Raw genomic sequence first — 56,762 nt, 5'->3', positions numbered from 1 at the left:
GCAGATGCGTGAAGATTTCCGCGCTCGTCACGCGACCCGGATCGTCGGTGACGCCGTGCACGAGCACGGGCACGCCTTCGCGCGCGAGCAGCAGCGCGAGCAGCGGCACGAGGTTCGGCTGCTTGCGCGCGCCGTTGTACGACGGAATCGATACTGGCCGGAACCGGCCGGGCGGCAGCCGCACCGGCTCGAACGACGTATGCGCGGCGGCCAGCATCGCGGCGAGTTCGTCGGCGGTTTCGCCTTTCACGCGATACGCAAGTAGCACCGCGCCGAGCTCGAGATCGGCGACGCGGCCGTCGAGCATCGCGGTGTAGAGCGCGCGGCTATCGTCGGCGGTCAGCGCGCGGGCGCCGTTCGGGCCGCGGCCGATTTCCTTGATGAATCGGGCGCAGGGGAAGGGGGAAGTGGTATCGGTAGAGTCGGTCATCGGGCGCAAGAGGCGGTGGCGTGCCGCGCTGGGGCGGATCGCTACGCCATTCTGGGAACTGGTCGGTGTGAGTATCGCATCTATGGCGAGCGGGGCGAACAGCAACGAAGCGGGAACTCAGCGACGCGCGACAGTCCGCCTGACACGCACTCGCACGGTGCCGCGCGTTACACTCGATCTTTATCGGCGCGTTGCGGCGTCCATCGGAAACGGAGAACGGGATGAGTTACGTATTTGCACCCTCACCACAGGTCGCGGTGCCGGTCGCGGGGTCGAGCGAGCAGTTCGCGGTGCGGCGCATCTACTGCGTGGGGCGCAACTACGAGGCGCATGCGCGCGAAATGGGCCACGATCCGGACCGCGAGCCGCCGTTCTTCTTCACGAAGCCGGCCGATGCGATCGTCTACGTCGCGCCGGGCACGACCGGCGAATTCCCTTATCCGTCGCAGACGAAGAACGTCCATTTCGAAATGGAAATGGTCGCGGCGATCGGTGAGGGCGGCAAGGACATCCCGGTCGACCGCGCGCTCGGCCACGTGTACGGCTACGCACTCGGTCTCGACATGACGCGCCGCGACCTGCAAGGCGAAGCGAAGAAGATGGGACGTCCGTGGGATACCGGCAAGGGCTTCGATCACTCGGCGCCGCTCGGCCCGATCCATCCGGCCGCGACGGTCGGTCATATCGGCAGGGGCGCGATCTGGCTGTCGGTGAACGGCGAGGACAAGCAGCGCGCGGATGTGTCGCAGCTGATCTGGTCGGTGGCCGAGACGATCGCGTATCTGTCGACGCTGTTCGAACTGCGGGCCGGCGACCTGATTTTCACCGGCACGCCGGAAGGCGTCGGCGCGGTCGTGAAGGGCGACTTGATGAAGGGCGGCGTGGACGGACTCGGCGAGTTCAGCGTGCGCGTCGTCTGAGACGGCTCGCGGGTAGGTGGAGGAGGCAGACAACATGAAGCTCTACAGCTATTTCCGTAGCTCGGCGTCGTATCGCGTGCGCATTGCGCTGAACGTGAAGAACCTGCCGTTCGAGTACGTGCCGGTGCACCTCGTGCGCGAAGGCGGCGAGCAGCTGAAGCCCGAGTATCGCAAGATCAACGCGGACGGTATCGTGCCGACGCTCGCGGACGGCAGCCATTTGCTGCCGCAGTCGCTCGCGATCATCGAGTATCTGGAGGAGACGCATCCCGAGCCGCCGCTGCTGCCCAAGGCGCCGCTCGATCGCGCTTATGTCCGCTCGGTGGCGCTGCAGGTCGCGTGCGAGATTCATCCGCTGAACAATCTGCGCGTGCTGCGGTATCTGAAGCACACGCTGCGAGTCGACGACGACGCGAAGGACGCGTGGTACCGGCACTGGATCGACGCGGGCTTCGCGACGCTGGAGACGCACCTCGCGGGCGACGCGCGCACCGGCAAACTGTGTTTCGGCGACGCACCGACTCTCGCCGACGCGTGCCTGATTCCGCAGGTGTTCAACGCGCAGCGCTTCAAGGTCGACACCGCAAAGTTTCCGACGATCCAGCGCATCTACGATCACGCGATGCAACTCGACGCGTTCGCGCGCGCCGCGCCGGGCGTGCAGCCAGATGCGGAGTGATCGCGTGATCGCGTGACACATCGACTGCGGCTCGAAATGAAAAAAGGGCACTCAACGTAGTGCCCTTTTTCGTTTGTCCGTCGCGATCAGCCGCCCAGCAGCGCGTCCGAAAACTCCTCCGCGCTGAACGGCTGCAGATCTTCGACCTTTTCGCCGACGCCGATGAAATACACCGGAATCGGCCGCTGCCGCGCGATCGCCGCGAGAATGCCGCCCTTCGCGGTGCCGTCGAGCTTGGTGACGATCAGACCGGTGAGGCCCAGCGCGTCGTCGAACGACTTGACCTGGGTGAGCGCGTTCTGACCGGTGTTCGCGTCGATCACGAGCAGCACTTCGTGCGGTGCGCCGTCCTGCGCCTTGCCGATCACGCGCTTCACCTTGCGCAGTTCTTCCATCAGATGCAGCTGCGTGGGCAGGCGGCCGGCCGTGTCGGCCATCATCACGTCGATCTTGCGCGCGCGCGCGGCGCCCACCGCGTCGAAGATCACTGCGGCAGGATCGCCGCTTTCCTGCGCGACCACGGTTACATTGTTGCGCTGGCCCCAGATGGCGAGCTGCTCGCGCGCGGCGGCGCGGAACGTGTCGCCGGCGGCGAGCAGCACCGACTGGTCGAAGCTCTGCAGATGCTTGGCGAGCTTGCCGATGCTCGTGGTTTTGCCCGCGCCATTGACGCCGGCGATCATCATCACCAGCGGCTGCGCGCGGCCGAGCATCAGCGATTTCTCAAGCGGCTTCAGCAACTCGACGAGCAGCGTGCGCAGCGCGATTTTCACCTGCTGCGGGTCCGTCAGGCGTTCGCTGCGCACTTTCTCCCGCAGCGATTCGAGCAGGAATTCGGTCGCCTCAACGCCGGCGTCCGACATCAGCAGCGCGGTTTCGAGTTCCTCGTACAGGTCCTCGTCGATCTTGGCGCCGACGAAAATGCCGGTCAGGTTCGAACTGGTTTTCGCGAGTCCGGTCTTCAGGCGCGTGAGCCACGAGCGCTTCGCACCGGCGTCCTGCATGGGCGGCGGAACGATTTCGACGGTGTCGAGCGCGGCGTCTTGCGGCTCGGGCTGCGGCTCGATGATGGTCGTGGCCACCACAGGCGGAGCGGCGGCCGCGCCACGCTCGACGGGTTGGACGGGTTGGACGGGCGCAACCGGCTCGACGGGCGCAGCCTCGGCCTCGGGCGTCGCGCCGTCTTGCGCCGCCAGCGATTCGTCTGCGGCGGTATCGGACTCTTTTGAGCCCTTGAATCGTTTGAAAAAGCTGAACATGATCTGACGTATTGGAGGACGCGCCGATGGGCGCAGCCGGCACGGGACCGGCGAAGCGGTGGGCAGCGCCGGAATGCGAAAAGCCGGGGCGCTGGCAGCCGCACATTTTATCAGGCGTGCCGCGGCGCGTCGTATCGGCCGCTCGGCCAGGCTGGACGCGCGCCGCCCCTGTGGTAACGTGGGTGCTCCGGTCCGCGCGCATTGGCGCCGCGGGCGTATTCATCACTCAGCTGAAACTGCACGATACCGCATGCCTCGTTTAGCACCTTCACGCGCTGCTGGCGCTTCGTCCAAAAGCGGCAAGCCGCATGCCATTCGCATCATCGGCGGCGACTGGAAACGCACGCCGCTGCCCGTGCTCGATCTGGACGGTTTGCGCCCGACCCCCGACCGCGTCCGCGAAACGCTGTTCAACTGGCTCGGCCAGCGTCTGGACGGCCAACACTGCCTCGATCTGTTCGCCGGTAGCGGCGCGCTCGGCTTCGAAGCCGCGTCTCGCGGCGCGGCTCGCGTGCTGATGGTGGAGCGCCATGCGCGCGCCGCCGCCCAGTTGCGCGCGAACCAGCAGCGGCTCGATGCACGCATGATCGAAATCGCCGAGGCGGACGGCTTGCGTCTTGCGGCGAGTCTTGCGCCCGCCTCGTTCGACGTCGTGTTCATCGATCCGCCGTTCGATGCCCACCTGCTCGGCAAGGCGCTCGCGGTGGCCGTGCCGCTGGTGCGCGCCGACGGCTATCTTTATGTCGAGGCCGGTGAAGCGCTCGAACCGGCCGCTCACGAGCCGCTCACGGGCTGGGAGGTCGTGCGGGAGGACAAAGCGGGCGCTGTGCACTTTCATTTGCTGCAGCGCGAAAATAAGGAATAATGCGCGTTCCAAAAAAGGGCCGGGCGGTTTATCGTCATCCGGGCCGGTGCCAGATGCGTCGCGTGGACGCTTGGACGTGCCCTTTTGTCTGAAAAGAGGAGAAGTCTCATGGTAGTCGCCGTGTACCCGGGCACGTTCGACCCGCTGACGCGCGGTCACGAAGACCTCGTTCGGCGCGCGTCGAGCATTTTCGACACGCTGGTGGTGGGTGTGGCGGACAGCCGTGCCAAGAAGCCGTTTTTCACTCTCCAGGAGCGCCTCGCGATTGCGCATGAAGTGCTCGGCCACTACCCGAACGTCCAGGTAATGAGCTTCAAGGGATTGCTCAAGGACTTCGTGCGGACCAACAACGCGCGGGTGATCGTCAGGGGTCTTCGCGCGGTGTCGGACTTCGAATACGAGTTCCAGATGGCCGGCATGAACCGCTATCTGCTGCCCGACGTCGAGACGATGTTCATGACGCCGTCCGATCAGTACCAGTTCATCTCGGGCACGATCGTGCGCGAGATCGCGCAATTGGGCGGCGACGTCAGCAAGTTCGTGTTCCCATCGGTCGAAAAATGGCTGAAGGAGAAAGTCGCGTCGCTCGATCCGCAGGATGGCGCTCAAGCGACGTGAGCACGAGTCGCGCGAACGGCCCGTTTTGACGGATCAAAACCGGCCAGGCCCCGGAAAATTCATGGCTGCCGTGGGCACTCGAAGCAGGGCTCGCCGTCGATAACTCGATCCGGTACCCGGGCTAGTTCGGTCGGCTGTACATCGGCGCCATGTACTCGTTCGGTAACAGCGAGAAGATAACCGGCGCCGATGGCTTCTCTGGCGGATCGCTGCTTCGGTGCTGCTATCCACCGCGTGCTATTACGATCACATGCGCAACGGGGCTACGACAAGCGGGATATTGGGCGAGGGCAATCGATATGCCTTTGTCCAATTCGCCGGGTATGAACTGACGAAGTGCACAGAACTTTACGGTACGGTGGATTTCAACAGGATGACAGGTGCCGCGTACGTGGAATTGCCCGGGCCGAGTAACCAGACGGGCGTTGCAATCGGAATGAGGAGCTTTTCTAGTCGGACAGTGCCGGCATAACCGACGCAGAGCAATGTCAGCTACCCTTCGCGGCTTTGGTGAACGCCTCGGCAAGTTTGTCAAAGTGTTTGAGGGCCGCGGGCGTTAGCTCGACCTGTTTGCGGCGAGCGTCTTCAGTGTCGTTGAGAAGGAGCCAGCCCTTTTCGCGCATTGACGTGATACGGGCATGCAAGGTCGCCGGCGATCCGAGCGCGCTTTGCGCCATCATGTCTCGGACCGACAGCCGCTCGTTTTTTTGCCTCACGCGAGCAACGAATTCCAGGATTCTTTCTTCGAGGGGATCGAGCGCGGGAAGTGAGGGAAGACCTCGCAGTGCTTCGGTCAGTTGAAGAAATCGAAGATAGATATCAGCAGGGCGGGTCATGACCATCGCTCCAACGAAAACGCCGCTAACCCGAGCGCGGAAAGCGAACCGTGATGCTGCCCAGCGACAACCGGGCTCACCTATTTTATCTCCATGTCTAGCTTACGTTTACGTTTCCTCTCGGTCGTGGGCACGGCCATCGTGTTCGTGTTGTCGCTGTGGATCAACCAGGAAGTCTTCACGCATACCGAGTTCGTCCGGGGCGTGAACTGGATCTACCTGCCGTCAGGCGTCAGACTGCTGAGCACCCTGCTTTTGGGCGGTGATGGCGCAATCGGCTTGCTATTGGCGAGCTGGCTCGTCGACTTTTTCTACTTCTTCCCGCACGACCCTGTTCGATCAATCGCCGGCGGAATCATCGCCACCGTGGCGCCGTACGCGGTGTATCGCCTCGCAAGGGAGTGGTATGGATTGAATGCTTTGCTGACCAACCTCACCGCGAAGCGACTACTCGTACTGGCGCTCGCGTATTCGATCGCGAATCCGCTGTTACATCACATCTGGTTCGCGTTGCAGGGAAACACACACGAGCTTGTCCAAAGCTTCTTCCTGATGTGTGCCGGCGATCTGTCCGGCGCGCTCATCATGCTGTACGTCGTGAAGGGCGTCCTCGCGCTGCTGCCGACGCAAGGAACTTCGCGCGCCTGAGTCTGGCGTCGGCTTTTGCCGCCAGATTGGCGCTGACGGACCGTGGGTCGATGATCGGCTTGCCGAGCGTGACGGCTTGATAGGTCACACGTACCTGCACGGCATCACCGCCCTGATTGACGACGGTGCAAAGGGGGCGTGGTGATGAATGGATATGAAAATCGCCTTCGGCGCGTCCTCGCTATCGAACAAGTATCGACGTACTTCTTCCGCTACGCGTGTGCTGCGAAGTTCCAGGATGCTGGCGCGGGATTGCACCAGCGTGCGGCAGGCGGAAAAGCTATAATATGTTGTTTTTTCGACGAAAGTTGGTGGCAGCATGGCTCTGATGATTACCGACGAGTGCATCAATTGCGACGTCTGCGAGCCCGAGTGCCCGAACGACGCGATTTCGATGGGCCCGGACATCTATGTGATCGACCCGAAGAAGTGCACCGAGTGCGTCGGTCATTTTGACGAGCCGCAGTGCATTCAGGTGTGCCCGGTCGAGTGCATCCCGCGTGACCCGAACCACCCGGAAACGCGCGAAGGCTTGATGGCGAAATATCACGCGTTGCAGGCTGCCAAGGGCGCCTGAAGTTCGCGGGTAACGCATAAAAGAAAACGGCGAAGGCTTGCGGGCCTTCGCCGTTTTTTTCGGCGGCGTTTCCGTTATCCGACGTAAGCGCTGAAAATGCCGCGCAGTGCGTCGAGCAGGATGTCGCATTCGGTGTCGGTGCCGACCGAGATCCGCAGATGTTGGTCAATGCGCGGTGCGTTGAAATGCCGCACGAAAATTTCCTTTTCCCGCAGCCGCGACGCGAGCGTCGCCGCGTCGTAGCCTTCATGCCGCGCGAACAGCAGATTCGCGGCCGACGGTACCACCTCAAAGCCGAGCGCGGTCAATTCCGCGGCGAGCCGTTCGCGGCTCGCGATCACTTTCGCGCAGCATTCGCGAAACCACGCGTCGTCTTCGTAGGCTGCGGTAGCCGCGGCTTGCGCGAGCCGGTCGAGTGGGTACGAATTGAAGCTGTCCTTCACGCGATTGAGCGCATCGATCAGCGCCGCGTCGCCAAACGCAAAGCCGACGCGCATGCCAGCGAGTGAACGCGACTTCGACACCGTCTGCACGACGAGCAGATTCGGATAGCGGTCGATCAGCGCAATCGCCGACTCGGCGCCGAAGTCGACATAGGCTTCGTCGATGACCACGACCGAATCAGGATGGCTCGCGACGAGGCGTTCGATTTCCGCGAGCGGCAGCGGACGGCCGGTCGGCGCGTTCGGATTCGGAAACAGGATGCCGCCATTCGGCACCGCGTAGTCGTTAATGTTGATCGCGAAGCGGTCGTCGAGCGGAACGGTGCGGTAGTCGACTTCGAACAGCTTCGCGTAGGTCGGATAGAAGCTGTAGGTGATGTCGGGAAACAGCAGCGGCTCGTCATGCTTGAGCAAAGCCTGGAACGTCAGCGCGAGCACTTCGTCCGAGCCGTTGCCCGCGAATACCTGATCGGCGCGGATGCCGTGATACGCGGCCACCGTTTCGCGCAGCTTGCGCGCGCTCGGATCGGGATAGCGGCGAAGTGCGTCGGCCGTGTCACCGAGCTCGCGGTGGATCGCGTCGAGCACGCGTGGCGACGGCGGATACGGATTCTCGTTGGTGTTCAGCTTCACCGGATGCGCGAGCGCGGGCTGCTCGCCCGGCACATACGGCGTCAGACGGTGAACGATGTCGCTCCAGTAGCGGCTCAAGCGATTCTCCTCGCGAGGTCGATTGCGGATCTCGATGAATGCGGCGCGCGTCAGCTGTTGTTGCGATGCAGTTGCATCATCGCGCGTTCCAGCTCGCCCTTGATGACCTGCGGCATCACCGCGAGCGCACGCTCGATCGACGCATCGATCACCTCCTGCTCTTCGCGCCGCGGCGGCTTTAGTACGTAGTTCGCAACGTCCGGCTTCGCGCCGGCGCGCGCGCTCTCGGGAATCAGATCGCGCGGATGGCCGATGCCGATCCGCAGCCGCCAGTATTGCTGGGACGACAGATGCGCGCTGATGTCCTTGAGCCCGTTATGCCCGCCGCTGCCACCGCCGAGCTTCAGCTTGACGCTGCCGGGTGGCATGTCGAGCTCGTCGTGCGCGACGAGGATCTCGTCGGGAAGGATCTTGAAGAATTGCGCGAGCGCGACGACCGATTGGCCAGAGCGGTTCATATAGGTCTGCGGCTCGAGCAGATGCACTTCCTCGCCATGCAGCCGCGCCTTCGCGTAGAAGCCGTGAAAGCGTCGCTCGTCGCGCAGCGTCGTGCCTGACTCCCGCGCGAGTTGATCGACCAGCCAGAAGCCGGCGTTGTGACGCGTCGCGGTGTATTCGGCGCCCGGATTGCCGAGCCCGACGATCAGCTTGATCATGATTGCGTGAGTCCACCAGGTCTGGAAGTGAAACAGCAGCCGGACTAAAAAGCCGAAAAAAAACCCGCCAGGGCGAACCTCGGCGGGTCACATCGACCGTTTCATCGGAAACGGATCGAGAGGATTGCTTGCTTCGAACCGGAAGGCTCTCAAGCAGCCGGCGTTTCGCCGCCTTCAGCAGCAGCCGCGTCTTCAGCGATTGCGCCAGCCGGAATCGTTGCAGCAGCGACCACCGGGTTTTCCGCGTCGACGTGGGCGACGAGCGCCACACCTGCCGGCAACGGGATGTCCTTCGCGTGAACCGATTGACCTGCTTCGATCTTCGCGAGGTCGACTTCGATGAATTCCGGCAGCGCCGACGGCAAGCACTCGATTTCGATTTCGTTGATGATGTGCGAAATCACCGCGCTCGACAGCTTCACTGCAGGGTTGATTTCCTGGTTCAAGAAGTGCAGCGGCACCTTGGTGTGCAGCTTCTTCGTCGCGTCGACCCGCTGAAAGTCCACGTGCAGCACGAGCTGACGGAACGGGTGGTATTGCACGTCGCGCAGCAGAACCTGTTGCGACTTGCCGGCCACTTCCAGATCGAGGATCGACGAGTGGAAAACTTCTTTCTTCAGCGCGTGCCACAGGGCGTTGTGATCGAGTTCGATCAGTTGCGTGTCAGCACCGGCGCCATAAACGATACCCGGGGTCTTGCCCGAGTTACGCAGGCGGCGGCTCGCACCCGTACCTTGCAGGGAACGCTCGAAAGCGACTACTTTCATGTTGAATCTCCAATGCACTGCCCGCGACCAGGCAGCAAAAACAAGGCCTCGAAGCCGTAATGGCTGAGGCCCGGGATAGCGGCACGAACCTTCGTTCGTTCATGCCGATTGTGCAAAAACGCCGCGTGTCGCACGAAGCGGTACGCGGCATCTTCACAAATGCTTAACTTTCAGCGAACAGCGACATCACCGAATCGCCGCGGCGGATGCGCGAGAACGTTTCGGCTAGCAGGCCGGCGCTCGTCAGCGAACGGATCTTCGCGCACGAACGGGCTTCTTCGCCGAGCGGGATCGTGTCCGTGACCACGAGTTCGTCGAGTGCGGAAGCGGCGATGCGCTCGCCCGCGCCGCCCGACAGAACCGGGTGGGTAGCGTACGCGAACACCTGCTTCGCGCCACGCTCCTTCAGAACCTGCGCGGCCTTGCACAGCGTGCCTGCCGTGTCGACCATGTCGTCCATGATCACGCAGGTGCGGCCTTCGACTTCACCGATGATGTTCATCACTTCGGCGACGTTCGCCTTCGGGCGACGCTTGTCGATGATCGCGAGATCGCAATTGAGCTGCTTCGCCAATGCACGGGCGCGCACCACGCCGCCGACGTCCGGCGAAACGACCAGCAGGTTCTCGTAGTTCTGCTTGCGCAGATCGCCAAGCAACACGGGCGTTGCGTAGATGTTGTCGACCGGGATGTCGAAGAAGCCTTGAATCTGGTCGGCGTGCAGATCCATCGTGATGATCCGCTCGACGCCGGCGATTTCCAGCATGTTAGCCACGACCTTCGCCGAAATGGCGACGCGCGCCGAGCGCGGGCGACGATCCTGACGGGCATAACCGAAGTAGGGGATGGCTGCGGTGATCCGGCCTGCGGATGCGCGTTTGAGCGCATCGACCATGATCATCAGTTCCATCAGATTGTCGTTCGTCGGTGCACACGTGGATTGCAGGACGAAGACATCCTTGCCGCGCACGTTTTCCTGAATCTCAACCTGGATTTCACCGTCCGAGAAACGGCTAACCATTGCTTTGCCGAGGGGAATACCGAGGTTTTTGACGACTTCCTGAGCAAGCGCGGGATTTGCGTTGCCAGTAAAAACCATCAGGCCGTCATGGCTGCTCATCGTGCACCTACTTCAGGCTGGGGGCGGGAGAAATGCGAACTACAGCGAACTACGAGAATTTTTGGCAGGGGAGAAAGGATTCGAACCTTTGCATGCCGGAATCAAAATCCGGTGCCTTAACCAGCTTGGCGACTCCCCTACACTGACTTTGAGCTCCGCCGAACGTGGAGTTTCGTTCGACGATGCAAAACTTATGACGCGAAAGCAAAGAGTGGATGCAAATCCAGGCCCGCTGCTACTGCACTGTTCCAATCGCCGGGCAGTTTGGCTTGCGCCGCTTCTGCTTCAGCTTTACTACGGAACGCTGCAAAAACACTTGCACCTGATCCGGACATCCGCGCTGGAGCGATGTTTTCAAACCACCGCAACACTTGCGCCACCTCCGCGTACTTTCCTACGACAACCTGCTGCATGTCATTCCGGCCGAAGCTTTCTGGCCATTCAGTGTTGCAGCTATGTTCTGCAGGAAAGTCCGTAATTATGAGAGGCTTTGTATCGCTTGTCAACGCTTTCTGGGAAAAAATCGCTGCAGTTGGAACCTGCACCCTCGGCGTCACAACCAGGAAGTAACGCGGCGGCAATTGTACAACGTCTAAAGATTCTCCGACACCCTCTGCGAACGCATTTCTTCCAAATACAAAGAAAGGTACGTCCGCGCCGAGCTTCAACGCGAGATCCTGCAATTCCTGGCGCGGCAGATTGAGCTTCCACAAGCGATTGAGCGCGAGCAGCGTCGTCGCCGCGTCGGAGCTGCCGCCGCCGAGACCCGCGCCCATCGGCAGGCGCTTGTCGATTTCGATATCGACGCCTTCGCCGGAGTTCGTATGCGCCTTCAGCAACGTCGCGGCACGCACGGTCAGGTCGTGCTCGGGCGGGACGTTTGCGATTTCGGTGCGGCGCGTGATGAGACCGTCGTCGCGTCGCGTGAAGTGCAGCGTGTCGCCCCAGTCAAGCAACTGGAAGACCGTTTGCAGCGTGTGATAACCATCCGGCCGACGACCAGTGATGTGCAGGAAGAGATTGAGTTTCGCTGGCGCGAAACAGTCGCGCAGCGAATTGCTTGTTTCGATCATGAGTGAAGGCTACATGCGCCACAGTGGCGCCAAACGGGTAGCAAGGTTACGTGAGCGAATGCCGGGGTAAAAGCCCCACAGCAAAGACGATTCACTGATCCAGTACGAGCTTGATGTCGAGCGGCGGCTCCGAGCGACTCAGATTGAGCCGCTTCACGCCGGTGGCTGGCGCATCGGCATAGGCGAGATAGTCGATCGTCCAGCCGTCCTGGGTGATCTGCTTCAGGCGCGACGGCTGCTCCGGGTCCTTCTCGGTCGTCGCGCGCGACGTCGGCGCCGGCGACGGCTGCAGCCAGTAGCGCAGCCCTTCGACCGGCAGCGTGAAGCCGAGCGCGTTCTGCATTAGTGTCGACACGTTGTCGGCGGTGAGCGGCGGGCGGTTCGGCAACTCGAGCGTGGCCGTAGCCGGCGACGACGTCACGATGGCCAGCGTCTGGCCGAGCGGATTGCGCAATTGCAGTGTGACAGTGTCGCCCGTCTCCTGCCACGAGAAATTGCCGTAGGCGTTACGCTGCTGACCGTTCTGATCGTTGTACTGGATCGCGAAGCGGCCCTGATACGAGCGGCTCGTCTGCGCGGTGACTTCGGTCGCCGCGTTCGACGTGGACGGCCCCTGCGGCTTCACCGACGCGCAGCCGGCCAGCGCGACAACCGCTGCCGCCGCGAGCCCGAGCGCGATGCCGCGTGGCGCCCTGGAAAAAGAAATCAAACGGGAAAGACGCATCAAAGATCGTTTACCTGAAGACGTTGCAACGTTTTGACGAGAGTCTCGTTGTCGGGTTCTAGTTTGCGTGCCTCGCGAAACGCGGCGCGCGCCTGTTCGTGATCGCCGGCCTTCCACAGCACTTCGCCCAGGTGCGCGCCGATTTCGGCGTTCGGCTGGAGGCTGTATGCCTTGCGCAGCAGCTTGATCGCGTCGGTCGTGTTACCCATCCGGTACTTGACCCAGCCGACGCTGTCCATGATGAACGCATCGTTCGGTGCAAGCGCCGAGGCCTTCTCGACCAGTTTATCCGCCTCCGGCAGGCGCTGGTTGCGATCGGCGAGCGAATAGCCGAGCGCGTTATACGCCTGCGGATTGTCCGGCTGCGTCTGGATCAACTTGCGCAACTGCGCTTCCATGACGTCGTAATGGCCGGTTTTCTCGGCGGCCATCGCGTAGTCGTAGGTGAGATCGGGGTCGTCGGGGAAGTTCGCCGTGGCTTGCTGCAGGCGCTGTTCGGCCTCCGGGTAGCGCTTCGCGTCGAACAGGATCGCCGCATCGGTGCGCGCGATCAGCGCCACGTCACGTGGATCAGAGGTCTGCAAATTGGCCAGCAACTGGCGCGCCTCATCGGTCTTGCCCTGTTTCGCAAGCAATTGCGCGCGCGTGATCTGCGCGGCCAGGTATTGCTGACTCGCCGGCGAGATCTTGTTCAGCCAGCCGTCGGCGGCCGCTTCGTTCTTCTGTTCGAGCGCCAGCTGCGCGAGATAGATGTAGGCCTGGCCTGCATCGGCGCCCGGCGTTTTCTCGGCCTGCTGCGCGAACTGCATCAGATAGGTCTGCGCTTCGGCCAGATTCTTCTGCTGGATCTTGATCAGCGCAAGCGCCATCAACGGCGTCAGGTCGTTGGAGTTCGCCTTGCGCATGATCTCGAACTGCTTCTGCGCGTCGTCGAGACGGTCGCTCGCGAGATACATCTGCGCGAGCGCGAGCCGCGCGTCATGCGATTTCGGGTTCTGCTGCACGTACTTTTCGAGCGACGCGATGCCTTCCTTACGCTCTTCCGGGCCCATCTGCGACAGCATCAGCGCGGCCGGCAGATAGTCGGGCTTGATCGCGAGCGCCTGCTCGAGCGACTTGCGCGCTCCCGGCGCGTCGTCGGCCAGCAGCTGCTGGCGCGCGACGGCCAGTTGCGCTTCCGGCCGGTTCATGTCGTTCTTCACCAGCTCCTGCAACACGTGCAGGCCACCGATTCGGTTCGGGCCGCGCGACAGCAGCAGTTGCAGCGCGAGCATAGCGCTGCCGCGATTTTCTTCAGGTACCTTCGCGAGTTCTTGCGACAGGATCGGCGACGCATCATCGGGCTTGCCCGACAGCACGAGCAGGGATGCGTCGAGCTGGGCGGCGCGTTCCGAGCTCGGCGCGTACTGTTGCCACAGTTGCGCGGCGGCCAGTGCGTCCGACGGGCTCTGCGCGGCCAGCGCGATTTCGGTGGCGCGTTGCGCCATGCGCGGGTCGTGCGTATCGCGCGCGAGCGCGAGGTAGGTCTGATAGGCGGGTGCCGGTTGGTCGCGCTGCAGCGCGATTTCGGCGGCCAGCACCTGGAAGACGATCTGGCTCGACAGCGGCACGTCGGGCAGCGACTTTTCCTCTTCAGGCGTTGCCGGGCCCAGCGGGTCCGGCATCGTGACCGACGTGTCGTCGGAATCCGGCGACGGGTCCTGCGCATGCGCGGGCACAGCGGCCAGCGCCCACAATGCAAGCGCGGCTGCACCGAGCATCCGCCGAGCGGAGCCGAGCGGCACGTGGGACACGCGCGCGCGGCGCTTTGAAAGCAGCTTCACGAAGGACACGTTCATGGAAATCCGTTCAATGTTTCAGTCGATTGTAACGCGCTCGCTACAATACGCGCACAACCACTCACGCAAGTAGCAGACCACTCAGCCATGCCAGAGTTGCCAGAAGTCGAGGTTACCCGACGAGGGATCGAACCGTATGTGTCCGGGCGCAAGGTTGAGCGCGTCGACGTGCGCACGACCGCGCTGCGCTGGCCGATTCCGACCGATCTTGCGAAGACCTTGTGCGGCCATGTGGTACGCAAAGTCGAGCGGCGCGGCAAGTATCTGCTGTTCGAAATCGACGCAGGGTGGTTCATCGTGCACCTCGGCATGACGGGCACGTTGCGCGTTCTGCGTCACGTGCCGCATCCGCCGGCCGCGGCGAAGCACGACCATGTCGATTGGATCTTCGATGACTTCATCCTGCGCTATCGTGATCCACGCCGCTTCGGCGCGGTGCTGTGGCATCCGCGCGAAGAAGGCGACATCCTCGACCATCCGCTGCTCGCGAGCCTTGGCGTCGAGCCTTTCTCGCCGGCGTTTTCGGGCGCGCTGATGCATCGGCTGACGCGCGGGCGCAAGGTGTCGGTGAAGCAGGCGCTGCTGGCGGGAGACATCGTGGTCGGCGTGGGCAACATCTACGCGTCGGAAAGTCTCTTTCGTGCGGGCATCCGGCCGACCACCGCGGCGGGCCGTGTGTCGCTCGTGCGTTATGAACTGCTGGCCGATGCCGTGCGCGTAACGCTCGCCGCCGCGATCGACAAGGGCGGCAGCACGCTGCGCGATTTCGTCGGCAGCGACGGCGAGAGCGGCTATTTCCAGCTCGACTACTTCGTCTATGATCGCGCTGGCCTGCCATGCCGCGTATGTGAAACGCCAGTCAAACAGATCGTGCAGGGGCAACGCTCCACATACTTCTGTCCCACCTGCCAGCGCTAGATTCTCGATGCCTTCCCGCCCGACTCCAACGACCAGCGCGTCCGATTCCACACCCGCGATTGCGCCGATGCCGGATTTTGCCGCGCGTCTGATCGCATGGCAGCACCAACATGGGCGCCATGATCTGCCGTGGCAGAACACGCGCGATCCGTACCGCATCTGGCTGTCCGAAATCATGCTGCAGCAGACCCAGGTGTCGACGGTGATTCCGTACTACGCGAAATTTCTCGCGCGTTTCCCGGATGTCGCTGCGCTCGCCGCCGCGCCGTCCGATGAAGTGATGGCACTGTGGGCCGGCCTCGGCTACTACACGCGCGCGCGCAATCTGCATCGCTGCGCGCAGGTGGTCGTCGAGCAGCATGGCGGCGTGTTTCCAGCGTCGGTCGATCAGCTCGCCGAGTTGCCCGGCATCGGACGCTCGACGGCCGCGGCGATCGCGTCGTTCGCGTTCGGCGCGCGCGCGACGATTCTCGATGGCAACGTGAAGCGCGTGCTTGCACGCGTATTCGGCGTCGAAGGTTTTCCGGGCGAGAAGAAAGTTGAGAACGCAATGTGGACGCTCGCGGAATCGCTGCTGCCGTCGAATGCGTCGAACGCGGAGGTCAGCGCGTACACGCAGGGCTTGATGGATCTTGGCGCGACGTTGTGCGGGCGCGGCAAACCGGACTGCACGCGCTGTCCGTTCGCGCCGGACTGCGTCGCCAACGTCACCGGCCGTCAGCGCGAATTGCCGATCGCGCGCCCGAAGAAAGCGGTGCCGACACGCCGCACGTGGATGCTGGTGCTGCGCGACGGCAATGCGGTGATGCTCGAGCGGCGTCCGCCGTCGGGCATCTGGGGCGGTCTGTGGAGTCTGCCCGAAGCCGCCGACGAAGCATCGCTGGCCGAACGGGCGCGCTCGTTCGGCAGCGACGGAGAGGTGTCACCGCTCGCGTCGTTCTCGCACGTATTCACTCACTTCAAGCTCGATATCGAACCGCGGCTCGCGGAGCTCGATCGCGGTGTCGGCGCCTTGGCCGCGCTCAACGATGCGCACACCGCCTGGGTAGCGCTCCGCGATCTGGATGCGTTCGGCGTGCCGGCGCCGGTGCGCAAGCTGCTCACCAGTCTGCGTGGCTCGTTGATCTAGCGGAAGGGATCGGCGGCATTGCGTGCGCAACCTGCGTTGCGCGCGGCCGCCTTCACGCCTTCAGGATTTCACAGCAACTGATGCTGCTGCATGTAGTGATGCACGATGTCGATGCGCGCGCCCGCATCGGTCAATTCCATCAGCTTTTGCCGCGCGCGCAGCGCGATCGGCAGCACCTCGGCGAGACGGTTCGACACCCACGACGGATCGGCTAGCCGGAACGGCTCCGCGAACGGTAGGCTGTCCGGATCGCGTTCGCGGATCGTCGCAATGATCCGCTCGAGCACTTCGGCGCACGCGCCGAATTTGGCCAATAGCTCGTTGCCTTCGAGCGGCAGGTCGTCGGCGAGCGGCTCGGCCATGCCGACCAGCAGACCGTCCGCTTCGACGCGATGCGACAGCAGACGAAAGCGCTTCGTACCGCGCGCGCGAATCAGCAGCATGCCGAATGCTTCGACGTCGCACTCGTCGATTTCGGCGAGACAGCCGATCGTTTCGGGCACCGAAGGTTCTTCCTCGCGCGCGACTTCAGCGCCGCTTTTCAGCATGCACACGCCGAACGGTGCTTTTTCGCGCAGACAGTCGCGCGCCATGTCGAGGTAGCGCGCTTCGAAGATTTTGAGCGGCAGCAAGCCATCGGGAAATAGCACCGTATGCAGCGGAAACAGCGGCAAATCGGCGTACACAGTAGGCGTAGAGGACATGGCGCAACGCTTCGGGTTAAGGCCGCGCGATGCGGCCGGTTAAGCCACCAGCTTCGATGATTCGCCGACGTCGACCGGCGCATCGCGGTGCCGCACAATCACATTCGCCGATGTTGCGAGACGCGCGGCAAGCGTCTCCGCGATGAATACCGAGCGGTGCTGGCCGCCCGTGCAACCGATTGCGACGGTCAGGTAGCTGCGATTGTCGTCGCGGAAATGCGGCAGCCACTTGGACAGATATTTCTCTATGTCGTCGATCATCTCGTGGACGACGGGCTGCGCATCGAGAAAATCCATCACCGGTTTGTCGAGGCCGGTGAGCGGCCTCAATTCATGATCGTAGTATGGGTTCGGCAGCGTGCGTACGTCGAATACGAAATCCGCGTCGAGCGGTACGCCGCGTTTGAAGCCGAACGACTCGAACATCAGCACGAGCCCCGCGTCCTCCTGCTCGATGAAGCGCTTGACCCATGCGCGCAGCACATTCGCGCGCAGATTGCTCGTGTCGATCTGATGGCCGAATTCGGCAAGTCCCGCGACCAGTTCGCGCTCGCGTTCGATCGCTTCGGCGAGCGACGTGAGCAGGCCCACGTCCGCGTCGTGCGCGGGTGAGCCGGACAGCGGGTGGCGGCGACGTGTTTCGGAAAAGCGTTGAATCAGCGACTGCGTGCTCGCGCTCAGGAACAGTACACGCACGTCGTGTGAGCGCTTGAGGTCGTGGATCATCGCGGGCATTTCGTCCAGCGACGAACTGGAGCGCGCGTCGATCGCGACCGCGAGACGATCCTGGCCATCCGCGGCGAGGTACGTGGCGAGTTGCTGCAGAAAACGCGGCGGCAGATTGTCGACGCAGTAATAGCCCGCGTCTTCGAGCGCGTTCAGGGCAACCGATTTGCCGGAGCCGGAGATACCGGTGATCAGGATTATGCGCATGGAGTCGTCGAAAGCGTAGATTTCATCATAGCATCTGGCCTCCATGCGCGTGCCCGCGACCTGCCTTCCGCGGGCGCTTCATGGCGCTGCGCCGGCTTCAGATCAGCTTGCCGGGAAACTGGCTATCGGGATCCTGCATTGCGAGACGTTGCCGATCCATGAAGTCGCGCAGCGTGTCGATGCCGCGCAGCTGCAGGATCGTGTTGCGCACGGCCGCTTCGACCAGGACCGCGAGGTTGCGGCCCGCGGCCACCTGGATCGTCACCTTGCTGATCGGCAGGCCGAGCACGTCGACAGTCTGGCTTTCCAGCGGCAGCCGCTGGAATTCGCCGTCGGGGCGGCGCACCAGTTGCACGATCAGCTTCAGCTTCATTTTGCGGCGCACCGCCGTTTCGCCGAAGATCGTCTTGATATCGAGCAGACCGAGGCCGCGAACTTCGAGCAGGTTCTGCAGCAGCGGCGGACAGCGTCCTTCGACGAAGTCCGGCCCGAGGCGCACGAAGTCGACCGCGTCGTCGGCGACCAGACCGTGGCCGCGGCTGATCAGTTCGAGGCCGAGCTCGCTCTTGCCGAGACCCGAGTCGCCGGTCAGCAGCACGCCCATGCCGAGGATGTCGAGAAACACGCCGTGCAGCGTCGCGCGCGGCGCGAGAATGCGCGACATGTAAAGACGCAGACTATCGATTACCGCGGCCGCCGAGGTCGGCGTCGTGAACAGCGGAGTCGACGAGCGCGTGCAGCGCAGCACTAGCTCCGGCGGCGCCGCGACTCCCCCCGCGACGACGAGAAAGGGTGGCTCCAGTGCGATCAGCTCAGCCATGTGGCGCGAGCGGTCTTCGTCGGTCTGACGTTTGTAGTAGTCGATTTCAGCGTCGCCGAGTACCTGGATCCGGTTCGGGTGGATCAGGTTCAAGTGGCCAACAAGGTCGGCGCTCGACGTGGCATTGGCGACCGATTCCGAAGAAAAGCCGCGCTCCCAGCCTTCATGCCCCGTGAGCCAGCTGAGCTTCAGCATGGCGGCGTTGTCGTCGAAAATGCTCTGGGCGTTGATGCTGGACGTATCCATGAGTCAGTGACTCCAGTGTGAGCCGCTTGCCGGGCCTTACCTGTGTGTGCGCGTACGAACTACCGCCGCCGTTGCATCAAGGTTGCCACTGGGTGAGCAGGCGATGCAACGATTCGCGGTCTTCTTCCGTGTGCAGCCGCTCGCGGGCGTCGCGATCGGACAGCAACTGCGCGATCTCGGAAAGAATTTCGAGGTGCTGTTGAGTGGCCTGTTCGGGGACGAGCAGGAAGATCAGCAGCGAGACCGGCTGGCCGTCCGGCGCTTCGAAGGGGATGGGTTCCGCGAGTCTGACGAATGCGGCGAGCGGCTGCTTGAGGCCCTTGATCCGCCCGTGCGGAATCGCGACGCCTTCGCCGAGCCCGGTCGAGCCGAGTCGTTCTCGCGCAAAAAGATTGTCTGTGACAGTGCTGCGGGCGATGCCGTTCTGGTTCTCGAAGATCAGGCCCGCTTGCTCGAACACGCGTTTCTTGCTGGTGACCGATAGTCCGATGACGACGTTCTCGAGGGGAAGAAATTTGGCTAAACGATTCATGTTGACAGGCGAAAACGTGGCCTGAGTTCTCCCCACCGGGGCGGTTGAGTGGCGTTCCATTCGTTCGATGCTGGCGAAGATGGGCGGTGAGAGTCGATCGAGAAAGCCTGACGCTTCGGCCGGCCCCACTTCGTCAGAACTGGCTTGACCCCGATGGTAACCGGAACATTATAGAACAGGGCGACGGTCGATGGTGCGGCGCGCCATCTATGCATATCAGGTTTTTCACCGCTTGCGGCGCGGCTCATGTCGCGCTGCGCAACCGACTGCGGGAACGGTTGAAATCGGCCTCGACGACGCGCACCGGCGGGCGGTGAGCGGAGAGCGGGCGCCGAAACGAAAAACCGCCCGGTCGCGGGCGGCTTGACGAGTTCAGGCGAAATGAGGGAATTCCCTCTAATTTCTCCTATTGCGGCGGCACGTCTAGTTGCGGCGCCGGCTGATACTTGATCGCTTCGTGCTGATGGCCTTGCAGACGATCCTTGTGGCGTATCACCTGCCTGTCGAGCTTGTCGATCATCAGATCGATCGCAGCGTACAAATCACTGTCACAACTCTCGACGAAGATATCCTTACCCTTCAGATGGAGGTTGATTTCCACCTTTTGACGCTTGTCCTTTTCCTTATGGTTGTCGACCGAGAGGACCACACTGCCGTCGATGACCTGATCGAAATGTCTTAGCACCCTATCCAGTTTGGTGATCACGTATTCGCGCAACGCAGGCGTTACTTCGAGGTGGTGTCCACTGATCTTGAGATTCATAGTGCTTCTCCAAGCTAATGGCCGCTTGGTCCGCACGATGACGAAGGTCCGGTCGATCTGACGGCTTGCCTGTGTCGCCCCCCGGTGACCGACATCTGGCAGGTCGCAGCGGCCGGCCTGTCCGCCAGGTGCGGAGCGGCCGGTAAATGCCCGCTGCCAAACGCGGCGGGCTACAGAGACTTGCGCAGGTTGACTGCCGGGATTCTGAGCGCCTCACGGTATTTCGCAACGGTGCGCCGTGCGACCACGAAGCCCTGTTCCGCCAGCAGTTCGGCTATGCGACTGTCTGAAAGTGGCGATTTGGGGTTTTCCGCTCCTATCAGTTGTTTGATCAGCGCGCGAATGGCCGTGGACGAGGCTGCGCCGCCGGTGTCCGTCGAAACGTGTGAGCCGAAAAAGAACTTGAATTCCAGCGTCCCGAATGGGGTCAGCATGTATTTACCGGTTGTCACACGCGAGACAGTCGACTCGTGTAGGCCCAGCGTATCAGCTATTTCCCGCAAAACCAAGGGGCGCATGGCAATTTCGCCGTGCACAAAAAAGCTCTTTTGACGCTCGACAATTGCTTGTGCAACTCGCAGGATCGTCTCGAAACGCTGCTGGATGTTTTTGATCAGCCAGCGTGCTTCCTGCAGTTGCTGGCGCAACGACCCACTGCCGGGATCGCCGCGGTTATTACGCAAAATATTCGCGTATAGATGGTTAATGCGCAGCTTCGGCACCACCTCGGGATTTAACTCCGCCTGCCACCCCTGTGCCGTTTTGCGCACCATGATGTCGGGCACCACGTAGTCCGCTTCTGCCTTGCCGTAGGCGGCGCCCGGAAATGGTTCGAGCGAGCGGATCAGCGCATGCGCGTCGCGCAGATCGTCGTCGCTGGCCTTCAGGTGCTTGCGCAGCCGCGTGAAATCGCGCGCCGCGAGCAGTTCCAGGTAATGGCCGACAATGTCTAGCGCGAGCGTGCGTGTGGGCGATGGATCGAGCCGCAACAATTGCAGCTTCAGACATTCGGACGCCGACCGCGCGCCGACGCCGGCCGGGTCGAAGCTATGCAGCAGCGCAAGCGCGGCGTTCAATTCGTCGAGATCGACTTCGAGCTCTTCGGGCAGGTCGGCCAGCACTTCTTCGAGCGTGGCGGCGAGGTAGCCGTCGTCGTCGAGCGATTCGATCAGGAACGTGCCGAGCGCGCGGTCGCGCTGGCTCGCCTGGGTAACGCGCAGTTGCGCCATCAGGTGGTCGCGCAGCGACGTGCTCGATTCGTGGATTTGCAGCGGGGGCAGGTCGTCGTCGTCCGACGCGTTGCCGGAGCGGCCGTAGTCGTCGAGGTTCCACTGCGACATATCGCCGCCACCGTCGCCCGAGATGCCGTTGTATTCGTCGACACCCTGCGGCTCGCCACTTTCGGCGCGCTCGCCGTTGCCTTCGGACGATGTCGAACCGTTGCTGGCCATCGGATCGGCCGGCGCCGCGGAACCCGGTGTCTGGGCGATCACCGAACCGTCGGCTGCCACTCGCAACGGGCTCGAGATCCACTCGTCTTCGTTTTCGAGGAGCGGATTCTGCGAGATCGCCATCGCGACTTCCTGCTGCAGTTCGAGCGTCGACAACTGAAGCAGCCGGATGGACTGCTGCAGTTGCGGCGTGAGCGCAAGATGCTGCGATAGGCGGAGTTGGAGGCTGGCTTTCATGGCAGGTTGAGATTCATTGTAGAGAGTTTGCCACGACCGCGATACCTTGCGGCACTCGCAATTTGCGGATACGCACCGATCGGCGCGCCGCGCGGCGCCAGCCTGCGCCGCCTGGGAAGGATGTGCGGGTGCCGCAAAAACGGTGTCCCCGTTCGCGCGAACTCGCGTGGCCGGGAACGCCGTGTGTGCTTACATGCGGAAGTGCTCGCCCAGATAGACGCGCCGCACGCTTTCGTTTTCGATGATGTCGCTCGGCGCGCCGGCAGCCAGCACGCTGCCGTCGCTGATGATGTACGCGTGATCGCAGATACCGAGCGTTTCGCGCACGTTGTGGTCGGTAATCAGGACGCCGATATTGCGCTGCTTCAAGAATTTGACGATTTTCTGGATTTCCAGCACCGCGATCGGGTCGACGCCGGCGAACGGTTCGTCGAGCAGAATGAAGCTCGGGTTGGTCGCCAGCGCGCGCGCAATTTCAACCCGACGACGCTCGCCGCCCGACAGCGACAGCGCCGGATTTTCGCGCAGATGCGAGATTTGCAGCTCGTCGAGCAGCGCTTCGGTGCGCGACGTGATCACGTCTTTGCCGAGGCGCTTGCCGTTTTCGTCGTGCTGCAATTCCAGCACCGCGCGAATATTCTGCTCGACGCTCAATTTGCGGAACACCGACGCTTCCTGCGGCAGATACGACAGGCCGAGCGATGCGCGCTTGTGAATGGGCAGCAGGCTGATCGACTTGCCGTCCAGGTCGATTTCGCCGGCGTCGAGCGGCACAAGGCCGACGATCATATAGAACGACGTGGTCTTGCCGGCGCCGTTCGGGCCGAGCAAACCAACCACTTCGCCGCTTTTTACGTCGAGCGATACGTCCTTGACGACGGTGCGCGAGCCATAGCGCTTCTTCAGATTACGCACGGCCAGCGAACTACTGGTCCCGGCCGGCTTGCGATGGGGGAGGGGCGCGATTGTGCTGCTGATGGTGCTCACTGGTTCGGCGCTCCCTGGATCGAGTTGGACGGCGCGAGCGCGGCCGACGCGCCGGTCAGCGGCGCAGCGCCGGCGTTGCGCGGCGACAGCATCGCGCGCACGCGACCGGTCGGGTTGCCCGGACCTGCGACGTCCTTGCCCGCCTTCGCGGTGTAGAAGTCGTTCTGGCCGTCGTACGTGATCACGCTGCCGTGCACCTGATCGAGCAGCGTCGTCATGCCCTGCAGGCGGCGCACCGTCGCGTTGGTGGTCAGCGTGGTCAGATCCTGCTTGCCGTCGTAGTCGATGCGGATGGCCGTACCCTCGATGTATTCGTCCAGCCCCTCACGCTTCTGGCGGAAATACGACAGATTGCCGCCGCTGGAGGTGCCGGTCGCATACTGGTAGCCCTGCGGGTCTTGCGACACTTCGACGCGATCGGCCTTGATCAGGATCGTCCCTTTGGTCGCGACCACGTGGCCAGTGAAAATGCTGACCTGCCGCAGGTCGTCGTAGGTCATGTTGTCCGCTTCGATGTTCAGCGGCTTGTCCTTGTCGGCGCGGTCCGCGTGCGCGAGCGGCGCGAAGCCGACGAGCGGCAGCGCGATGACTAGCGCGGCGAGTCCGGCGCGGCACGCCGACAGCACGCGCGGACGGCCGGTATCAAAACGGGGGAGCGATTCGTTCATGCAGTCACGCCTGGAATGGATTACCCGGTATGCGTTGGCTTAGTGGCCGGAATCGGACGCGGCAATTGCGCCTCTTACATTGCCGAACAGCTGCATAAACCGGTTGACATTGTTGTATTTCATGCCGCTGGCAGTCATTACGGACATGCCGCGCTGAAGTTTAACTGGCTTTTCAGTCTCGATCACATCGTCGTTGACGAGGACCCTGAAATGCTCGGAATCGGCCTGCATCGGCGGATCGCCGCTGCCGGGCGCGCGCAGGATGCGCGCGTTCTGGTACAGATTGACGATCGACGCATCCGCGTTGACCGTGCCCGTATCGCCGGTCGCGGTGACGATCGGCTTGCCGGGCTGGAACGCCCGCATTGCCGGCTTGACGAGGTCGCTCATTTCGTCGTCCTCGTAATGGACCAGCGACTGTGCGGTCAACCTGTACTGCGTCGCGCCCGACTGATCGAGTTCAGACACCGAGAAATTGTCGGCGAAGTAGTCCGGCGTGTGTTCCTTCGACCGAACCTCGTCGTCGGTCTTACGCGGCAACGTGGCTTGCAGCAGCCACCACGTGATGCCGGCGAGCGCCGCCATCGCGATGAGCGGGATCAGCGAAGTCAGGCGAAACTGGTTCATCCCACTAGGCCTCGTTGCTCGCCGCTGCACGCCGCCGCCAGCAGTGCTTCATATTTGTGCTGCGCACGCAGTAGCGTGTCGCACACTTCGCGCGCTGCGCCGTGGCCGCCTAGCGCCTCGCTGACCCAGTGCGCGCGCGCGATCACTTCGGGATGCGAATTGGCCGGCGCGGCCGCGAAGCCGACGCGCAGCATCACCGCGAGATCGACCCAGTCGTCGCCCATGTAGCCGCACTCCTCGGCGGTGAGGCCGGTTTGCTGCAGCAGATCGCCAAACGCCTGGGGCTTGTCCTGCACGCCCTGATAGACATGCGCGATGTTCATTTCTTTCGCCCGCGCCGCCACGATGCCGGACTTGCGCCCGGTGATGAGCGCCGTTTCGATGCCGGCCTGGCGCAGCAGCTTCATGCCGTGGCCGTCCATTGAATTGAAGCCTTTCATCGTGTCGCCTTCCGCCGTGAACAGCAGGCCGCCGTCGGTCAGTACGCCGTCGACGTCGAAAATCATCAGCTTCACGCGGCTTGCGCGTTCGGTGGCGGTAGGAGGGGCAACGGCCATCAGATCACCTTCTTCGAGAACAGGTCGTGCATGTTGAGCGCGCCGATCAGCTTGCCCGTTTCGTCGACGACCAGCATCTGATTGATGCGGTAGCGCTCCATCAGTTCCACGGCTTCGACCGCGAGATGGTCTGGGCCGATCGTGCGCGGGCCGGCGGTCATCACCGAGTCGATCGGCAACTGGCGGAAATCGCCGTCGCGTTCAAGCACGCGGCGCAGGTCGCCGTCGGTGAAGATGCCGGTCACACGGCCCTCGTGGTCGACGATCGCGGTCATGCCCATGCGCTTCGCGGTCAGCTGGAAGAGCGCATCGCTGACGGTCGCCTCGGGTGTGACCTGCGGCAACTGGTCGCCGGTGCGCATCACGTCGCGCACGTAGGTGAGCAGGCGTCGGCCGAGCGCGCCACCGGGATGCGAGCGCGCGAAGTCGTCGCGGCCAAAGCCGCGTGCGTCGAGTACCGCGACCGCGAGCGCGTCGCCGAGCGCGAGCGCGGCGGTGGTGCTGGCGGTGGGCGCGAGATTCATCGGACAGGCTTCCTTTGCGACGCCGGAATTCAGATGCACGTCCGCGAGTTGCGCGAGGCTGGAGCCCGGACGGCCGGTCATCGCGATCAGCTTCGCGCCGATCCGCTTGATCAACGGCAAGATCGCGATCAACTCCTCGGTTTCGCCCGAATTGGACAGCGCGAGGAATACGTCCTCGGCGGTGACCATGCCGAGATCGCCGTGGCTCGCTTCCGCCGGATGCACGAAGAATGCGGGGGTGCCGGTGCTTGCCAGCGTAGCCGCGAGCTTGCGGGCCACATGGCCCGATTTACCGATGCCGGAGACGACCACGCGGCCACGGCAACCCAGGATGAAATCGACCGCGCCGACGAAACTGCCGTCGAGCTGGTCGCGAAGCGCGCGCACGGCGTCCGCTTCGATGTCGAGTACGTCGCGAGCAAGCGTGAGTGCCCTGTCGCCATTGATTTTCGCTATCATTCGCGGAGTATAGCAAAGGCGCCTGTTCGCCGCGCCGGGCCTGCTGTGCCGAGCCGCTGTCTGCATCGGCCTGTCGATAATCCCTTTTTCAGCTGCTTTGCCGTCTTTTGGCAGCTTTTTTACCGGCCCAATCAATCATCTCGCACGGCGTTCTCGTGCGCGGTTCCGCTGACGAACGAGGACGCTTCACCCATGCGTTTTTGCCGATGATCTCCCCGCTCGAAATGACGCTGTTTCTGCTGCTGGCATCGGTGGCGGGCGTGGTGATCTTTCGCTTCCTGAACTTGCCGCCGATGCTCGGCTACCTGACGGTCGGCATCGTCGTCGGGCCGCATGCGTTCGGGTTGATTCCCGATTCGGCGGGTGCGCAGAATCTCGCGGAATTCGGCGTCGTGTTCCTGATGTTTTCGATCGGGCTCGAGTTTTCGCTAGCCAAGCTGCGCACGATGCGCCGACTGGTGTTCGGACTCGGCTTGCTGCAGGTGATCGGCACGGTCGCGGTGGCCGTGTCGGTCGGCTTCCTGATCGAGCGTTGGGTGCATATCACGTGGCAGGCGAGCGTCGCGCTAGGCGGCGCGCTGGCGATGTCGTCGACGGCGATCGTCAGCAAGATGCTCGCGGAGCGGCTCGAGATCGAAACCGAGCACGGCCGCAATATCTTCGGCGTGCTGCTGTTTCAGGATCTCGCGGTGGTGCCGCTTTTGATCATCATTTCGGCGCTCGGCGGCCGCTCGGAGAATCTGGTCAGCGCGCTCGGCGTCGCGGCGATCAAGATCGTCGTGGCCCTCGCGCTGCTGCTGATCGTCGGGCAGCGCTTCATGACGCGCTGGTTCAACGTGGTCGCGCGGCGGCGCTCGCAGGAGCTGTTCGTCCTCAATCTGCTGCTGGTGACGCTCGGCGCCGCGTTCATCACCGACAAATTCGGGCTGTCGCTCGCGCTCGGCGCGTTCATCGCCGGCATGCTGATCGCCGAGACGCCGTACCGGCATCAGGTCGAAGAGGACATCAAGCCGTTTCGCGACGTGCTGCTCGGGCTCTTCTTCGTGACGACCGGCATGCTGCTCAATCCGCGCGTGATCTGGGAGCATCCACTCGTCGTGCTGGCCTTTTTCCTCGGCCCGGTGCTGCTGAAAGCGGTCATGATCACCGGCCTTGCGCGGCTCTTCGGCGCGACGCCGGGCGTCGCGATGCGTACCGGTATCGGTCTCGCGCAGGCGGGCGAGTTCGGCTTCGTGCTGCTGAACCTGATTCTCGACCGGCATCTGGTCGACGCGACGCTATTGCAGGCGATTCTCGCCGCCATGCTGCTGTCGATGCTCGCCGCGCCGTTCATGATCCAGAACGCGGACCGCGTCGTGCTGCGGCTGTCGTCGACCGAATGGATGATGCAGTCGCTGCAGATGACGCGCATCGCGACGCAGAGCCTGAAGCAGAGCGGCCACGTGATCATCTGCGGCTATGGCCGCGCCGGGCAGAACCTCGCGCGCATGCTCGAGCATGAAGGGCTCTCGTATGTCGCGCTCGACCTCGATCCCGACCGTGTCGCGGCGGCCGCGGCGGCCGGCGAATCGGTCGTGTTCGGCGACGCGGGGCGGCGCGAGTCGCTGCTGGCCGCCGGCCTGCATCGCGCGGCCGCGATCGCGATCACCTACGCGAACACGCCGTCGGCATTGCGCGTGCTGCACAACATTCACGAGATGGAGCCGACGCTGCCGGTCATCGTGCGCACCGTCGACGACGCCGATCTCGAGAAACTGCTCGCCGCCGGCGCGACCGAGGTGATTCCGGAGATCGTCGAGGGCAGCCTGATGCTCGCGTCGCACACGCTGGTCGTGATGGGCGTGCCGATGCGGCGCGTGGTGCGGCGCGTCGAGGAGATGCGCGACGAACGCTACTCGCTGCTGCGCGGCTATTTCCACGGCGCCGACGACATCGACGACGACGACGGCCACGAGCAGGTGCGGCTACAATCGGTGCCGGTCGACGAGAGCGCCGACGCGGTGGGCCGCACGCTCGCCGAATTGGGCCTGTTCGAGCTCGGTGTCGACGTGACCGCGATCCGCCGGCACGGCATCCGCGGCGTCGAACCGGACCCGTCGACGAAACTGCGCGCGAGCGACATCGTGGTGCTGCGCGGTCTGCCCGAGCAGCTGGCGCAAGCCGAGGAGCGGCTGTCGAAGCATCGCCGCGCGGCCGCGGCCTGAACCCGTGAAGCAAGCCCGTTCTGTCGGGCCACCCTGATTCAAAGCTTTTCACCGGACCCGTCGAGGTCCATCCGGAGACATCATGTCCAACGCGCTCGCGAGCGCGCCGCTCGATGCGGCCGACTACGTCAGAAGTCACATTCGCACGGTGCCCGACTGGCCGCAGCCGGGTGTGCAGTTCCGTGACATCACGCCGCTGCTGCGCGAGCCGAAGTCGCTGCGGGTGCTGATCGACCTGTTCGTGCAGCGCTATATCGACGCGAAGCTCGACTACATCGCTGGACTCGATGCGCGCGGCTTCATCATCGGGCCGATCGTCGCGCACGAGCTGAGTATCGGCTTCATCCCGATCCGCAAGGCGGGCAAGCTGCCGTACAAGCGGATCTCGCAATCGTATGAGCTCGAGTACGGCACCGCGACCGTCGAGATTCACGAGGACGCGTGCGAGCCGGGCGACCGCGTCGTGATCATCGACGATCTGATCGCGACCGGCGGCACGATGATGGCTGGCAAGCTGCTGCTCGAGCGGCTCGGCGCGGTCGTAGTGGAAGGCGCGGCGATCGTCGATCTGCCGGAGCTGGGCGGCTCGAAGCTGCTGGGCGAGGGCGGCCTTGCGCTCTATACCGTGACGAGTTTTGACGGTCACTGAGCTGGGAGACGGTCCGCGCGCGCCGTGACGCGCGGTCAGGTTTGCCGCCGTATGAGCAGCCAAAGCCGCGCAAGCCGCACGATCCCCCAAACCGCGCAATGCCAGGCGGGCCCAACAGCTGTGCCCAACAACAGGGCTCACCATCCGCGAACCAGATCAGAAGGCCACCACGATGCCCAACTTCCTGCTGTTTCTCGCCACCTCGATCGCGATCACCGTGGCGCCCGGCCCGGACAATCTGCAGGTGCTCGCGCGCGGCATCTCGCAGGGCCGCGCGGCCGGCTTCGTCGCCGCGCTCGGCTTTGCCGCCGGCATCACCTTTCACACGACGCTCGCCGCGCTCGGCGTCGCCGCATTGCTGCGCTCGTCCCCGCTCGCGTTCGAGGTGATCAAACTCGCCGGCGCCGCGTATCTGGTGTGGATCGGCATCAAGGCGCTGCGCAGCCAGGGGCTCGCGACCGCGCACGAGCGCGCGCGGCAGCCGCTGTCGACGGTGTTTCGCCAGAGCGTGCTCGGCAATCTGATGAACCCGAAGGTCACACTGTTCTTCATCGTGTTTCTGCCGCAGTTCGTGCAGCCTCACGGCGCGCAAAGCGTAACCGTGCAGATGCTGGAGCTCGGCGCGCTGTTCATGCTGCAGACCGTCGTCGTGTTTTCGCTGTTCGGCGTGTGCGCCGGGATCATCGGCGGCTGGCTCAGACGGCGGCCGCGCGTGGGCTTGTGGCTCGATCGCCTGGCCGGCGCGACGTTCATCGCGATCGGAATTCGCGTCGCGTTGCGCGACTGACGCGCGTCACGCAACACGCCCGCTTCCGGTTTGCCCCGGTTCGCCGCGACGGCGGACAGTTTGGAGTATTCGATGACTTTGCCTTGCATCACCGCCGCGCGCCGCTTCGACGCGGCCGCGCATCGGCCGTTCTGGATCGGCGCCGACCAGGTCGGCTGGATTCGCGAGCGCGACGTGCCACTGCTCGCGCGCTGGCGCGACGTGTTCGAGATTGCGAACGACAGCGTGACGCTCGCCGCCACGTTCGATACCGTCGATCTGCGCAGCGCGGCGCTCGCTTCCGTGATCGGCGCGCTCGCCGCCGATGGCCGCATCCCCGGCTGGCGCAACGAAACCTACGCGATCCGCAATGCGTTCGACGCGCCGCCGCTTGCGTATATCGAGCGCGCGGCGTCGCGCTTCTTCGGCACGATGACCTACGCGGTGCATCTGAACGGCGTCGTAGAATATGCGGATGGCGGAGCGCCCTTTGGCGGGGCGCCCCTTGGCGGGGCGCCCCTTGGCGGAGCGCCCTTTGGCGGAGCGCCGCAATTGTGGATCGCGCGCCGCAGCGACACGAAGGCGACCGACCCCGGCATGCTCGACAATGTCGTTGCGGGCGGGATCGGCTGGGGCTTCGGCATCGCCGAGACGATCGTCAAGGAATGCTGGGAAGAAGCGGGCATTCCGGCGCAGATCGCGGCGAGTGCGGTCGCGGGCCGCACCGCGCACGTGCTGCAATCGCTGCCGGAAGGCACGCAGGCCGAGCAGATTTTCATCTACGACCTCGCGCTGCCCGCCGACTTCGCGCCGCGCAACCAGGACGGCGAAGTGGGCGAACACCGGCTCGCGCGCATCGACGAAGTCGCGCGCTGGATCGAGGAAGGCGCGCTGACCGTCGACGCCAGCCTCGCGACGCTCGATTGCCTGCTGCGCCGCCGCTGGATCGACGAGGACGCGTGCGAGGGCATCGACACGCTGTTCGCGCCGCCCGCGCTGGGCTAGCCTGGGCCTTTGCAGCCAGTACGCACTGAAACAAACCATGCATTGAAGAAGGGAGTCACCGAGGTCATGTCGACCGATCACAGCTTTATCCTCAAACTGTCGTGCGCCGACCGGCCCGGCATCGTTCACGCCGTGTCGGGCTTTCTGTTCGAGCGTGGCAGCAATATTCTCGACTCCGCGCAGTTCGGCGACAGCCGCACCGGCGAATTCTTCATGCGCGTGCATTTCCAGCAGGTGGGCGGAGATCCGGGGCTCGACGCGCTGCGCGCGTCGTTCGTGACACTTGCCGAACAGTTCGGCATGAGCTGGGAGTTGCACGACGCGAGCGTGAAGCCGCGCGTCGTGATCATGGTGTCGAAGATCGGCCACTGCCTGAACGATCTGCTGTTCCGCTACCGCACCGGTCAGCTCAACATCGACATCCCGGCGATCATCTCGAACCACAAGGAGTTCTACCAGCTCGCCGCGAGTTACGACATCCCGTTCCATCACTTCCCGCTGCTCGGCGGCACGCCCGAAGCGAAAATCGCGCAGGAGGCGCGCGTGCTCGACGTGATCAACGAGCATCAGGTCGACCTCGTGGTGCTCGCGCGCTACATGCAGATCCTGTCGCCGAAACTGTGCGAGGCGCTCGCCGGCCGCGCGATCAACATCCATCACTCGTTCCTGCCGAGCTTCAAGGGCGCGAAGCCGTACTACCAGGCGTTCGACCGCGGCGTGAAGCTGATCGGCGCGACCGCTCACTACGTGACGACCGATCTCGACGAAGGCCCGATCATCGAGCAGGAGGTCGAGCGCGTGGACCACAGCATGACGCCGGAACAACTGACGGCGATCGGCCGCGACGTCGAGTGTGTGACGCTTGCGCGCGCGGTGAAGTGGCACGTCGAGCATCGCGTCGTGTTGAACGGCAGCAAGACGGTGGTGTTCCGCTAAACGTTGCGCCGATGAAGACCGCGCCGGTCGAGGCCGGCGCAATCCTTTCCTTGCTATCAAACAGCCACACGATGCCGACGATCCCCATCAGCCACGTGCCGATGTCGATGCCGCCGGTAAACGGCAGCTGCAGCGTGTAGTGCAGCTTGTAGGTGAACGGAATCAGGTTGAGCCGCGTGAGCGACACGGCGCCCCATTCCCGACGTCCCTGGATCTCGCCGGTGACGGGATCGACGGCGATCTGGTTGAACTCGAGCGGATAGGGCCGTTTCGTCGCCGGATCGGTGCGCGGCAGCACCATCATCTGCAGCGTGTGGCCCGGTTCGACCGCGAGCGGCAGATAGGTCACCTGAAGCCGCGGATCGGCGGCTTCGACGCGATTCGCCAGTTCGAGGCCGGACAGCGTCGGCCCGGCCGTGCGGGCCCGGTAAAACGACGGGTTCAGCGCGGCATCGAGCTCGTGGTCCCGCGCGATGATCGCGCCAGTGAGGCCGGCGACGAACAGAAACGGCGCGATTGCGACGCCGAACCAGCGGTGCAGGCGGACAAGCTGGCGCCTCATGCGCGAGCCGGCAACGAGTAACAGGGATTCAGGCGCAAACCCGAGCGGGAAAACAGGGGTAACGTCACAATGCGGATCAGCTGTAAATAGGAATTGTTCGCATCTTAGGGGGCGCCATGTGCTGCAAGTTTTCTGTCGGCGAGAGACGGCGACTCAGCGCCGCGGGAAGCAAAAAAAGCGGCACCGAAGTGCCGCTTTTGCTTGCGTGGCCTGAATGGCCCGCTCGGTGAGCGCTAGTGGGCGCTGACTTGTGCTACTCGAGCCCGTGCCGCTCACACCATCCGCAAATAAATCAGCTCCCGCTTGATATACGCATAAAAAATCGGCGCAGCGACGACCCCGGCGATACCGAACGCCGCTTCCATCACCAGCATCGCGATCAGCAGTTCCCACGCGCGGGCCTCGATCTGGCCACCGACGATCCGCGCGTTCAGAAAGTACTCGAGCTTGTGAATCAGGATCAGAAACACCAGAGACATGATCGCCGCCGGAAAACTCACCGACAGCGCGACCGCGACGATGATCGTGTTCGAGATCAGATTGCCGATCACCGGCAGCAGACCCACGATGAACGTGACGAGCACGAGCGTCTTCGACAGCGGTAGCCGGTCGTGGAAGATCGGCAGGATCACCAGCAGGAAGACCGCCGTGAATACCGAGTTGAGCGCGGAAATCTTCACCTGCGCGAACACGATGCGGCGAAACGCGTCGGCAAAACGCGTCACGCGCGTGACGAACGCGGTGGACAGCGGCAGCCGTTGGATATGCTTCTGCGCGCCGACCGCGATGATTGCGCCGATGATCATGCCGAGCAGCACGTGCGTGAATGCGCGCGCCGCGGTCGTGCCGCTTTGCTGCAGCATGTTGGCGTGCGTGTGCATCAGTTCCGCGGCCTTCGCCTTCATCTGCTCGGTGTCGACTGGCAGATAGTTCGCGACGAATTGCGGAATCCTGCCGCGCGCCTGGTCGATCAGCTGCATCGCCTGATCGAGTAGCGCCTGCACGCTCGGTACGTCGTTCTCGAAATGCGAGGTGATGCCGAGGGTGAGCGCCGTCAGCGCGCCGACGATCACCGTCGACAGGATCACCACCGCAAGCCAGCGCGCCCGCTTGCTCGACATGTGACGCTCGATGCGCGGCGCGATCGTATGCACGAGCTGAAACACCAGCAGCCCGGCGAGCAGCGCGCCGAGCAGCTTCAGTTCGATCACCGCCCACATGCCGAACAGCATCACCACGTAGCTGCCGATTTCGACCGCCGACAGCTTTGGCAGACTCATGTCGCTGGTCAGCCTGACCGGGCGCGGGCGCAGGTCCTGCACCCGATCTTCTTCGCGCGCCTGATTACGCTTGGTCATGGCTTATCCCGTCTCCAACCTCGGTAGTGCAGCGTTACTTTATGCTGGCGGCGCGCTTGAGCAGCGGCGCCAGATATTGGCCGGTAAAGCTGGCCTTCGACTTCGCGACCTGCTCGGGCGTGCCCTGGGCGACGATCTGCCCGCCGCCGGCGCCGCCTTCGGGACCGAGATCGATGACCCAGTCCGCAGTTTTGATTACATCGAGATTATGTTCGATGATCACGACAGTATTACCCTGGTCACGTAACCGGTGAATGACTTCCAGCAGCAGCGCGATATCGTGAAAATGCAGGCCGGTGGTCGGTTCGTCAAGAATGTACAGCGTGCGACCGGTATCACGCTTGCTCAGTTCCAGCGACAGTTTCACCCGCTGCGCCTCGCCACCCGACAGCGTGGTCGCCGACTGACCCAGGCGGATATAGCCAAGACCCACGTCCAGCAAGGTTTTCAGCTTGCGCGCGACGACCGGCACGACCTTGAAGAACTCGTACGCGTGCTCGACCGTCATGTCGAGCACTTCGCTGATGTTGCTGCCTTTGTACTGAATGTCGAGCGTTTCGCGGTTGTAGCGCTTGCCGTGGCACACGTCGCACGGCACGTACACGTCGGGCAGGAAGTGCATTTCGACCTTCAGCACACCGTCGCCCTGGCACGATTCGCAGCGCCCGCCCTTCACGTTGAACGAGAAGCGGCCCGGATCGTAGCCGCGCTCCTTGGCGGCCGGCACACCGGCGAACAACTCGCGGATCGGTGTGAAAAGGCCCGTGTAGGTCGCCGGATTCGAGCGCGGCGTGCGGCCGATCGGCGACTGGTCGACGTTGATCACCTTGTCGAAGTGCTCGAGGCCCTCGATCGACTCGTACGGCGCCGGCTCCGTGGCCGAGCCGTACAGGTGATGCGAGACCGCGTGATAGAGCGTGTCGTTGATCAGCGTCGATTTGCCCGAGCCGGACACGCCCGTCACGCAGGTCAGCAGACCCACCGGCAGATCGAGTGTCACATTGTGCAGATTGTTGCCGTGCGCTTCGACGATGCGCAGGCGCCGCTCGTCGGGTTCCTTGCGCTCGTCGGGGTATTCGATCGTGCGCGCGCCGGACATGTACTGGCCGGTGAGCGACGCCGGGTTCTTCTGCACCTCTTTCGGCGTGCCCTCGGCGATCACCATGCCGCCGTGCTCGCCCGCGCCCGGACCCATGTCGACCACGTAGTCGGCCATGCGGATCATGTCTTCGTCGTGCTCGACGACGATCACCGAGTTGCCGAGGTCGCGCAGATGCTTGAGGGTCGAGATCAGCCGGTCGTTGTCGCGCTGATGCAGGCCGATCGACGGTTCGTCGAGCACGTACATCACGCCGGTCAGGCCCGAGCCGATCTGGGAAGCGAGGCGAATGCGCTGCGCTTCGCCTCCCGACAACGTTTCCGCGCTGCGTTCGAGCGACAGGTAGTCGAGCCCGACGTTATTGAGGAACATCAGACGCGCGACGATTTCCTTGACGACCTTGTCGGCGATCTCCCGCTTCGAGCCTTCGAGGCGCAGGGTCTGGAAGTAGCCGAGCGCATCGCGCAATGGCCAGCCGCTGATCTCGAAGATGCCGCGCGCGTCGCCGTCCGCGCCGATGCGCACGAAACGCGCCTCGCGACGCAGCCGCGTGCCCGCGCACGCCGGGCATGGCTGGTTGTTCTGGTATTTGGCGAGTTCTTCGCGCACCGCGGACGAATCGGTTTCGCGGTAGCGCCGCTCCAGATTCGGGATGATCCCTTCGAACACGTGCTCGCGCACCGACGTGCGGCCGCGCTCGTTGATGTACGAGAACGGAATTTCCTGCTTGCCCGAACCGTACAGCAGGATCTTGCGGACTTTCTCCGGCAGGTCCTCGAACGCGGTGTCGATGTCGAAGTCGTAGAACGCCGCGAGGCTCTGCAGCATCTGGAAGTAGAACTGGTTGCGCCGGTCCCAGCCCTTCACCGCGCCCGCCGCGAGCGACAGCGACGGATGCGCGACCACCCGCTTCGGATCGAAGAACGTAATCTGGCCGAGGCCGTCGCATTCGGGGCACGCGCCCATCGGGTTGTTGAACGAGAACAGGCGCGGCTCGAGTTCCTGCAGCGAATACGAGCAGATCGGGCAGGCGAACTTCGAGCTGAACAGGTGCTCCTTGTCCGTGTCCATTTCGAGCGCGATCGCGCGGCCGTCGGCGAGGCGCAGCGCCGTTTCGAACGATTCGGCGAGGCGCTGCTTCATGTCCGGGCGCACGCGCAGGCGGTCGATCACGACATCGATCGTGTGCTTGTCGTTTTTCTTCAGCTTCGGCAGTGAATCGACTTCATAGATTTTCGCGCTGCCTTCGTTGGCGGTGCCGCCGCCCGAGCGCACACGAAAGCGTACAAAGCCTTGCGCCTGCATGTCCTCGAACAGATCCGTGTGCTCGCCCTTGCGATCGCTGACGACCGGCGCGAGGATCATCATGCGCGTTTCCTCGGGCAGCGCGAGTGCCGCGTCGACCATCTGCGACACGCTTTGCGCTTCGAGCGGAATCTCATGATCGGGGCAGTAGGGCGTGCCGACGCGCGCGAACAGCAGACGCAGATAATCGTGGATCTCGGTGACGGTGCCGACCGTGGAGCGCGGATTGTGCGAAGTCGCCTTCTGTTCGATCGAGATGGCCGGTGACAACCCTTCGATCAGGTCGACATCCGGCTTTTCCATCAGCTGCAGGAACTGCCGCGCGTAGGCGGACAGACTTTCGACGTAGCGCCGCTGCCCTTCCGCATACAGCGTATCGAACGCCAGCGACGATTTGCCGGAGCCGGAAAGCCCCGTGATAACGACGAGCTTGTGACGCGGTAGGTCGAGATTGACGTTCTTCAGGTTGTGGGTGCGGGCCCCACGAATACGAATTTGTTCCACGGATCTATTCCATGAACTGCGGAAAGGGAAAGAGGCTAAACCTGCTACTATAACGACTTTTCCAGACCGCCGTTACGGCATGCTGACAGCGGGAAAGAGGCCTAACTGGGGCCGTTTTCCGTGAGTACAAGATGCCGCAAGGGGCGAGCGGGGGCGATAGGGCACGGGGTTTGCGCGTCTCGTCAGCGCAAGTCGGTCGGCATCCGGGGTTAGCCGCCAGCCCGTTCGTCGCGCTCCACTGTGCCGGCGGCCAGGGCTGTCCACACGGGCTCGCCGCCCGGTTCATTCAAACCACGCTTCGATGTCCAATCCGTCCGCCATCTCCACACGCATGAGCGCGCCCGAATTGCGCGCGACCGTGTCGCTTGCCGCCATCTTCGCGCTGCGCATGCTGGGTCTGTTCATGATCATGCCGGTGTTCTCGATCTACGCGAAGACCATTCCCGGCGGCGAAAACGTGCTGCTCGTCGGCATCGCGCTCGGCGCGTACGGCGTCACGCAGTCGATGCTCTATATCTTCTATGGCTGGATCTCCGACAAGATCGGCCGCAAGCCGGTGATCGCGACGGGCTTGTTGATCTTCGCGATTGGCAGCTTCGTCGCGGCGGCCGCGCACGACATGACGTGGATCATCGTCGGCCGGGTGATACAGGGGATGGGCGCGGTATCGTCGGCGGTGATCGCGTTCATCGCCGATCTGACCTCGGAGGAACATCGCACGAAGGCGATGGCGATGGTCGGCGGCAGCATCGGCGTGTCTTTCGCGGTGGCGATCGTCGGCGCGCCGATCGTGTTCCACTGGCTCGGCATGAGCGGGCTGTTCACGCTGGTCGGCGTCTTCGCGATTGTCGCGATCGGCGTCGTGCTGTGGATCGTGCCCGATGCGCCGAAGCCGGTGCACGTGCGCGCGCCGTTTGCCGAAGTGCTGCACAACGTCGAACTGCTGCGTTTGAATTTCGGTGTGCTCGTGCTGCACGCGACGCAAACCGCGCTGTTCCTGGTCGTGCCGCGCATTCTCGAAGCGGGCGGGCTGCCGGTCGCGTCGCACTGGAAGGTGTATCTGCCGGTGATGGGGCTGTCGTTCGTGATGATGGTGCCGGCGATCATCGCCGCGGAAAAGCGCGGCAAGATGAAGATCGTGCTGCTGTCGGCGATCGCTCTTATCCTGATCGGCCAGTTGTTATTGGGCGTTGCTGCGCATACGATTCTGAGTGTGGCGGCGATCCTGTTCGTGTACTTTCTCGGCTTCAATATTCTCGAGGCCTCGCAGCCTTCGCTGGTGTCGAAGCTGGCACCCGGCACCCGCAAAGGGGCCGCGGCCGGCGTGTACAACACCACGCAGTCGATCGGTCTTGCGCTGGGCGGCATGGTCGGCGGCTGGCTGCTGAAAGTGAACGGCCAGAGCGCGGTTTTCTTCGCTTGCTCCGGGCTGGTATTTTGCTGGCTTATAATCGCCGCAAAGATGAAACAGCCGCCGCGCAAGGCATAACACAGCGTACTCGGGGCATCTCCCGAATCATCCAGAACTCACCCGGCGGCGGGCAGAGGCGCTCTTCTGGTCTCGGGCCTGCCGGCCGTGAGACGCGAACCGCGTAGTGCCGCGCCGCCTGCAACAGGAATCAACAGGAGAAATTCATGGCATCCGTGAACAAGGTCATTCTAGTCGGCAACCTCGGCGCCGATCCGGAAGTCCGCTATCTTCCGAGCGGCGACGCAGTGGCGAACATCCGCCTTGCGACGACGGACCGCTACAAGGACAAGGCGTCGGGCGAGATGAAGGAAGCCACCGAGTGGCACCGCGTCGCGTTCTTCGGCCGCCTCGCGGAAATCGTGGCGGAATATCTGAAGAAGGGCTCGTCGGTGTACCTCGAAGGGCGCATCCGCACGCGCAAGTGGCAGGCCCAGGACGGCACCGATCGTTACTCGACCGAGATCGTCGCGGAGCAGATGCAAATGCTCGGCGGCCGTGGCGGCGCGTCGATGGGTGGCGGCGATGAAGGCGGTTATAGCCGCGGCGAGCCGTCGGAGCGTAGCGGTGGCGGTGGTGGCCGCGCGATGTCGTCGGGCGGCGGCTCGCGTGGCGGCAGTGGCAGTGGCGGTGGCGGTGGCGGCGCGAGCCGTCCGAGCGCGCCGGCCGGCGGCGGTTTCGATGAGATGGATGACGATATTCCGTTCTAAAACCCCCTCGTTGTTTTTTGCTGATTGAGGCCCGCTTTCGTGAGGAAAGCGGGCCTCTCTGTTTCCAGACATTTTTTACGTCATCCGCGCCGAGCATTCCCTCGGAAACTCACCGCCTTAAATGCTCCAACGTATCCCGCAACGGCAGGCTCGAAACCACGATCGGCCCGGTAAACGGCGTGTCCAGATCGACGATCACATAAATCGCTGAAGCAATCGACACCGCCCCCAGCGTTATCGTCACCAGCGCCAACGCATTACGCGGCGCGATCAACCCAAAACTCAGAAAAATCACGCATAGCCAGAACGTCAGCGTCTTGAAGAACGGCTGCGAAATCGAGCTGTGCGCTTCCTCGATGATTTTCCAGCGTGCATCGACGACGCGCCGGTACTGCGTCAACGCGTCATCGAGCGCGCGTTCCTGCAACGAATCGTGCGCTCGCAGTTGTCGCAACTCGCGTCCCACCGTGCTCAGCATGTCGCCGAGCCGCACGTTTTCCAGTTGCTCCGGATTGTCCGGTGCGCCGAGGTCGCGCGGATAGTCGCCGCTCGGCGCGGGTTCCCGCGGCCACGTCGACGCGATCGCCGCCGCCGTGTACTGGCGCAACAGGCGCCGCGATTCGTCGGCCGCGCTGCCGAGTTCGCGCAGCGTCGAGTCGAATTCGATCAGTTCGGCCGCATAGCTGCGCAGATCGTTCGACGCGGTGTCGAAGCCCGCTTTCGCCGATGCGGTCATCAAACCCAGCACCAGCGCGGCGAACGTCACCAGCATGCCGATCACGAGCTGCACGAGCTGCACGGTCTCGTGCGCCTTGTGCTCCTCCGGCAGCAGCGGCCGCACTCCAACGCCGAGGCCGGTAGCGATCAGCAGCAGCACGAACACGAGTACGGCCGAACCGATTTCCGACATGCGTGCGCTCCGGGCGGGAGGGGGCTTCGACAGAAGGTGGCTTCAGCAAACGGGCTTCGAGACATCTATTGATGTAGCGCAAGCCGCGCGAGCGATCAACCATAAAGTTTTTGGACCATCTGCCGTTGACCTTCAATGCACTGTTTGCTTAATCTCAAGCCAAGTTGCGGACCGGGCCGAACGGCGTGGGCGCAGCCTGCGCGGCCGTGCGGGTATCGTGAACGATACGGAACCATCGGCCGGCCAGCCCAAGGAGACCAGTCCGATGTTGAAAAAGCTGTCGATTCGCACCAGCCTCACCGTGATGATCGTGTTCTTCGGCATCGTGCTGCTGCTCGGCGCGGCCGCGGGATTGTTGTCGCTGCGTTCGTCGAATGCGTCGCTGCAGCAGATGTACACGATCGACACCCCCGCCGTCGCCGACCTCGAAGGCAGCGCTGGCCAGCTGTTGCGTCTGCGTCTGGCGCTCGCGACGTACGCGTCGCTCGTCGCGCTGAACGATCAGGACGGCGCGAACGCCGTGCTTCAGCGCCTCGATCAGTACCGCAAATCCTCCGATGACCGACTTGCCCACTATCTGAGCCACGCGGGTACGGATGCCGACGAGCAGCGTCTGATCGCCGACATGCAGCACAAGCGCGACACCTTCCTGCACGATGGCGTAGAACCGACGCTCGCCGCGCTCAAGTCGAGCGACACCAACGCCTTCGAGCAATTGCAGGCGCACAAGCTGCCGTCGCTGTACAGCGCGTACGAAAAGGCCATGCTCGCGCTCGAGCAGTTGCAGCTCGATCACGGCGCGCAGCGCTATCAGGATGCGCAGGACCTGTTCTACGCGATCAGTATGGCGGTGGCGATCGGCATTGCGCTGTCGCTGGTCGGCGGCTTTCTCGCCCGCTTCGTCCTCGTGCGTGCAATCGTCGCGCCGGTCGATGCGACGATCGCGCAGTTCCAGCGGATCGCCAACGGCGACCTGAGCGGCCGCATCGAAGTGCTCGGCGACAACGAAATGGGCCGTCTCGCGGCCGCGCTGCGCAGGATGCAGGAATCGCTGATCACGACCGTCAACGCGGTTCGCCAAGGCACCGAATCGATCGACACCGGCGTCAGCGAGATCGCGGCCGGCAATGCCGATCTGTCGCAGCGCACCGAGGAGCAGGCCGCGGCGCTGGAGGAAACGGCCGCGAGCATCGAAGAGTTGACGTCGACGGTCAAGCAGACGGCCGACAACGCGAAAGAGGCGAGCTCGCTCGCGCAGGGCGCCTCGACGCTGGCCGCGCAGGGCGGCGAACTGACCGAGCAGGTGGTCGGCACGATGCACGGCATCGTCGACGATTCGCGGCGGATTGCCGACATCGTCGGCGTGATCGAGGGGATCGCTTTCCAGACCAACATCCTCGCGCTGAATGCCGCAGTCGAGGCGGCGCGCGCGGGCGAGCAGGGACGCGGCTTCGCGGTGGTCGCGAGCGAAGTGCGCTCGCTCGCGCAGCGCAGCGCGGCGGCGGCCAAGGAGATCAAGGGCTTGATCGATGCGTCGACCACGCGCGTGGAGCAGGGCTCGCAGCTCGTCGAACGCTCGGGCACGACGATGAACGACATCGTCGTGGCGATCGCGCGCGTCAGTTCGATCATGAACGAGATCGCGGCGGCGGCGCTCGAACAGAGCACCGGCATCGACCAGGTCAATCTCGCGGTCAGTCAGATGGACGAGGTCACGCAGCAGAATGCGGCGCTCGTCGAGCAGGCGGCCGCGGCGGCGAGTTCGCTGGAAGATCAGTCGCGGCGCTTGTCGGCGGCGGTGGCGGTATTCCGGACTGGCAGCGAGTCGCGCGGCGGTGCTTCGGCGACCGCGGTGAAGCTGGCCGGCGTTGCCGACGCGCGGAGAGTGGAGAGCGAGCTTGTCGCGGCGTGACGCGAGCCGTCGCGCCGCGTCACCTCGCGACCTGACACTGTCCCACTACTGGATGGCCGCGTAATACCTCGCCACGGCATCGATTTCCTCGGGCGTCATCTGCCGCGCGACATTGCGCATCTGCTCGTTGATGTCGTTGCGCCGCGCGCCCGAGGCGAACGCGTGCAACTGCGCGGCCAGATAGAGCGCCGACTGTCCGCCGAGCCAAGGCGCTGCGCCCGTGCGATCGAGTTGACCATGACATGCCGCGCACGGCGCGATATTGCGTTGCGGATCGCCCTGCATCACGAGCCTGATTGCGGTCGCATCCGGTGCTTCGCCGGCCCGGGTTTTCTCGGCCGCTGGGGCGAGCGGGAGCGATGCGTAGTAGACCGCCAGATCGTGCAGATCCTGGTCGCTGCGTGCTGCGATGATCGGCTTCATGACCGCGCTTTGCCGCTGGCCGCTCTGGAAGTCACGCAGTTCCTTGTAGGTCACGTCGGCGTACTGCCCGGCCAGCGCGGGCGCGGTGACCTGCTCGGTGCCGAGTACACCGTGGCACATCGAGCAGTGCTGTGTCGCGATCGTCGCGCCGCGGCCGATCGCATCCGCCATCGGCTGAATCGTGCCCGAAGGCGGCAACACGACGACGTCGCTCGGCACCCAACTGGTCGCGTTGCCGCCGTACCAGCTCGACGGCACGCCGGCGGCGCCGCAAATCCTCGCCCACAGGCCGAGGTCGCGGAACGCGCTGCTCGCCGACGGCAGCCACACGAAGCCGATCAGGATCGCAACGATCGCGATTGAGAGCGTGCCGCCGACGCCCCACACGAACCACGGGTTGCGCAGCGTGAACATGCGTTCTTCGTTCATCGCTGTGCTCCGATGACGACTGCCGGCACCGACGTCTGCGGCAGTCTGAGCAACTGGACGATCGGCACGCTGTAGTTGACGACCGTGAGCCCGATCATCAGCGCGACCCATAGGCCAAAGCTGTTGAGCGCGACGGGCACGCGCTCGACCGGGTGCGCGGCGCTCGCGAAGCGGAACGTCTGCGGCTCCGCCACCGGTCCGAATTGCGACTTCGCGAGGATATAGACGAACAGCAGGCCGGACACCGTGAGGATCAGCCCGCCGATCGCCGACGTGCCGACCCAGAACGCCTGGTCCTGGATGCCCGTCATGCCGTAGTCGTAGTAGGCCATGCGGCGAGGCGCGCCGAGCAGGCCGACGTAATGCCACGGTATCGTGACCACCATCATGCCGATGAACCACAGCCACAATTGCGTGCGCAACAGTTTCGCCGACACGAGCGCGCGGCCGGTCAGCTGCGGCCACAGTTCGTACGCGATCGCAAAGTACATGATGACGATCGCGCCGCCGAAAATCAGGTGGAAGTGGCCGGTCACCCACTGCGTGTTGTGCACGGTCGAGTTCAGCTGATAGCTCATGTTGATGAGTCCGCCCGCGCCGCCGAAGCCGAGCATGACGAACGAGAACGCGATCACCAGCATCATCGGATTGCGCCACGGCAACGCGGTGAGCCAGCCGAGCGCGCCCTTGCCGCCGCGCAGCCGGCCGGCGATTTCCACCGACGCGCAGATCGTGAACACGGTCAGCAGCGTCGGCACCGACACCATGCCGGTGAACACCGCATGCAGGAACTTAAAGCCGGCGCCGACCTGCGGATCGACGAACAGGTGATGGATGCCGATCGGCATCGCGAACACGAGGAACAGGATGAACGACACGCGCGCCATCGAATCGCTGTAGATCCGTCCGCCGATCGCGCGCGGCACCAGCGTGTAGTACGCGATGTAAGCGGGGAACAGCCAGAAGTAGACGATCGCGTGCAGCGTCCACGAGAACAGCACGCGCGCGAGGCCGGCGTCGATCGTGTGGGCGAAGCCGAGTGCGACCGGCAGGATCTGGAACAGGATCTCGAGCGCCGCGCCGACCGCGGTCCACGCCCACAGATATGCGCCGGCGACGTTCGCGAACATCGCGAGCGGCACGGGCCTGCCCGGATTCGCGCGCTTCCAGACGCGCAGGTTCACGTGCATCAGCGCGACCCAGATCCACGAGCCGACCACCACGAGCACGACGCCGAGGTAGTAGAACGGACTGCCGATCATCGGCGGATAGAACGTGTAGAGCACCGATGCCTTGCCGAGCGCGACCGGCACCATCGCCATCACCGCGCCGACCAGCAGCATCAAGAACCCGGCCCATGCCCATTTGAGACCGACGAGGCGCTGCGCGAGTGCGAGCTCGACGATCGCGTAGCCGAAGCCCATCGCGACCAGCGTCGGCATCACGTAGGCCATCACGGTGCCGTGTGCGGTCACCGATCGATAGTACAACTCGGGATCGCTGACCCACGGCAACAGCGGACTGCGCACCAGCATCTGCCACGCGCCGAGGCACAGCGCGATCGCGAACGTGATGAAGGCAAGCCAGAAATGCGCGAGTACGAGTCGCTTAGCGTGGAACACAGCTCAGTCTCCGTGATTGTCGGGCCTGTTCGAAGAAGGCGGCTTTGTCGATCACCTTCACGTGCGCCCACATCGTCTGATGGCCGAAGCCGCAGAATTCGTGGCATGGCATCGCGTGATCGGCGGGATGGTCGAACTGCGTGTTCAGCGTCGCGACGTAGCCGGGCACGACCATCGTATTGATGTTGGTGTCGGTGACGAGCAGGCCGTGCACGACGTCGGCGCTGGTCGTGCGGATCGTGATCGGCGTATCGGCGGGCACGAGCAGACATTGCGGCGTGAACGAGTACTGCTGCGCGATGAAGCGCACGATCACCGAGCCGTCCGGCTGCACCGCGCTGCCGAGATTGTCCTCGGCGAATTCGCCGGAAAGCTGCAGGCGCGACGGATCGATCGTCTCGACGCGCGACGGCGGCATCATCGCCCAATGCACGCCCGAGAACACGATCACGGCGAGCATCAGCAGGATCAGCGCGACCGTGTAGATGGCCCAGCGCCGCTCGGCGCGCAAGGCGACCGCGTGGCCGCTACCGGGTTGATGAGAAGAGTCGGTCGACATGGTCAGTGGATGATGCCGCGCGGCAGAAACGCGAAAAAGTAGAAGGAGAACCAGATCAACATCACGATGACCGTGGCGACGCCGGCCAGCGCGATCGCGCCGCGCGGACCGGCCGCGACGACCTGTTCGACTTCGTGGTCGGTCGGCGGGGCGGCGCTGTGCGGGTCGTTCGCTTTCATGTCGATGGATCTCCTATGCGGCGCTTCAGCACGGCGTTTGGGAACGGCGCCTCAGTGCAGTGGCGCCTTGCGCAACGCGTTGACATCGCGGGCCGTGACCGGCAGGCCGTGATTGCCCCACGCCGTGCGGATGAACGTGACGACGGCGGCCGCCTCGGTGTCGTTCAGCTCCTGACCGAACGGCGGCATGCCGAACGGCTGCGGATTGTGTTTGGTGCCGGGTGGAAAGCCGCCGTTCAGCACGATCCGGATCGGATTGACGTTCGAGTCCATTTCGATCGACTGGTTGCCCGCGAGCGGCGGGTAATGCGGCAGCTGTCCCTCGCCATTGTCACCGTGGCAGATCGCGCATTTGTCCGCGTAGATCTGCTTGCCGAGCGCGAACACCTTCGGGTCGGGCGTCGCGCTCGGGCCGGTCTTGCGGCCGCCCTGGGCCGGCAGCGATTTCAGATAGACGGCCATCGCGCGGATGTCTTCGTCGCTCAGATACTGCAGGCTGTGATAGGTGACCTCGGCCATCGGACCGTAGACGGCGCCGCGATCGGAGATGCCGGTTTGCAGCAGATCGACGGTGTCCTTGATGCTCCAGTCGCCGAGGCCGCCGTCCTTGTCCGAGGTCAGCGACGGCGCGTACCAGTTCTGCACCGGAATCAGCCCGCCCGCGAACTGCTCGCGCGGCGACGAGCCGCCCAGCATGTTGATGCGCGTGTGGCACATCGTGCAGTGCCCGAGCCCTTCGACCAGATACGCGCCGCGATTCCATTCGACCGATCTGGTCGGGTCGGGCTGGAACTCGCCCTCGCGGAAATACAGCGTGCGCCAGCCGTATAGCAGATCGCGCTGATTGAACGGGAAGCGCAGCGTGTGCGGGCGGTTCGGCTGACGCACCGGCTCGACGGTCTTCAGGAACGCGAAGATCGCGTTCGAGTCCTCGCGCGTGACCTTCGTGTACTGGGCGATCGGCATCGCCGGATAGATCAGCGCACCGTCCGGCTTGCGGCCCGTGCGCATCATGTTGAAGAACGCCTGCTCGCTCCAGGTGCCGATGCCGTACTGCGCGTCCGGCGTGATGTTCGGCGAGTACAGCGTGCCGAACGGCGTTTCCATCGCGAGGCCACCGGCGAACAGCCGCCCGCGCGGCGCGGTGTGACACGCGATGCAGTCGCCCGCGCGCGCGAGGTACTCGCCGCGTCTGACGATCTCCGGGCGGGTGTCGGGGCCGGCTCCAGCTGTCGCTGCGGTGGCGGCCGGCTCCGCGCCTTGGGACGCGACGGTCGCGGCACGCGCGGTCGTCGCGAACGGTGCAAGGACCAGCAACGCGAGCGCGAGGCTGCCGATCGCAAGGACGCTAGCCATGCTTGCCGGGCGCAGCCAACCGGGCGGGCGAAGTGTCGGCTTCATTGCGGTTGGCTCCCGCAAGCGAGGGGCAGCCGCTCGGCGGATGCCGGTGCGGGCCGGGGATCGGCGGGACGCGGCTGGCGCGCGAGCCAGTTCGATACCGCGGCGATGTCGTTGTCGTTCAGCTTGAGCGCGATCGTGCGCATGCAGTCCGGCGCGAGCGCGTGGCGGGTGCCCGAGCGCCACGTGCCCATCTGTCCGGCGATATAGCTCGCATGCAGCCCGAGCAGGCCCGGAATACCCGGCTGCGTGCCGGTCATGCGCGCGCCGTGACAGGCGATGCACGCCGGTATGCCGCGCGCAGGGTCGCCATGCATCACGAGCTTTTCGCCGGCGGCAAGCAGCTTCGGCGGCAGCGCGGCGTGGTCGGATTGGGGATAGGGCGGCTGCAGGGCCGCGAAATACTCGCTGATCTGACGCAGGTAGTCGTCGGGCAGGAACGCGAGCAGATAGCCCATCGGCGGATAGGTGCGGCCGCCGTCGCGAAAGGCGATCAGTTGATTGAACAGATATTCGGCCGGTTTGCCGGCGATGCGCGGGAAGTAGTCGTTATTGCGGCCCTGGCCCTGCACGCCGTGACACGACGTGCACGCGCGTATGCGCTGGTCCATCGACTGGGGCATCGCGCCGGCCGCGTCGGTGGCCGCGAACGCCGCGCCGCTCGATAGCGCGTGAAGCGCGCACAGCACGAACAGAACCGCGGAGCCGATCGTTTTGCGATACACACCGGGCCTCGTTGGGGACTATTGACCGCTATTCGGAACGGGCTTGCTCGGGACCGCGAAGTACTGAAGCGCAATGATGATGCAATTGTCCGGCCAAAACCTTGATCTGTGACAATGATCCGCGCTGGATGCGCCTGGGACGGCGGCTTTCGGGCTGCAAGGAGCGACGCGTGAGGCGCGGGAAAAACGCGCGGTAGCGTGTAGCAGCCTGCAGCAATTCATCGGACGCGTCAATAGAGAATACAAAGGCAACGAGCGATCCGACAATCGCGGGCGGGCATGGGTGCGGGCGCTGGTGCGCGTCACGCGAAGAGCCGCACGAGCGCATCACGTGCATTGCTGACCAGTTCGCTTTCGCCCGGACGCCCCGGCAGCAGATGAAACTCGATGGCGGGCAGCGGCGGCAAGCCGATGTTCGCGGCACACGCGACCACGCCGCCGCCGAGCGACGACTCGTTCAGACAGGAAATGCCGAGCCCGGCCTTCAATGCGAGCTGCAGTCCCGCGACGCCCGACGCCGAATGCGACACCACGTAGGGCACCTTGTGTTCGTCGAGCAGTTTGACGACGAAGCGCTGCAACTGACATGTCGACGGCAGCAACACCAGCGGGTACGGCGCGGCGGGGCGGGCGGCATCGGCGCAACTGACCCATAGCAGCTTTTCGCGCCGCACGACGATGCTCGCGCCACTGGCACCGGCCCCCGCGCGCCGCGCGCGCGTTTGGCCGGTAACGAGCCGCGCCGACAAACCGATGTCGAACGACGCGTGATCGTCCGCGCCGCTGTCGATCGCCGCGCTCGGCAGCACGGTCACGTGCAGCTTCAACCGCGGATGCTGTTCCGAAAACGTCTTGAGGATGCGCGCGATGTCGTGCGGCCGGTAGTAATCGGTGATCGCGATGCGTAGCTCGCCGTCGAGCGAGCGACCTTGCAGGTCGTCGAACGCCGCTTCGCTCATCGCGATGATGCGCCGCGCATGCTCGAGCAGACGCTCGCCCGCGGGCGTCGGGCTCACGCCTTGCCGACCGCGCACGAAGAGCGGCTGGCCGGCGCGCTCCTCGAGCTTCTTCAACTGCTCGCTCACCGACGACTGCGACAGGAACACGCGCTCGGCGCCTGCTGACACGCCCCCCGATTCGGCGACCGCGACGAAGGTCCGCAACTGTGCAAGGTCGAAACCACGCTGGCTCATGATTCGGTTTTTCCGATGGCGATGATCTAATTTTCCGGCTTTTCCGATGGAAGGCGCAGCCGTAGCATACCCCCGAACCGAAATACGGAGGGTGTGATGGAAAACGGACCGATGACAGCGTCGCGCGGCGCGGGCGAACGCGGCGCGCAGCATCGCTGGAAGGTGTTGGGCGTGGGCTTTGCCGCGAACGCGAGTTTTTCGGCGGCATTTTCGGGTATCCCGACGACCGCCGTGTTGCTGCGCTCGGACTACCATCTCGGCAACCATGGGCTCGGCCTCGTGCTCGGCATGCTCGGGCTCGGCATCGCGGTTAGCGAGCTGCCGTGGGGGCTGCTGACCGACCGCTGGGGCGATCGTCGCGTGCTGTTGCTCGGGCTGCTGTCGACCGCGGCCGCGCTCGCCGGTCTCGCGCTGTTCGTGTCGCCGGGCGGCGCGCATGTGCCCGGCATCGTGCCGCTCGCGCTCGGCTTGCTGCTGGTGGGGCTGCTGGGCGGCAGCGTCAACGGATCGAGTGGCCGAGCGGTGATGGCGTGGTTTCGCGAAGGCGAGCGCGGCCTCGCGATGAGCATCCGCCAAACCGCCGTGCCGGCGGGCGGTGGACTCGGTGCATTGGTGCTGCCGGTGCTCGCCTCGCACTTCGGTTTTGCGAGCGCCTATGCGGTGCTGGCGTTGGCGTGCGCGGTCACCGCATGGTTCGCGTGGTGCTGGCTGCATGAGCCCGCGCACGCGAACGACGCGCTGGCGGCCAAAGGAGCGCGCGCGACCGCGACGGCCCGTGCGGCGGCGGCCAGCGGGCGGCATGCGGACGCCTTCAACATCAGCGCGCCGCGGCCGATGATTTCCCCATTGCGTCACATCGCGATCTGGCGCGTCGCGCTCGGCGCGGGCGCGCTGTGCATGCCGCAGATTGCCGTGATCACGTTCGGCACCGTGTTCCTGAACGACTTCGCGCGCGCCGGCATGTTTGCGATCAGCGCGACGATGGCCGCGGTGCAGATCGGCGCCGCGATCGCGCGGGTCTGGAGCGGCGCGTGGACCGATCGGCGCGGTAATCGTCGCGCGTATATGCGGGCCTGCAGTCTGTTGACCGCCGTGTTGTTCGTGCTGCTCGCGCTCGCGACCGGGCTCATCGGCATGCATCGCGCTGTGGCGGTCGCGCTGTTCGCGCTGATGATCGTGCTCGGCGGAGTCAGCGCGTCGGCGTGGCACGGCGTCGCGTTCACCGAACTGGCGACGCTGGCCGGTACGCACCGCGCGGGCACCGCGCTCGCAATGGGCAACACCTGCGTGTTCCTCACGCTGTTCCTGACGCCGCTCGCGATTCCTGCGCTGCTGTCGATCGGCGCGTGGCCGCTCGTGTGGACGGTGGCGAGCGCCTGCGCGTTGCTCGCGTTGCCGGTGTTTCCGCGCGCCGCGTCGACGCGACCACTGCGCCCGACGCGTGCATGTGATGCGGCGTGAGACATTGGGAACAACGCCGGCGCCCGCGTTGCGCCGTCGACTCGATTTGATTCGATTCGATTCGAATTGCGGTTCCTATCGTTTGGTAGAACTATGAAATATCCCAATTCTTAAGCCGGATTAGGAACGTTCCGATTGTCGCGAATTCGCGAGGGTGATCAGATGGTCTTACTGGCACGTCGCTTGAGTGCCGTGACGCAGATCGACGCATGCCGCATGCACAGTCATTGCTGCGCACATTCCGACCATTCTTATAACGAGCGAGACTCATCGTGGCGAATCTTCGAATCATTCTGGCGGACGATCATCCGTTCGTCCTGCTCGGCCTGAAATCGACTCTGGAGAGACACGAAGGTCTGTCTGTCGTCGGTCAGGCGCAGATGCCCACCGCGTTGATCGCACTGCTGCAACACACGCGGTGCGACGTGCTCGTCGTTGATCTTTCCATGCCCGATCCAGGCGGCGAGATTGGCGACGGACCCGGCCTGATCCGGCGCATTCGCGGCGAGTGGCCGTCATTACGGGTCGTCGTCGTGACCGCGCAGACGAATGCCGCGATGTTGCGCGTCATCGCCGCCGATGCCGCGGTCAGCGTGCTGGGCAAAACCGATTCGCTCGAAGAACTGCCGCAAGCGGTCCGTGACAGCGCGCGCGGCGCGCGCTACCTGGGCCGCTCAGTGGTCGAAACGCTCGCGCGTTCGCAGCAGGACAACGGTCTGTTGGTGTCGGCCCTGCTGCTGTCGAAGCGGCAGACCGACATCCTGCGCAGGCTGGTGAGCGGTGAGTCCATCGTGCAGATCGCGGCGGCGCTCGGCTGCCACCGCCGCACGGTCAGCCGGCAAAAGCGTGAAGCGATGGCGCGGCTTGGCGTCAACGACGATCCCGCGCTTTTTTCCTGTGTGCGCGCATGCGGCACGCTGCTGCTCGAACCCGAAAACTAGGCATCAGGCCAATGTCATTCGGTCCATTTCAGAGCGCTCTTATGTTTGTCGCAAAAGAAATGCTCGACCATTGCGAGAGCGCCGGTCACACACAACAGGGTGTCGGGAAATGAAAGTATCGAGGAGCGCCAGACGATGAACCTCATGGCTGCATCAGGCACGCCCGTTCGAACGATCATCGCGGACGATCATCCGCTGGTTCTGCTGGCTATCGAAAATCTGATTGGCAATTATCCCAACCTGAAAGTGGTTGGCCGTGCGGCGGATGTCGCCGAACTGTTCATCGAAGTCGATCGCAGTCCCTGCGATATCGTGCTGATGGACCTTTACATGCCAGGAGGGCACAACGACAACCGCTTCGACGTCGTCAGGCAGTTCAAGGCGCGCTATCCCAACGTGGCGCTCGTCATTCTGACAATGGAAACGGAGGCGGCGACGCTGCGCAAGGTGATGTCACTCGGCGTCGATGGGCTGCTGAGCAAGCGCGATCGCATCGACCTGATTCATGTCGCGGTGGTCATGGCGCTGGCTCGCGAGTGTTATGTCGGTCCGGCGGTGCGCGCCATGCTTACCGACGTCACGCTGACGCAACGTCTCGACTTCGTGCGCGCCACGCTGTCTCGCCGCGAACTCGAGGTATTTACGCAGTACGCGTCAGGACTTGGCGTCACGGAAATCGCCACGCGGCTGGGACGCAGTGTGAAGACGATCAGCGCGCAGAAGTGCATGGCCATGCGCAAGCTGTCGCTGAATAGCGACGCTGAACTGTTTCGCTTCGCCGTCGAGTATGGAGTCGTACCGGAAGCGTTTGGTAAGAACCGCTAACCAGGCGGCAACATCCCGCGCAGGCGCGCGGCGAATGCATCGGCATAACCGGGGGTCACGTTTCGTGCGGTATGCCGATCGACAACATAAGAAAGTCACGGGAAAGAATGACAAACAAGATTCACGTCGTCGTGGCGGACGATCACGACTCCATTCGTGCGGGCGTCCGATTTCTGCTGCGCGATAAGCCGAATATCGAAATTGTCGGCGAAGCGGCCGACACCTCGGGTCTCGCCAAGCTGCTGGATGCCTGTGCATGCGACGTCGTCGTGTCGGACATTGGCATGCCGGGACTCGACGGAGACACTAGCGCGGTGCCACTATTGCGTCGGCTGTTACGGCGCATGCCGCATCCGCACGTGGTCGTGCTGACCATGATTGGGCGCGAGCATATGCTGGCCGGCTTGCGCAATATCGGTGTCACTGGAATCGTCGACAAGCGCGACGCCGTGGCCGCATTGATCGACGCAATCGAAGCCGTTGCGGCCGGTGGCACCCATCTATCGGAGCAGGTTCAGGCCGCACTCGCGGCTGCGGAACCTGCGCCGCCCAGGCGCGGCGGTGCGATGAGCGCGCGCGAGTGGGAAGTGTTTCAACTCTATGTGCGAGGCCTCGCGGTGCACGAGATCGCCACCCGCCTGCGACGTAGCGACAAAACCATCAGCACGCAAAAGCGCAGCGCGATGCGCAAGCTCGGACTGGAAACAGAAGCCGACCTGATCAACTACGCCACTCAGATCGGGCTGATATGAGGCTGAGGCGCCGCAATGGTCACAACTTCCTGTTTTCGATGGGTCTGGTGGGGCCGATATCAGACTATTCCGATTGGCGTGGCGTGGGGGCACTCAATAATTCTGACCGCCGCCCCTCATTGCGCTTTGCGCCGCAACTGTCGCCTTGGCTAGTTCGTGATCCGATTACCGATGGATCAGGGGAATCCGGTGCAGACCTCTTCGCGCGATCGTTCGGCGTCTGTGCCTCGTACTTGATGGATGGGATAAAGATGGTTGCGTTAGGCAAGCGATTGTGGAGTGAGGGTGTGGGTACGGCATGGCTCGTGTTCGTCGGCTGCGGCAGTACGGTGCTGGACACCACGGGTGTGCTGCAGGCCAGCGGCGCGCTGCAAATGTCGTTGGCGTTCGGTCTTGCGCTCGCTACCGGCAGCTATGCCTTCGGCAAGATTTCCGGCGCGCATTTCAATCCTGCCGTCACCGTCGGCCTCACGGTCGCGCAGCGCTTTCCCGTGCGTGATGTGTTGCCCTATATCGCCGCGCAAATCGCGGGCGCAATCGTCGCCGCGGCGCTTCTTGCCTACCTGGCCAGCGGCCGACCGGGTTTCGAACTCACCGCGAGCGAATTCGCGGCGAACGGCTTCGGCGCTCATTCGCCCGCCGACTATCCATTGCATTCGGCGCTGATCGTGGAGTTCGTGCTGTCGGTCGTGTTCGTCGGGGCCTGCCTGCTGGTCGTCGTTCGAAAAGAGATGGCAACGGTTGCGCCGTTCATCACCGGCGCATGTCTGATGCTCGTCTACCTCGTGTCGATTCCGGTCACCAATGGAGCAGTCAATCCCGCCCGCTCGACCGCGCAGGCCCTGTTCGTCGGTAACTGGGCGCTGGATCAGTTGTGGCTGTTCTGGGCCGCGCCGTTGGCCGGCGCAATCGCCGCTGGCGTGCTGTTTTCGTTTCTGCGCGGCCGAGCCGATTCGTCCCCGGTGTCGTTAGTGGACGGGCAGGGTGACGTTTCGTGAGCGAGGGACGGTACTCGCCACTGCCGTTGGGGATGCGGTGGAGGTTGCGGTGTCTGTGGCCGCGCTCGCCGCGCCACTCAAAGATGCGTTGGCTCGCATTATGTCTGCTGGTGGCTACGCATGCGGTTTGCATGGCCGTGCCTGCCCGCGCCGCGTCAGAGTCACCCGTCATCTCCGCCGTGAGAGCCGGCTCTTCCGCGTCGTCACCCATTGCATTTCCTGCCAGATTGACTGTGGGCATACTCGAAGGCGGCTGGCCGCCGTTCGACATCCCACAGGGCGGGCGGCTTGCCGGCGTCAGCGGCGACCTGTTGCGCGCACTCGTGGGGCCGAACGTCGTCATCGAGACGAAGCGCTTTCCCGACATGGCCAAACTGCTCGCCGCGGCTTGCGCCGGCGAGGTCGACCTGCTGACGAGCCTGGCGCGCACGCCGGAGCGCGAGCGCTGCCTCGGCTTTACGGCTCCCTACTTCCGCTCGTTTGCGTCGGCCGTCGTGCGTCGCAACGACGTTCGGTACGTGAACCCCGCCGACGTCGCCGGCGCGCGCATCGCGATCGAGCGTGGTTTTGCGCGTGGCCGATTGTTGCGCGCCGGTTTTCCGCGCGCGACGATCGTCTCATTCGCGAGCACACGCGAAGCGCTGAACGCGGTACTGCATGGCGATGCCGATCTCTACTTCGGCTTCACGCCGGTCGTGCAATACGAACTGGCGACCCACGCGTATCGCAGCCTGCGCGTGGCGTTCGAGCAAGGCGGCAAGGCGCTCGACCTGCGCTTTGCCGTCTCGCCTCGCCAGCTTGCTTTACGCGATCAACTGAACCGCGCGCTGGTGTCGATGAACCCCGCCGAGGCCGCCGCGATACGCGCGCGCTGGCTGTCCGGCAACTTCAACGCGGCGCCCGCGCCGGATGCGCCGGGCTTCACGCTAACGCCGGAAGAAAAGAACTGGCTGCGTGCGCTGCCGCCATTGCAGATCGGCTTCGACAATGACTGGGCGCCGTTCAGCTATGTTGACGCCGCCGGTCGCCCCGTCGGTCTGACAGCCGATTACCTCGCGTACCTGAGCAGCACGCTCGGTGTCGTGTTCAACCGCGCGCGCATGGCCGACTGGGCCGCCACCATCGAAGCGTTCCAGCGCGGCGAGCTCGCGATGCTGTCCTCCACATCGAGTCGCGCTGCGCTTCTCGATGGCGCCGAGCGCAGCCGCGTGTACGACAGCGATCCGCTGGTGATCGTCGGGCGCAGCGGCGCGCCGCCCCCATGCTCGTTCAACGATATCGCGTCGTGCCGCGTCGTGATGTCGCCGCACGTAGCCGGCTCGGTACCGCTCGCGTTGGAGGCGGTGCCGGTCGATCACATCGTCGTCGCGGCGAGCCTGGGCGATGCGCTGCGCATGGTCGCGAGCGGCGAGGCCGACGTGCTGGTCGGCAACGCTGCCGCGATCAACGTGCAGCTGCGGCAGCACTATGTCGGCGCGCTCAGGGTGCTCGACTCGCTCGGCGAATCCGACTCGTTGTATTTTGCGGTGCGCGAGGATCTGAGCCCGCTCGTCAAGCTGATCGATCGCGCGTTGCAGGCGATGCCGGCAACCGAAAAGCAGCGCATCCGGCGCAAGTGGGTGAGTCCCGCCGCGCCGGACGACACGATCTGGAGCGTGACCGCGGTGCGGCTGCTGCCGGTGCTGATCGGCATCGGCGTCGTGCTGCTGGTCACATTGCGCGCGTACGTGCTGCTGCAACGCGAAGTCCGGCTGCGCAAGCAGACCGAGCGCGAGCTCGCGCTGCAACTGAACTTCCAGCAAACGATGATGAAGACGGTGCCGTATCCGCTCATCGCGAAAGGCCTGGACGGACGCTACATCGCGATCAACGAGGCCTATGAGAAAGCGTGCGGACTGGAGCGCAAGGACGTGCTCGGGCGTACGACGGCCGAGGTCGGCACTTGGGGCGACGCAAACAGCCGTGTGCTCGACGACATGACGCGCGAGATCCTGCGAGGCGGCGGCATCGCGAAAGTCGAACTGCAGTTCGAGGACCGCGCTGGCGAGTCGCGGCATGGGATTTTCTGGACCAGCGTCTGCGAAGGCGGCGACGGGCAGCCGGCGTACGTGCTCGGCACGATGGTCGACATCACCGACATCCGGCGCGCCGAAATGCGCGCGCGCGAAACCGAACGGCGCCTGTTCGACGTCACGCGCTCGTTGCCGGCCGTCGTGTTCCAGTTGCGACGCGCGCCGGCCGGCGCGTATTCGTTCCCGTACATCGGCGGCGATACGCGGCATCTGCTCGGCGAGGGTGATGCTTCGCATCGGCGCGCGCGGGTCGATTTCCAGCGCGTGTCGGAGCTGGATCGGCCGCTCGTTCTCGCCGAGCTCGAGCGTTCCGCGACCTGTTGCACGCCGGTGCATATGGAGTTCCGCCTCGAAAGCGCCGGTCAGTTGAAGTGGCTGCGGGCCGAGCTGGTGCCGCGGCGCGAAGCCGATGGCAGCGTCGTGTGGAGCGGTTATTGGGTCGATGCGAGCGTCGAGCGCGCGCGTTCGGAGGAGCTGGCGCGAGCACGGGATGTTGCCGAGGCGGCCTCGCGCGCGAAGGACGGCTTCTTCGCGATGATGAGCCACGAAATCCGCACCCCGATGAACGGCGTGCTGGGTCTCGTCGAAGTGCTCGAGCGCACGCCGCTCAGTACCGATCAGAGCGAAATGCTCGGCATGATCCACGAGTCGGCGGGCGCGCTGCTGCAGATTCTCGATGATTTGCTCGATTATTCGAAGATCGAGGCGGGGCGGCTCACGCTCGAAGCGGAGCCGATCGATCTGCGCGAACTCGTCGATAACGCGGTCGGCCTGCTCGCGGGGCGCGCCCACGAAAATGGGCTCAAAGTGCGCGTCGACATCGCGGCCGACGTCGCTGCGACGCTGAGCGGCGATAGCGTGCGTCTGCGGCAGATCCTGTTCAATCTGCTCGGCAATGCGATCAAGTTCACGCCGAAGGGCGAGGTGGGTGTGAGCGTGGCGGTCGTCGCAGATCGCGCGGATTCGCAGACGTTCGAGCTAACCGTGCAGGACACCGGCATCGGCATCGCGGCGGATGTGCAGTCGCGTCTGTTCGAGCCGTTCGTGCAGGCGGAATCGTCCACCACGCGGCGCTTCGGCGGCACGGGCCTTGGGCTGACGATCTGCCGCAAACTGATCGACCTGATGAACGGCACGCTCACGCTGCGCAGCGAACCCGGCCACGGCACGAGCATGATGGTGCGACTGACGATGCCGATCGTCGCGCAGCGCTATCCGGTCAACGATCTGCGCGGCAAACTCGGCGTGGTGATCACGCGTGATCCGCGCATCGGTCGAGCCCTCGCACACTTCGGCGAGGCGCTCGGGCTCGAACTGAGCAGCCTCCCGCCCGATGCGGCGACACTGCGCAAAAGCGCTGTGCTGAGCCGCGCAGATCTGCTGTTCGTCGGCGAGGACGTCACATTGCCCGTCCCGATCGGCGCGAATACGCGCGTCGTCACGCTGACCGAAAAACCGAAGCCGACGGGTTACCGCATCCTCGACGACAAGGTGCGCGTGAGCATCAATCCGATTTCGTGGCGCGGCCTCGACGCCGCATGCGCGGCCGCGATGGCCGGCCTGCCGTCGATGGCTCCGACGGCATTGCGTGCGGCAGGCATGCCGTTCACGACCGATGGCGTCGCGAAGCCGCCCGATCGTGAACGCGCGATCGCGTGCGGGCGGCTGATCCTTGTTGCGGAAGATCATCCGGTCAATCAGGAGCTGATCCGCCATCAACTCGCGCTGCTGGGTTTCGCGTGCGACGTCGCGAACGACGGCGCCGAGGCGCTCGCCGCGCTGGAGAGTACGAGCTATGGCTGCCTGATCACGGACTGTCACATGCCGAACCTGTCCGGCTACGAATTGACCCGCCGTATCCGCGAGGCGGAGGCACTGCGCGGCGGCGCGCAGCGTCTGCCGATACTCGGCATCACGGCCAATACCGCGCCTGACGACCTGAGTCTGTGCCGCGAAGCCGGCATGGACGACAGTCTGACCAAGCCGACCCGGCTCGCCACGTTGCGCGACTACCTGAGCCGCTGGTTTGGGACCGACAGCGCGCGGCACTCCGCACCGGCGGAAACATCCGGTCGCGT

General features: G+C 64.2%; 53 protein-coding genes, 1 tRNA gene and 2 pseudogenes (2 of these 56 running past the window's edge). 23 read left to right on the top strand and 33 right to left on the bottom strand.

What is annotated here, in order from left to right; all coding sequences use genetic code 11:
• Positions 1–430 carry the 5' portion of a DNA-binding protein YbiB gene (ybiB, locus tag F6X42_RS09760; protein ID WP_187634006.1) on the bottom strand. It extends 542 nt beyond the left edge of the window, so 430 of the gene's 972 nt are visible here — the first part of the coding sequence; the start codon lies at positions 428–430; its stop codon lies off the left edge, out of view.
• Between the two features lie 221 nt (positions 431–651).
• On the opposite strand from ybiB, the gene F6X42_RS09755 reads away from it, so the two are divergent.
• Both F6X42_RS09755 and maiA read left to right on the top strand, forming a co-directional pair.
• Complete coding sequence (locus tag F6X42_RS09755; RefSeq protein ID WP_187634005.1) at positions 652–1,350, top strand: fumarylacetoacetate hydrolase family protein; 699 nt, start codon at positions 652–654, stop codon at positions 1,348–1,350.
• Positions 1,351–1,384: 34 nt separating this feature from the next.
• On the top strand, positions 1,385–2,029 hold the full coding sequence (gene maiA / locus F6X42_RS09750; RefSeq protein WP_187634004.1) for a maleylacetoacetate isomerase: 645 nt from the start codon (positions 1,385–1,387) through the stop codon (positions 2,027–2,029).
• Between the two features lie 86 nt (positions 2,030–2,115).
• Here the strand turns inward: maiA and ftsY are convergent, their stop codons facing one another.
• Positions 2,116–3,288: a signal recognition particle-docking protein FtsY gene (gene ftsY, locus F6X42_RS09745; protein WP_187634003.1), complete on the bottom strand. Its 1,173-nt coding sequence runs from the start codon at positions 3,286–3,288 to the stop codon at positions 2,116–2,118.
• 250 nt (positions 3,289–3,538) lie between these two features.
• Between ftsY and rsmD the strand changes: the two genes are divergently transcribed.
• The 3 genes and pseudogenes from rsmD to F6X42_RS45855 form a co-directional block, all read left to right on the top strand.
• A complete protein-coding gene (rsmD, locus tag F6X42_RS09740; protein WP_187634002.1) occupies positions 3,539–4,153 on the top strand; it encodes a 16S rRNA (guanine(966)-N(2))-methyltransferase RsmD in 615 nt (204 codons plus the stop codon).
• Positions 4,154–4,261: 108 nt separating this feature from the next.
• Positions 4,262–4,771 carry a pantetheine-phosphate adenylyltransferase gene (coaD, locus tag F6X42_RS09735; RefSeq protein ID WP_027199615.1) on the top strand — a complete coding sequence of 170 codons (510 nt, stop codon included), beginning with the start codon at positions 4,262–4,264 and terminating at the stop codon, positions 4,769–4,771.
• Between the two features lie 229 nt (positions 4,772–5,000).
• Positions 5,001–5,243 (top strand): annotated as a pseudogene (locus F6X42_RS45855) (hypothetical protein); the annotation flags it as partial.
• Between the two features lie 16 nt (positions 5,244–5,259).
• Here F6X42_RS45855 and F6X42_RS09730 read toward each other — a convergent pair.
• Entirely contained in the window at positions 5,260–5,607 is a 348-nt protein-coding gene (locus F6X42_RS09730) for a winged helix-turn-helix domain-containing protein (protein ID WP_187634001.1), read from the bottom strand.
• Between the two features lie 93 nt (positions 5,608–5,700).
• Between F6X42_RS09730 and F6X42_RS09725 the strand changes: the two genes are divergently transcribed.
• Positions 5,701–6,255, top strand: coding sequence for a hypothetical protein (locus F6X42_RS09725; RefSeq protein ID WP_187634000.1), 555 nt, complete (start codon positions 5,701–5,703; stop codon positions 6,253–6,255).
• Positions 6,256–6,574: 319 nt separating this feature from the next.
• Positions 6,575–6,832: a YfhL family 4Fe-4S dicluster ferredoxin gene (locus tag F6X42_RS09720; RefSeq protein WP_187633999.1), complete on the top strand. Its 258-nt coding sequence runs from the start codon at positions 6,575–6,577 to the stop codon at positions 6,830–6,832.
• Positions 6,833–6,906: 74 nt separating this feature from the next.
• Here the strand turns inward: F6X42_RS09720 and hisC are convergent, their stop codons facing one another.
• The 8 genes from hisC to F6X42_RS09680 form a co-directional block, all read right to left on the bottom strand.
• On the bottom strand, positions 6,907–7,986 hold the full coding sequence (hisC, locus tag F6X42_RS09715) for a histidinol-phosphate transaminase (RefSeq protein ID WP_187633998.1): 1,080 nt from the start codon (positions 7,984–7,986) through the stop codon (positions 6,907–6,909).
• A gap of 50 nt (positions 7,987–8,036) precedes the next feature.
• Complete coding sequence (gene pth / locus F6X42_RS09710) at positions 8,037–8,642, bottom strand: aminoacyl-tRNA hydrolase (protein WP_187633997.1); 606 nt, start codon at positions 8,640–8,642, stop codon at positions 8,037–8,039.
• 149 nt (positions 8,643–8,791) lie between these two features.
• Complete coding sequence (locus tag F6X42_RS09705) at positions 8,792–9,409, bottom strand: 50S ribosomal protein L25/general stress protein Ctc (protein WP_187633996.1); 618 nt, start codon at positions 9,407–9,409, stop codon at positions 8,792–8,794.
• A 163-nt stretch (positions 9,410–9,572) separates the two neighbouring features.
• Positions 9,573–10,529, bottom strand: a complete 957-nt coding sequence (locus F6X42_RS09700; RefSeq protein WP_062125957.1) for a ribose-phosphate pyrophosphokinase — start codon at positions 10,527–10,529, stop codon at positions 9,573–9,575.
• A 62-nt stretch (positions 10,530–10,591) separates the two neighbouring features.
• Positions 10,592–10,668: transfer RNA gene (locus F6X42_RS09695), tRNA-Gln, on the bottom strand.
• 52 nt (positions 10,669–10,720) lie between these two features.
• The gene (ispE, locus tag F6X42_RS09690; protein WP_187633995.1) at positions 10,721–11,602 is read right to left on the bottom strand and encodes a 4-(cytidine 5'-diphospho)-2-C-methyl-D-erythritol kinase; all 882 of its coding nucleotides are present in this window, start codon (positions 11,600–11,602) and stop codon (positions 10,721–10,723) included.
• A 91-nt stretch (positions 11,603–11,693) separates the two neighbouring features.
• On the bottom strand, positions 11,694–12,326 hold the full coding sequence (gene lolB, locus F6X42_RS09685) for a lipoprotein insertase outer membrane protein LolB (protein WP_187633994.1): 633 nt from the start codon (positions 12,324–12,326) through the stop codon (positions 11,694–11,696).
• Complete coding sequence (locus F6X42_RS09680; RefSeq protein WP_187633993.1) at positions 12,326–14,164, bottom strand: tetratricopeptide repeat protein; 1,839 nt, start codon at positions 14,162–14,164, stop codon at positions 12,326–12,328. The genes lolB and F6X42_RS09680 overlap by 1 nt, the downstream gene beginning before the upstream one ends.
• Positions 14,165–14,251: 87 nt before the next feature.
• Between F6X42_RS09680 and mutM the strand changes: the two genes are divergently transcribed.
• A complete protein-coding gene (gene mutM, locus F6X42_RS09675; protein WP_187633992.1) occupies positions 14,252–15,082 on the top strand; it encodes a bifunctional DNA-formamidopyrimidine glycosylase/DNA-(apurinic or apyrimidinic site) lyase in 831 nt (276 codons plus the stop codon).
• A gap of 67 nt (positions 15,083–15,149) precedes the next feature.
• A complete protein-coding gene (gene mutY / locus F6X42_RS09670; protein ID WP_376776339.1) occupies positions 15,150–16,211 on the top strand; it encodes an A/G-specific adenine glycosylase in 1,062 nt (353 codons plus the stop codon).
• Positions 16,212–16,279: 68 nt separating this feature from the next.
• Here the strand turns inward: mutY and F6X42_RS09665 are convergent, their stop codons facing one another.
• The 11 genes from F6X42_RS09665 to kdsD all read right to left on the bottom strand — a co-directional run bounded on the left by F6X42_RS09665 (position 16,280) and on the right by kdsD (position 25,719).
• Positions 16,280–16,915 (bottom strand): LON peptidase substrate-binding domain-containing protein, encoded by a 636-nt coding sequence (locus tag F6X42_RS09665; protein WP_187633990.1) that lies wholly within the window; start codon positions 16,913–16,915, stop codon positions 16,280–16,282.
• A 39-nt stretch (positions 16,916–16,954) separates the two neighbouring features.
• Complete coding sequence (gene rapZ / locus F6X42_RS09660) at positions 16,955–17,848, bottom strand: RNase adapter RapZ (RefSeq protein WP_027199627.1); 894 nt, start codon at positions 17,846–17,848, stop codon at positions 16,955–16,957.
• A 97-nt stretch (positions 17,849–17,945) separates the two neighbouring features.
• Positions 17,946–18,914, bottom strand: a complete 969-nt coding sequence (gene hprK, locus F6X42_RS09655) for an HPr(Ser) kinase/phosphatase (protein WP_008921706.1) — start codon at positions 18,912–18,914, stop codon at positions 17,946–17,948.
• 76 nt (positions 18,915–18,990) lie between these two features.
• The gene (locus F6X42_RS09650; protein WP_083421008.1) at positions 18,991–19,506 is read right to left on the bottom strand and encodes a PTS sugar transporter subunit IIA; all 516 of its coding nucleotides are present in this window, start codon (positions 19,504–19,506) and stop codon (positions 18,991–18,993) included.
• A gap of 346 nt (positions 19,507–19,852) precedes the next feature.
• Positions 19,853–20,209 (bottom strand): ribosome hibernation-promoting factor, HPF/YfiA family, encoded by a 357-nt coding sequence (gene hpf, locus F6X42_RS09645; protein ID WP_027199628.1) that lies wholly within the window; start codon positions 20,207–20,209, stop codon positions 19,853–19,855.
• 170 nt (positions 20,210–20,379) lie between these two features.
• The gene (locus tag F6X42_RS09640) at positions 20,380–21,897 is read right to left on the bottom strand and encodes an RNA polymerase factor sigma-54 (RefSeq protein WP_187633989.1); all 1,518 of its coding nucleotides are present in this window, start codon (positions 21,895–21,897) and stop codon (positions 20,380–20,382) included.
• 189 nt (positions 21,898–22,086) lie between these two features.
• Positions 22,087–22,863 (bottom strand): LPS export ABC transporter ATP-binding protein, encoded by a 777-nt coding sequence (gene lptB, locus F6X42_RS09635; RefSeq protein ID WP_187634028.1) that lies wholly within the window; start codon positions 22,861–22,863, stop codon positions 22,087–22,089.
• A gap of 17 nt (positions 22,864–22,880) precedes the next feature.
• Positions 22,881–23,552: a lipopolysaccharide transport periplasmic protein LptA gene (gene lptA, locus F6X42_RS09630; protein WP_187633988.1), complete on the bottom strand. Its 672-nt coding sequence runs from the start codon at positions 23,550–23,552 to the stop codon at positions 22,881–22,883.
• Positions 23,553–23,591: 39 nt separating this feature from the next.
• Complete coding sequence (gene lptC / locus F6X42_RS09625) at positions 23,592–24,179, bottom strand: LPS export ABC transporter periplasmic protein LptC (protein WP_187633987.1); 588 nt, start codon at positions 24,177–24,179, stop codon at positions 23,592–23,594.
• The gene (locus tag F6X42_RS09620; protein ID WP_187633986.1) at positions 24,176–24,736 is read right to left on the bottom strand and encodes a KdsC family phosphatase; all 561 of its coding nucleotides are present in this window, start codon (positions 24,734–24,736) and stop codon (positions 24,176–24,178) included. Before F6X42_RS09620 ends, lptC begins: the two co-directional genes overlap by 4 nt.
• Positions 24,736–25,719 carry an arabinose 5-phosphate isomerase KdsD gene (gene kdsD / locus F6X42_RS09615; protein ID WP_187633985.1) on the bottom strand — a complete coding sequence of 328 codons (984 nt, stop codon included), beginning with the start codon at positions 25,717–25,719 and terminating at the stop codon, positions 24,736–24,738. Before kdsD ends, F6X42_RS09620 begins: the two co-directional genes overlap by 1 nt.
• Before the next feature lie 206 nt (positions 25,720–25,925).
• Between kdsD and F6X42_RS09610 the strand changes: the two genes are divergently transcribed.
• The 5 genes from F6X42_RS09610 to purU all read left to right on the top strand — a co-directional run bounded on the left by F6X42_RS09610 (position 25,926) and on the right by purU (position 31,279).
• The gene (locus tag F6X42_RS09610) at positions 25,926–27,923 is read left to right on the top strand and encodes a monovalent cation:proton antiporter family protein (protein WP_187634027.1); all 1,998 of its coding nucleotides are present in this window, start codon (positions 25,926–25,928) and stop codon (positions 27,921–27,923) included.
• An 82-nt stretch (positions 27,924–28,005) separates the two neighbouring features.
• The gene (locus F6X42_RS09605; RefSeq protein WP_187633984.1) at positions 28,006–28,572 is read left to right on the top strand and encodes an adenine phosphoribosyltransferase; all 567 of its coding nucleotides are present in this window, start codon (positions 28,006–28,008) and stop codon (positions 28,570–28,572) included.
• Between the two features lie 172 nt (positions 28,573–28,744).
• On the top strand, positions 28,745–29,359 hold the full coding sequence (locus F6X42_RS09600; protein ID WP_187633983.1) for a LysE family translocator: 615 nt from the start codon (positions 28,745–28,747) through the stop codon (positions 29,357–29,359).
• A gap of 72 nt (positions 29,360–29,431) precedes the next feature.
• Positions 29,432–30,343 carry an NUDIX hydrolase gene (locus F6X42_RS09595; RefSeq protein ID WP_187633982.1) on the top strand — a complete coding sequence of 304 codons (912 nt, stop codon included), beginning with the start codon at positions 29,432–29,434 and terminating at the stop codon, positions 30,341–30,343.
• Positions 30,344–30,409: 66 nt separating this feature from the next.
• A complete protein-coding gene (purU, locus tag F6X42_RS09590; RefSeq protein WP_187633981.1) occupies positions 30,410–31,279 on the top strand; it encodes a formyltetrahydrofolate deformylase in 870 nt (289 codons plus the stop codon).
• A gap of 52 nt (positions 31,280–31,331) precedes the next feature.
• On the opposite strand, the pseudogene F6X42_RS09585 reads toward purU, so the two are convergent.
• The 3 genes and pseudogenes from F6X42_RS09585 to uvrA form a co-directional block, all read right to left on the bottom strand.
• Positions 31,332–31,841, bottom strand: a pseudogene (locus F6X42_RS09585) (PepSY-associated TM helix domain-containing protein); the annotation flags it as partial.
• A 272-nt stretch (positions 31,842–32,113) separates the two neighbouring features.
• Positions 32,114–33,199: an AI-2E family transporter gene (locus tag F6X42_RS09580; protein WP_187633980.1), complete on the bottom strand. Its 1,086-nt coding sequence runs from the start codon at positions 33,197–33,199 to the stop codon at positions 32,114–32,116.
• 34 nt (positions 33,200–33,233) lie between these two features.
• Entirely contained in the window at positions 33,234–36,107 is a 2,874-nt protein-coding gene (gene uvrA / locus F6X42_RS09575; RefSeq protein ID WP_187633979.1) for an excinuclease ABC subunit UvrA, read from the bottom strand.
• Between the two features lie 301 nt (positions 36,108–36,408).
• On the opposite strand from uvrA, the gene F6X42_RS09570 reads away from it, so the two are divergent.
• Both F6X42_RS09570 and F6X42_RS09565 read left to right on the top strand, forming a co-directional pair.
• The gene (locus tag F6X42_RS09570; protein WP_187633978.1) at positions 36,409–37,596 is read left to right on the top strand and encodes an MFS transporter; all 1,188 of its coding nucleotides are present in this window, start codon (positions 36,409–36,411) and stop codon (positions 37,594–37,596) included.
• 146 nt (positions 37,597–37,742) lie between these two features.
• Positions 37,743–38,285: a single-stranded DNA-binding protein gene (locus tag F6X42_RS09565; RefSeq protein WP_187633977.1), complete on the top strand. Its 543-nt coding sequence runs from the start codon at positions 37,743–37,745 to the stop codon at positions 38,283–38,285.
• A 109-nt stretch (positions 38,286–38,394) separates the two neighbouring features.
• Here F6X42_RS09565 and F6X42_RS09560 read toward each other — a convergent pair whose 3' ends face one another.
• Complete coding sequence (locus tag F6X42_RS09560; RefSeq protein WP_187633976.1) at positions 38,395–39,195, bottom strand: bestrophin-like domain; 801 nt, start codon at positions 39,193–39,195, stop codon at positions 38,395–38,397.
• 265 nt (positions 39,196–39,460) lie between these two features.
• Here F6X42_RS09560 and F6X42_RS09555 point away from each other — a divergent pair, with 265 nt between their 5' ends.
• Entirely contained in the window at positions 39,461–41,107 is a 1,647-nt protein-coding gene (locus F6X42_RS09555) for a methyl-accepting chemotaxis protein (RefSeq protein WP_187633975.1), read from the top strand.
• A gap of 45 nt (positions 41,108–41,152) precedes the next feature.
• Here F6X42_RS09555 and F6X42_RS09550 read toward each other — a convergent pair whose 3' ends face one another.
• The 7 genes from F6X42_RS09550 to F6X42_RS09520 form a co-directional block, all read right to left on the bottom strand.
• Complete coding sequence (locus F6X42_RS09550; protein WP_187633974.1) at positions 41,153–41,959, bottom strand: c-type cytochrome; 807 nt, start codon at positions 41,957–41,959, stop codon at positions 41,153–41,155.
• A complete protein-coding gene (locus F6X42_RS09545) occupies positions 41,956–43,581 on the bottom strand; it encodes a b(o/a)3-type cytochrome-c oxidase subunit 1 (RefSeq protein WP_187633973.1) in 1,626 nt (541 codons plus the stop codon). The genes F6X42_RS09550 and F6X42_RS09545 overlap by 4 nt, the downstream gene beginning before the upstream one ends.
• Positions 43,568–44,140, bottom strand: a complete 573-nt coding sequence (locus F6X42_RS09540; protein ID WP_187633972.1) for a cupredoxin domain-containing protein — start codon at positions 44,138–44,140, stop codon at positions 43,568–43,570. Before F6X42_RS09540 ends, F6X42_RS09545 begins: the two co-directional genes overlap by 14 nt.
• A 2-nt stretch (positions 44,141–44,142) precedes the next feature.
• Positions 44,143–44,319, bottom strand: coding sequence for a hypothetical protein (locus F6X42_RS09535; RefSeq protein WP_187633971.1), 177 nt, complete (start codon positions 44,317–44,319; stop codon positions 44,143–44,145).
• 51 nt (positions 44,320–44,370) lie between these two features.
• Complete coding sequence (locus F6X42_RS09530; RefSeq protein WP_187633970.1) at positions 44,371–45,720, bottom strand: c-type cytochrome; 1,350 nt, start codon at positions 45,718–45,720, stop codon at positions 44,371–44,373.
• Positions 45,717–46,442 carry a c-type cytochrome gene (locus tag F6X42_RS09525; protein WP_187633969.1) on the bottom strand — a complete coding sequence of 242 codons (726 nt, stop codon included), beginning with the start codon at positions 46,440–46,442 and terminating at the stop codon, positions 45,717–45,719. Before F6X42_RS09525 ends, F6X42_RS09530 begins: the two co-directional genes overlap by 4 nt.
• Before the next feature lie 302 nt (positions 46,443–46,744).
• Positions 46,745–47,635 (bottom strand): LysR family transcriptional regulator, encoded by an 891-nt coding sequence (locus F6X42_RS09520; RefSeq protein WP_187633968.1) that lies wholly within the window; start codon positions 47,633–47,635, stop codon positions 46,745–46,747.
• Positions 47,636–47,731: 96 nt separating this feature from the next.
• Between F6X42_RS09520 and F6X42_RS09515 the strand changes: the two genes are divergently transcribed.
• The 6 genes from F6X42_RS09515 to F6X42_RS09490 form a co-directional block, all read left to right on the top strand.
• Positions 47,732–49,096: an MFS transporter gene (locus F6X42_RS09515; RefSeq protein WP_187633967.1), complete on the top strand. Its 1,365-nt coding sequence runs from the start codon at positions 47,732–47,734 to the stop codon at positions 49,094–49,096.
• A 272-nt stretch (positions 49,097–49,368) separates the two neighbouring features.
• Positions 49,369–50,037 (top strand): response regulator, encoded by a 669-nt coding sequence (locus F6X42_RS09510; RefSeq protein ID WP_187633966.1) that lies wholly within the window; start codon positions 49,369–49,371, stop codon positions 50,035–50,037.
• 135 nt (positions 50,038–50,172) lie between these two features.
• A complete protein-coding gene (locus F6X42_RS09505) occupies positions 50,173–50,862 on the top strand; it encodes a response regulator (protein ID WP_187633965.1) in 690 nt (229 codons plus the stop codon).
• A gap of 107 nt (positions 50,863–50,969) precedes the next feature.
• A complete protein-coding gene (locus tag F6X42_RS09500; protein ID WP_187633964.1) occupies positions 50,970–51,614 on the top strand; it encodes a response regulator in 645 nt (214 codons plus the stop codon).
• Between the two features lie 251 nt (positions 51,615–51,865).
• Entirely contained in the window at positions 51,866–52,612 is a 747-nt protein-coding gene (gene aqpZ, locus F6X42_RS09495) for an aquaporin Z (protein WP_187633963.1), read from the top strand.
• A gap of 131 nt (positions 52,613–52,743) precedes the next feature.
• Positions 52,744–56,762 carry the 5' portion of an ATP-binding protein gene (locus F6X42_RS09490; protein ID WP_246530028.1) on the top strand. Its footprint extends 394 nt past the window's final position, so 4,019 of the gene's 4,413 nt are visible here — the first part of the coding sequence; its start codon is at positions 52,744–52,746; the stop codon falls past the right edge of the window.

It is taken from the genome of Paraburkholderia podalyriae, from assembly GCF_014397785.1.
Taxonomy (GTDB): Bacteria; Pseudomonadota; Gammaproteobacteria; order Burkholderiales; family Burkholderiaceae; genus Paraburkholderia; species Paraburkholderia podalyriae.
This window is presented reverse-complemented; position numbering and strand designations above follow the sequence as displayed.

Coding starts and splice junctions, on each gene's coding strand:
- maiA (WP_187634004.1), top strand. CDS start 1,385: ATGAAGCTCTACAGCTATTTCCGTAGCTCGGCGTCGTATCGCGTGCGC.
- aqpZ (WP_187633963.1), top strand. CDS start 51,866: ATGGTTGCGTTAGGCAAGCGATTGTGGAGTGAGGGTGTGGGTACGGCA.
- F6X42_RS09680 (WP_187633993.1), bottom strand. CDS start 14,164: ATGAACGTGTCCTTCGTGAAGCTGCTTTCAAAGCGCCGCGCGCGCGTG.
- F6X42_RS09720 (WP_187633999.1), top strand. CDS start 6,575: ATGGCTCTGATGATTACCGACGAGTGCATCAATTGCGACGTCTGCGAG.
- rapZ (WP_027199627.1), bottom strand. CDS start 17,848: ATGCGCATAATCCTGATCACCGGTATCTCCGGCTCCGGCAAATCGGTT.
- purU (WP_187633981.1), top strand. CDS start 30,410: ATGTCGACCGATCACAGCTTTATCCTCAAACTGTCGTGCGCCGACCGG.
- F6X42_RS09580 (WP_187633980.1), bottom strand. CDS start 33,199: ATGACCAAGCGTAATCAGGCGCGCGAAGAAGATCGGGTGCAGGACCTG.
- F6X42_RS09595 (WP_187633982.1), top strand. CDS start 29,432: ATGACTTTGCCTTGCATCACCGCCGCGCGCCGCTTCGACGCGGCCGCG.
- kdsD (WP_187633985.1), bottom strand. CDS start 25,719: ATGATAGCGAAAATCAATGGCGACAGGGCACTCACGCTTGCTCGCGAC.
- F6X42_RS09530 (WP_187633970.1), bottom strand. CDS start 45,720: ATGAAGCCGACACTTCGCCCGCCCGGTTGGCTGCGCCCGGCAAGCATG.
- F6X42_RS09535 (WP_187633971.1), bottom strand. CDS start 44,319: ATGAAAGCGAACGACCCGCACAGCGCCGCCCCGCCGACCGACCACGAA.
- F6X42_RS09555 (WP_187633975.1), top strand. CDS start 39,461: ATGTTGAAAAAGCTGTCGATTCGCACCAGCCTCACCGTGATGATCGTG.
- F6X42_RS09620 (WP_187633986.1), bottom strand. CDS start 24,736: ATGGCCGTTGCCCCTCCTACCGCCACCGAACGCGCAAGCCGCGTGAAG.
- F6X42_RS09610 (WP_187634027.1), top strand. CDS start 25,926: ATGATCTCCCCGCTCGAAATGACGCTGTTTCTGCTGCTGGCATCGGTG.
- ftsY (WP_187634003.1), bottom strand. CDS start 3,288: ATGTTCAGCTTTTTCAAACGATTCAAGGGCTCAAAAGAGTCCGATACC.
- F6X42_RS09755 (WP_187634005.1), top strand. CDS start 652: ATGAGTTACGTATTTGCACCCTCACCACAGGTCGCGGTGCCGGTCGCG.
- F6X42_RS09730 (WP_187634001.1), bottom strand. CDS start 5,607: ATGACCCGCCCTGCTGATATCTATCTTCGATTTCTTCAACTGACCGAA.
- F6X42_RS09565 (WP_187633977.1), top strand. CDS start 37,743: ATGGCATCCGTGAACAAGGTCATTCTAGTCGGCAACCTCGGCGCCGAT.
- F6X42_RS09705 (WP_187633996.1), bottom strand. CDS start 9,409: ATGAAAGTAGTCGCTTTCGAGCGTTCCCTGCAAGGTACGGGTGCGAGC.
- F6X42_RS09600 (WP_187633983.1), top strand. CDS start 28,745: ATGCCCAACTTCCTGCTGTTTCTCGCCACCTCGATCGCGATCACCGTG.
- coaD (WP_027199615.1), top strand. CDS start 4,262: ATGGTAGTCGCCGTGTACCCGGGCACGTTCGACCCGCTGACGCGCGGT.
- F6X42_RS09540 (WP_187633972.1), bottom strand. CDS start 44,140: ATGTCGACCGACTCTTCTCATCAACCCGGTAGCGGCCACGCGGTCGCC.
- F6X42_RS09515 (WP_187633967.1), top strand. CDS start 47,732: ATGGAAAACGGACCGATGACAGCGTCGCGCGGCGCGGGCGAACGCGGC.
- F6X42_RS09640 (WP_187633989.1), bottom strand. CDS start 21,897: ATGAAAGCCAGCCTCCAACTCCGCCTATCGCAGCATCTTGCGCTCACG.
- hprK (WP_008921706.1), bottom strand. CDS start 18,914: ATGGATACGTCCAGCATCAACGCCCAGAGCATTTTCGACGACAACGCC.
- pth (WP_187633997.1), bottom strand. CDS start 8,642: ATGATCAAGCTGATCGTCGGGCTCGGCAATCCGGGCGCCGAATACACC.
- ispE (WP_187633995.1), bottom strand. CDS start 11,602: ATGATCGAAACAAGCAATTCGCTGCGCGACTGTTTCGCGCCAGCGAAA.
- F6X42_RS09505 (WP_187633965.1), top strand. CDS start 50,173: ATGAACCTCATGGCTGCATCAGGCACGCCCGTTCGAACGATCATCGCG.
- F6X42_RS09520 (WP_187633968.1), bottom strand. CDS start 47,635: ATGAGCCAGCGTGGTTTCGACCTTGCACAGTTGCGGACCTTCGTCGCG.
- F6X42_RS09700 (WP_062125957.1), bottom strand. CDS start 10,529: ATGAGCAGCCATGACGGCCTGATGGTTTTTACTGGCAACGCAAATCCC.
- F6X42_RS09560 (WP_187633976.1), bottom strand. CDS start 39,195: ATGTCGGAAATCGGTTCGGCCGTACTCGTGTTCGTGCTGCTGCTGATC.
- mutM (WP_187633992.1), top strand. CDS start 14,252: ATGCCAGAGTTGCCAGAAGTCGAGGTTACCCGACGAGGGATCGAACCG.
- lolB (WP_187633994.1), bottom strand. CDS start 12,326: ATGCGTCTTTCCCGTTTGATTTCTTTTTCCAGGGCGCCACGCGGCATC.
- F6X42_RS09570 (WP_187633978.1), top strand. CDS start 36,409: ATGTCCAATCCGTCCGCCATCTCCACACGCATGAGCGCGCCCGAATTG.
- hpf (WP_027199628.1), bottom strand. CDS start 20,209: ATGAATCTCAAGATCAGTGGACACCACCTCGAAGTAACGCCTGCGTTG.
- lptA (WP_187633988.1), bottom strand. CDS start 23,552: ATGAACGAATCGCTCCCCCGTTTTGATACCGGCCGTCCGCGCGTGCTG.
- lptC (WP_187633987.1), bottom strand. CDS start 24,179: ATGAACCAGTTTCGCCTGACTTCGCTGATCCCGCTCATCGCGATGGCG.
- F6X42_RS09725 (WP_187634000.1), top strand. CDS start 5,701: ATGTCTAGCTTACGTTTACGTTTCCTCTCGGTCGTGGGCACGGCCATC.
- F6X42_RS09665 (WP_187633990.1), bottom strand. CDS start 16,915: ATGTCCTCTACGCCTACTGTGTACGCCGATTTGCCGCTGTTTCCGCTG.
- rsmD (WP_187634002.1), top strand. CDS start 3,539: ATGCCTCGTTTAGCACCTTCACGCGCTGCTGGCGCTTCGTCCAAAAGC.
- mutY (WP_376776339.1), top strand. CDS start 15,150: ATGCCGGATTTTGCCGCGCGTCTGATCGCATGGCAGCACCAACATGGG.
- F6X42_RS09550 (WP_187633974.1), bottom strand. CDS start 41,959: ATGAACGAAGAACGCATGTTCACGCTGCGCAACCCGTGGTTCGTGTGG.
- F6X42_RS09605 (WP_187633984.1), top strand. CDS start 28,006: ATGTCCAACGCGCTCGCGAGCGCGCCGCTCGATGCGGCCGACTACGTC.
- F6X42_RS09500 (WP_187633964.1), top strand. CDS start 50,970: ATGACAAACAAGATTCACGTCGTCGTGGCGGACGATCACGACTCCATT.
- F6X42_RS09650 (WP_083421008.1), bottom strand. CDS start 19,506: ATGGAACGCCACTCAACCGCCCCGGTGGGGAGAACTCAGGCCACGTTT.